The following is a 55,103-nucleotide window of genomic DNA, read 5'->3' as shown; positions in this document are numbered from 1 at the left end:
CAAGAGCCGGAAGAAGTCCCGCGCGTCGGCCGAGTACACCCGCAGCGCGTTCAAGTGGCGTGACGGGAAGCTGACGCTGGCGAAGATGGCCCAGCCACTGGACATCCGCTGGTCGCGTCCCCTGCCCGAAGGCGTGGAGCCGACGACCGTGACAGTGTCCCGCGACGCGGCCGGGCGTTGGTTCGTGTCCCTGCTGTGCGAGGACACCATCACCCCGGCCCCCGCCACCACGCAGGCCGTCGGCATCGACGCCGGGATCACCTCCCTGGTGACGCTGTCCACCAGCGAGAAGATCACCAACCCGAAGCACGAACGCCGCGACCGCGCCCGCCTCGCCCGCGCACAGCGCGAGCTGTCGCGGAAGGCGAAGGGCTCGGCCAACCGCGAGAAGGCCCGGGTTAAGGTCGCTCGCATCCACGCGCGGATCGCCGACCGGCGCCGCGACTTCCTGCACAAGCTGTCCACTCGGCTCGTCCGTGAGAACCAAACGGTCGTGATCGAGGACCTCACCGTCCGTAACCTGCTGAAGAACGGCAAGCTCGCGCGCGCCATCTCGGATGCGTCGTGGACGGAACTTCGCTCCATGCTGGAGTACAAGTGCGCCTGGTACGGGCGTGAACTCGTCGTGATCGACCGCTTCTTCCCCAGCTCGAAGCTGTGCGGGGCCTGCGGCACGGTTCGCGGGATGCTGCCGCTGAACGTCCGCGAGTGGACGTGCGCCTGCGGCGCCGTGCATGACCGCGACGTGAACGCGGCACGCAACATCCTGGCCGCCTGGCTGGCGGCGTCTGCCTGTGGAGACGGTGTAAGACCTCAACGGGAGTCCTCCCGGACGGGGCGGTCGTCGGTGAAGCAGGAAACCCAGCGGGCGACCGCTGGAATCCCCCGCCTTTAGGCGAGGGAGGAAGTCAACCAGTCTCCTACGGTCACGTCCGGGACGGCCCGGCGAGCCGTCCCGGACATCGGCTGTCACGAAGCCTTCAAGCCAGGCTTGGTGAGACCCTTCAGATCCTTCGCGTTGCCCAGCCAGTCCAACGCTCAGCCGCGTTCCGGTCGACGTAATCACCGACTGCCTCCACCGCCACGTTCTGGGCGCACCCCTCAAAAGGCCAGTGGCGTCCTGGTAGCCGCCGGCGAACCGGTAAGGCTGGGCGACCGGTTCGGAGGACCGGGCTGGAATGCGCACGACGCGGGGGCTGTAGGTGTACGAGTCGACCATGTTGCCGTCCACGTCCACCAGAGCCATCACCGAGCCGATCGCATCGGTGAGGTAGTAGTAGCTCTTGCCCCCACTGGTCATGGAGTTAAACGTGCCTTTGGGCTCGCGGCTGAAGCCCAGGTCCACACCAACCGCCGGCTTCGCGGACAGGCCAGGCGGGCCGCTGCGCCGCGTGTGGTGGGCGCGCGGCACCGTGGATCCACCTTGACCAGGTCGAGGTCGGCCTGCCCGCGGGCCGCCGCCTTGGGCGATGACCGTCCATGTGTCCGGAAGGTCCCGGCCGCAGCCCAACGCTGAAGCGCGCCGTAGTTCGCCCGCGTCGGTCAGACGGAGGTGAGGAACGCCCGCACCCGCTCCATGAGCAGTCGGGACGCCTCCGGGTCGTACGCGTCAAGCGAGGAGTCGGCGAAGAGGTGCTGGTCGCCGGGGTAGACGAACAGCTCGGCGGCCTCCGTGGCGCCGGCGAGCTCGCGTGCGGCCGGCAGGTCCTCGTCGAAGAACTCGTCGCCTTCCTTGCCGTGGATCTGCACCGGCACCCCCACCGGCCATGCCTCCCCGAACTCCGCGACCGGGAGGCAGGAGTCGATGAGCAGAGCCCCGCGGGCCCCGGGCCGGGTCTGCGCGAGCCGCTGGGCGATCGTCACACCGAAGGAAAATCCGGCGTAGACGAGCCGGGGGCCGAGGTCGTCGGCCGCTGCGGCACCATGCTTCCGGATCGCGTCAAGCCCCTTGTCACGCGCGTATCCGAACCCCTCCTCGATGCTGGCGAACGTGCGGCCGTCGAAGAGGTCGGGCGTGTGCACGGTGTGTCCGGCCTGTCGCAGGTCGTCGGCGAAGGCCCGCACGCCGTCGGTCAGGCCCTGGATGTGGTGGTACAGCAGCACTTCGGCCATGTCAGCGGTTTCCCCGGCTCAATGTTCGACTATTTTGGAACGTTCGGCGATGCTAGACTGTTGCGTCGTGGCGGACAACCCCCCGGACTACGAGCTGGCCGATCGGATGGCACTGACCAGGCCGGCACAGGTGAAGGCCATCGGCCACCCGCTCCGCACCACGATCCTGCAACTGCTCCACGAGCGGGCCGCGACCGTCACCGAGCTCGCGTCCGCCCTCGAGCGCCCCAAGAGCACGGTTGCGCACCACGTGGACGTGCTCACCGGTAACGGCCTTCTCAAGGTGGTGCGCACGCGCAGGGTTCGGGCGATCGAGGAGCGCTTCTACGGGCGCACCGCCCGCATGTTCCACGTGGCAGCCGAGCCCTCACCCGCCGGCGAAGAGATGCCGGGTGACTTCAACGACTTCGAGGTGGCTGGGCGCGAGTCCTCGAAGGCGTTCCAGCAGGGAAAGCTCTGGGGCTTCATCCGGCATGCGCGCATCTCGGAGGATCAGGCCTCCCAGTTCTGGGACCGAATGGCCGCGTTGGTCGATGAGTTCGACCGGATGCCGAGGTCCGGCGAAACCATGTACGGGTTCGCGATCGGCATCTATCCCACCGACCATCCGACCCTGCCGACAGCGGAGTGATCACCTGCTCTTGTCGTGAAGCTTTCAGCCTGGCTGCGGCCCTTCGAACACCGCTCGACCGACCCGTTCCGCGTCGGCGGCAACTTCTCGAGGACAGAGGTGCACGCGATCGTGCGCGGTCTTAGCGGTGGTTCAGGCGGTTGAAGTGATCGCTCGGGTGCCCCCTGCCCGCGCAGCGCCAGATCAGCGATCCGGGCGGCGACCGCTCGGTCCTGGCCAACACCAGGGCGCCAGGCAACCCCGGTCCGCCCGGCTGCGTCCGTGACCACGAGATGAGGGGGAACAATGCCCGGTGGCTCAGCGGAGAAGGACAAGCCCGAAGTGGTGCCGTTCATGGCGTACCTGTGGGCAACGGTGATGACAGGCGGCGGCGCTTTCGCCCTGGTGCATGACAGCACGGGCTGGCATCGCTGGGCGTACGTGCTCTGCCTCATCGGCGGTCTGACCGGGGTGGGCGAGTGCGCGAAGAGGGCCCGCCGTGCCCGAACCGCGGGTATGCCTCAACCATGGCTGCCGCCGGCACTTCTTGTGGCGTACGCGGCGGCGGTGGTGTGGCGTACGCGGCGGCCGTGGTGCTGACCTTGATCGTGCCGGCGGTGCGCTGATTGTCCGCAGCCATCTGAACAGTCCGGGCACAGCCGGGCTCCGGAGCCGAACTGGCCTGAGCCGCGGTGATCTCCAGAGCGGCAGGGGCGCGCCTTTCGCGGTGCAGAAAGAGGTCCAGAAGCTGGACGGTCCGCTCGAAGGGAGATCGCCGTACAACCATGACCTCCTGGTGCTGCGCACAAGCACCCAAGGGCTGACCACCACCGGCGCCCCACGCTACTCACAGGACACCCCGGGAACAGCGCCTGCACCACGACGGCGTTCCCGAACTCCCCCGGCCGTGTTCCTCCGTATCCATGGACAGCCGCCGGTCCACTATGGAAGGAAACATTCGATTCATCTGGAGGCCTTGCATGCACCGTGACGGTTTTCCTGCCCCGGATTCCGGGCTTCTCCTCACCCACTTTCTCACGGTGGCCGACGTAGACCGGTCTCGCGCCTTCTACACCGACGTTCTCGGTGGTGAGGTGGTGCTCGAGGAGAACCCCTGCACCATCAAGCTCGCCAACGGATGGATCATCATGAACCCGGGCGGCGGCCCCACTCCGGACAAGCCAGACATCACCCTGCGCCCACCCGCCGACCCGAGCACAGTCAGCAGCTTCCTCAACCTCCGCGTGGCCGACATCGAGGCATGTCACCGGGAGTGGAGCGCGAAGGGGGCCGAATTCCTCACGCCGCCCATCGATCGCAAGGCCGAACTGCGGTGCTACCTGCGCGACCCGGACGGCTACCTCATCGAAGTGGGGCAGGCAACCGGCATGCTGAAGGGCGTCTACGCGGACCCGCCGGCCGGCAGAAGCTAGGGCCCGTTCTCAGACGGATTTCGCCTTGGGCAGGAATACAGCGAGGCTGACCGCTGCCTCGTAGGAGGTGGCGGTCCCGTCCGTACCTGATGCCAACTCCGCGGAAGCCTTCGAGCGCAGGGGGATCTTCACCAATCCCTTCGACAGGCTGGGTGATCGGCTGGCAAGCTGCGCACATGATCTACGGAATCGAGTCTCACCTCACCCGGTGAGCGCCCAGGAAGAGCGCCACGCGCTCACTCCCCCGACTGCTCTGTACGACCACGTCCTGCATCTGCTGCGGGATTCACCAGGCGGAGTCCCGTCCTGGCGCGGCTACTCCTTGCCCCAGAAGACCGCGACGAGCGCGGGTTCGTCCTCTCGGGAAGAGGCGAAGAGTGCCATCCGGGAAGCACTCAGCCCCCTCCCGGACGACCCTGCCATCCTGCATCGCCGCTTCGAACGACTCGGCATTCAGGATCGTCACAGGCACCTGATCAACTCCATCGTCGCCGGGCTGCCACTGCCCGCCGAACGGCTGGATGCGGCCCGCACCCTGGGACGGCGCCTCATCCGGACCGGTACGACCGCGCCCACCGTCACCGCAGGTATCGCCCTGCTGGGCCGTCTCGGCGGCCCTGAGGACGTTCCGCACCTCTCCGTCCTCGGTCTGTTCCGGGATCTCACCGGCATAGCGGTCAAGGCGCTCGACATCCTCGATCGCCGATCCGCGGGTGTCGTGTGGCTCGCGGTCTACGCCCGCCGCGACGAACTGCAGCCACTCGTTCACGCGCTATGGACAGGTGACCGGCAGGCCATGCGCACAGAACTGGTCGCGCTTCCTGCCTCGCCGCGCTTCGTCAGCAGCGCGGTCGCCCGCCGGATCTCGGAGGCTTGTCTGCTGTCTGATCTGCTCGACGACCATCCCTCCGACACCCACCTGGTTGCCCGCGCGGGCAGGCTGCTAGTCCGCATGGGGCGTTCCCGTGACGACGCTGCCGACCTCCTCGGCTACCACGACGGGCTCCGCGTGTACAACAGCGTCGTCAGCCGAGCCGGCCTTCTGCCTCCCACCCTCGACAACACCGCCATGCTGCTGTCGCTCGCCCTCGACATGAGCAGCGGTACTGGCGTGCTGCTGGACTGGCCGCCTGGACTGCGCGCGTCACTGTTGGACTCGCTCGGACGGCTGTTGGCCGAGCCTCGATGGGCGTTGGCAGGCGCTACCGCAAGTAATGCGGAGCAGCGGCGGCGAGTCGACTGGATCCGTCGCACCGGACGGCAGCCGTTCAAGAGCCGAGCCGCATCCGGCCCGTTCCGCATCGAGGTGGTCGCCGGTGACCCCGCGGACCGAGAGCCTGTCGAGACACGTGTGCTCATCGATGGCCGTCCGGTGGTCCCTGCGGTGTTCGGCCGCGGCCCTGCCCACAGCCCCGAGTACCTACTGGATGACGGCCGACTGCGGGCGGGAGATGAGCCGCGCGAAGTGCAACTGGCGGAAGCCAACTGCACGGAAGGCTGCTGCGGCGCGCTCTACGTCAGGATTCGGCAGGACGCGCATCATGTGGTGTGGGAGCACTGGCGGCAGACCATGCCAGGCTCGCGCGAGCCGACACCCGAACTTCCCGCGTACCGGTTCGATGCAGCCGCCTACGGTGCGGAGGTAGCCAGGGCGGAGACTGACTGCTCCTGGTCCTGGCGGGCCCGTAGCATCGCCAGGCTGATCAAGGCAGGGCTGGTGGAGGACCCGGGCTTGTTGAGCCGATGGGATGCAAGCCGAGGTTGGATCAGCAGTGGTTTCGACGACCCCGACACCGCTGTGGTGACCTTCTGGTACGTGCCGGGGCTTGCCTCTGGCAGACCGGAGCGAGCCGACAGTCCCCTTCAGTTCCGCTGGGTCATCACAGACGACGGCACTACGCCCGAGTCGCAAGCCGCCGCCGCCCTGCGGCGACTGGCGGAAGAGGATCCGAAGTCCTATGCGCGGGTGTGCGGTGGCAGTCGTGAGCGCGCAGAGGAGCTTGGGTTCACCTGGCCGGACAGCGTCTAGCCGACAGTCGAGTTTTCGTCCGCGCTCCGACGCTGTGACCGCACCTGCCACAGCAAAGTCGGATGCGGTAGCCAAGTGGGCTATTTCTGCCGGTAGTTCTGCCTGGTCCACCTCCGCGCACCCGTGATCCACTCTCCGGTGACGGGGGGGGGGACGTCGACCCCCTTGCGGGCCCCCGCCCGCTCAGGCCACCGGCGCATCGGCCGGTGTCCGAAGGAACAGGAGTCCGATTCCGTGACGTCCCATCGTCGCCCCAAGCAGCCGAGCCGCACGCGCGTGAGCGTGCTGACCACCGCAGCCGCCGCCGTCGCGCTGAGCGCGAACGCCGCCGACGCCACGCCTGGTCAGCGGCTCGGCAAGGACCCGGTGAAGGTGAAGGTCGACAAGCTCTACGAGCAGGCGGAGCAGGCCACCGAGAAGTACAACGAGGCCAACGAGAAGCAGCAGAAGCTGCAGAAGGAGATCTCCAGCATCCAGGACAGCGTCGCCCGCGGCCGGCAGGAACTGAACGCGCTCCGTGAGGGGCTGGGTTCACTGGCCTCCGCGCAGTACCACTCCGGAGGCATCGATCCCTCAGTGCAGCTCTTCCTCTCCTCGGACCCGGACGACTACCTCGACAAGGCGTGGACGCTTGACCAGTTGAGCGGCCAGCAGGTCGAGGCGCTGAAGAAGATCCAGGACAAACAGCGTCAACTCGCCCAAGAGCGCGCGGAGGCCACCGAGAAGCTCAAGGACCTGGCCGCCACCCGCGCCGAGCTGGGCAACAAGAAGAAGGAGGTCCAGGGCAAGCTCGGGGAGGCGCAGAAGCTACTCAACACCTTGACCGCCAAGGAGAAGGCGGCCCTCGACGCCGAGCAGCAGCGCGCCAGCCGCTCCTCCGCCGAGCGCGTGGACATCGGCCACCACGCCCCCGCATCCGGCCGGGCCGGCGCCGCGTTATCGGCCGCCCAGAGCCAGATCGGCAAGCCCTACGTCCGCGGCGCCACCGGCCGCTCACCACCTGGCGCGCGGCTTTCGCCAACGCCGTGCGCTGAGCGGTGTTCGGGTACAGCCGGAAGCTGTACCGAAGCTGCACGCGGGCCACGATACGCTTCCCGGATCTCGTCCGTCACTGCTGGCGGGCGCAACGCCTGTGGTCCGGCTCGTACTTCGCCGGGTCGGTCGGCGGTGCGGCCGCTCAGCATCGTGAAGCAGTACATCGAGCAGCAGAACCGGCCGCTCTGACGCTGGATGAGGTGACCAGTGCGGATCCGTGCCCATAGCTGAGGTCAGAGCAGGCTAAAGATTCGCTTCACCACCGGGCTGAAGCCCGGTGCACTGCGAATAGACCCGGTAGCGGCGTCACGGGGTCACCCGAAAACCGTCGCGCGAGGCGGACCTCCCGTCGCGTAGTGTCCCAGGCCATGACCGTGTTGCATGGTGCTCTCGTCGTACTCCGCCCCACCGTCACCGAAGACGTCACTGCCCTGGCGGCCATCCGGGCTACTCCTGAGGTGCGTGCCCGGTGGAAGGGCGGAGACGATCTCGAAGCCGACATCGCAGCCAACCTTGACGACCCCGACTGCCACTGCCTGACCGTTGAATACCAGCAGGGGATCATCGGCATGATCCAGTGGTATTCCGAGGAAGATCCGGACTACCGGCGCGCCGGTATCGATGTTTTCCTCGAGCCCACCGTGCATGGCAATGGACTGGGCACCGACGCAGTACGCACACTGGCCCGCCACCTCATCGATGCGTACGGCTACCACCGGCTGGTCATCGACCCGGCGGCCGACAATACCGCGGCGATCCGCTGCTACGAGAAGGTCGGCTTCCGGCCGGTCGGCATCATGCGGCAGTACGAGCGCGGTCCGGACGACACCTGGCACGACGGCCTCTTGATGGACCTTCTGGCCACCGAGCTGACGCGCTGATTCCTTCCATCCTCCGAGGAGCGGTCCTGGCACCTACTAGGCGTACGGTCACACCAAGGGCGGTCCGTTCAGCCAGGGCCAACTGCCGCTTCTGACCGTGTCGACAACACTCCTCTGGAAGGACATGATGAAGCTTCTCCTCACCGACTCCGGTGTCAAGAACGCGAGCATCCGAAATGCGCTGCTCGACCTCCTGGGTAAGTCGATCGCCGAGTCCAGCGCTCTCTGTATCCCCACCGCCGGGTACGGAGCCCCCGACGCCGATCCGGGCGGTCCATGGCGGTTCATCAGCGGCCAATCCCCCAGCCCGATGACCGGACTGGGGTGGAAGTCGGTGGGCGTGTTGGAGCTCACCGCACTGCCCAGCATCGAGGAAGCGCGCTGGGTCTCCTGGGTCCGGGAGGCCGACGTCCTCCTGGTCAATGGTGGTGACGCGCTCTACCTGGGCCACTGGATGCGAGAGTCCGGGCTGGCTGCACTCCTGCCGTCGCTGTCCGACACGGTCTATGTGGGGCTCAGTGCCGGGAGCATGGTGATGACCCCCCGTATCGGTGAGGAATTCGTGGGCTGGAAGCCGCCCACCGGCGACGACAGCACGCTGGGCGTGGTTGATTTCTCGATTTTCCCGCACCTGGATCATCCGTCATGTCCGGAGAACACCATGGCCGCGGCGGAACGGTGGGCGGCCAGGATGACGGGCCCGGCCTATGCGATTGACGAGCAGACCGCCATCAAGGTGGCCGATGACGCCGTCGAAGTGGTCTCCGAGGGCCACTGGAAGCTGTTTTAGTACTTCCGCCGAATGAACAGCGCAGTGTCTGAGAGCCGTGCGGCCGATCAAGGAGCAGCTTGGTCTGTCCCCTGGCTCAGACGGCTGCGATCGTGAATACATGAGTGATCACGCAACTCCGACTCCAGCACCCAGCCTCGACGAAGTAGCTGCCCAATGGCAGGCGCTCATCGCCGGTGATGTGACCCGTGAAGCGATCCATGCTTGGGCAGCCGCGTGGGTCGAGGACGAAACGGACCTTCGCGTCCCGCCGCTGGTTTTCGGGGCCCTGCAGTACCTGCACGGCTTCGACCTGTGCCGGGATCCGGATCGTCCCGGAGTCGTCTGGCACGGCACCGCGGATGAGGGCGGGTGGGTTCACTCGCCCGACGAAATCGCTGATGGCTTCGCCCGTTGGCTGAGTCGTAGACGGTGTGGAAGCAGGCCGTGTTGAGGTCGTCAAGGTCTGCGCCGTCTCCGAACTGAGAAGTCAGGTGCTTGGGCGGCAGCGTCTTCTGCGGGCTGACTAGAAGAGGCGGGCGCGCATGTCCTGTGTCAGGTTCTCGATGATCTCGCGCAGCCACTGACTGCGGACGGCTGGTAGCCGGACCAGAGTGTGCCGGAACACTGCGGGGTCGGTTCGGAACAGGCCGTAGGGGTGCGGTGCGGGCGGATCGTCTCGGAGGACGCCGTCGGGCATGACGCCCGACGCGGGGACGGGCGGATACGTCTTGGCGAAGGCCAACCACAGCCACACCGCGAACGGTAGCGGCACCGGGTATGCCGCGGCGGCCGGGTTGGGGAGGGTCCAGGTCTGCCCCGTCTGCGGATGGACCGGTACGAGGTGGATGTCGGCGCCTGCGTCGGGGGCGGGAAGCCCCGGCCCGGCCAGGACGGCGCGTCGCGCCCCCGGACCTGGGGGCAGCAGGGCGTCGAGGGCGCGTTGGAACACTTCCTCGGTCAGGCCGTCCGGGACGATCACCGGTCGGCCCTCGGAAGCGGCCAGCAGATGGGCGAGCGCCCGGCCGGCCGCAGCCTCCCACCGCGGGCTCCAAGACCACCAGTGGTGCAATCCCAGCCGTGGTCCTCCCCACGCAGTGATCGGCTCGAACGGCGGTATGCCCCTCCCTTCGGCCGTCAGATTCGTCCAGGAAAGCGGTGTGGCATCGGTGTCGTCGACGGGGCGGCGGCACACGGCGTCCGGGGCGAGCCACACCGCCTGCCAGAGCGAGCAGTCGTCGATCCGGGTAGCCACGGGCAGGCCGCACGCTTCGCAGGCCAGGTTGGGGCCGTCGGCTCCGTCGAGGCCGCAGCAGTAGCCGCCGCACTTCTCCAGAATCGGCACGGTGCCGCGAGTGTCTCCGGGCGCGATGACGATCGCGCCGGGGGCGCCGTCGGACAGGGCGTAGACCGGCGCGTGGATGCCGCGAGTGGCCACCTCGTCCGGATCGAGTTCCTCCCACCTCCGCCACGGCGGCCCCGAGGGCTCAGGATCGACGGCGAACGTGCCCGACTCCATGAGCACGGGGAGCTGGATCCCGTTCCCGTATTTCTGATGGGCGTGAACCGGCAGGGTGACCTGGGACAGCGGGGTGGTCAGCTCGGCGCCGCACCCCGCACACACGAAGACGAGCAAATGCCCTCCGCTTGGGAATCAGTATCGTCGCAGTCGGCGGAGGCCGAGCCAAGGCGTTTTTCGTCTGCCGCGGGGCCGGAGCGCCGCCACGACGGGGACCATCAGCTCCAGCCGCCGACGGGTGCCGACTGTTGCCCAACTTGGGGGCCTGTCGGTGCGGTCCTTCGGGCGCTTGTTCGGTCGGCAGCTGAGGCCTTTCATCATGACCTGGCGGTTGGGTGTTCGTCAGCCGGGGCGGCACGCGGGTGGTCATCCCCATGAGTGCCGAATCAGCCGGTAGGTGAGGCAGGCTGAGACAAACGATCAGTTTGGGGTTGACCTCAGGTCTGGTTGAGCTTCTAGGTTCGGGGGTGCCGATGTCGACGTACCGGAGAGGAACGGCCATGAGGACGCTGGTGCTGGGAAGGTCGCCCGCCAGGGTGACGGAGGTACTGGCCACGCTGCGTGCGGACGGCTTTGACGCGGAGGGAGTGAGCACCGACGAGGAGGCGCAAAGACTCCTGGAGACAGAGGAGTTCGGGGTTCTGATCATCGGAGGGGGCGTGAAGCCGGACTCCCGCGCCACACTCACGGAGTTCGCGGCGAAGCACCGGGTGCGGCGGGTGATCGATGGCGCGCTGACGGAGCCGTTCGACGCCTACGTGCGGCAGGAACTCGAGCCGCTGATCCGGGAGGCCGCCGCCAAGGGGTGACGGCCATGGTCCATCTGGACGTGGATGTGGACGGGGCGTCCTCACCTGGAGCGGTCTTCCCGTCCACCGCGTCCCGCGATCTCGTCTTCGATCTACGAGTGGTTGCGGCCAGCACCGCTCGTGCCGCGTGAAGCGTCAGCGGTGGCTGAGAACGTTGACCACGCGGCCGCTGGGGTCGCGGACGAAGAACCGACGTACTCCCCACTCCTCGTCCTGCAGGGGGTGGACGATCTCCGCGCCGCTGTCCCGCATGGCCGCGTACGCGGCATCCACGTCGTCGACTTCGACACTCATATCGGGGGTGACCGGGGCAGTCTTGTCGTTGGTCATCACGCTGACCTGCGCTACTGGATTGGACGGCGAGGCAAGCGTCATGATCCAGCCGAGATTCATGACCTCCTCAAAGCCCAGCAGGCCATAGAACTCCCGGCTTTCCTGCGCGGCCTCTGACTGGATGATGGGCATGACACGGCGAACGGCCATCGACGCCTCCGGATGAGAACAAGACGGATCCAGGACCATACAGGGGGTACTACGCAGCACCTACGCACTGCGACTCTCACGAGCCGAACTGGCGTCGTGGCCGCCTCCGATCCCCCAGTTGCACGCGGGCTGTCAGCGGCGGTTGAGTACACCGATGAGAGTGGACAGGTCGGCGGCGCCCACCGGATCGTCCGGGTAGCGGGTGATCTGGAGAGGCCCCACCTCAGGAAGGACGATGTCCTCGCGGGCCAGGACATGGACCAAGGTCAGCAGGGCCGCGCGGGCGTTGCCGTCGGTGAAGGGGTGGAAGAAGGCCACGTCGAGGTAGGCGCGGGCCGCGCGGGCCGCCGGCGGGAGCTCCGTCTCGATCGCCTCGCGCAGGCAGACGGCGAAGTCAGCCTGAGTGCGCGGGGTCAGGCCGTAACGCTCGCGGCCGGCCTTCGCATAGGCGTCGTTCACCCGGAATGGCGCTTCTGCTGCACCGAGGACTTCGCGCTGCCAAGTGGCCAGCAGGGTGAAGTCCAGTGGGCAGCGGTATGCGGCAGCGGCGCGGGCCAGTGTGTAGGCGGTGAGCAGACGATTCGCACGGACCGGGTCGCGCCGCCGCACCGGCCCTTCGCACCAGACCCGGAACCCGTCGGTCGCAGGTTGAACCCGTCGCAGGACCGGTGCTCGCTGCCAGTCGGCGTCACGGCGCACGCGCAGCCAGGTCGAGAGACAGTCAGTAGCGGTCATGGAGATCCTCCAGCGCTTCCCGCTCGCGGTGGTCCTGGCAGGGGGCATGGCCGGTGAGGTCGACCGCGAAGTCCTCACCGACAGATTCGATCAGTGGCCAGGCCGTGAGGGAGCAGTTGGTCGTCCGGCAGTTCCAGGCCGGCCGGCGGCTGCGGCCGAGGTGATGTGGTGGCACAGGTTCCGCGGCAGGGGTGGTCGGGTTCGCAGACCGTGAGGCCCGCACGATCCCGGCCCCTCCCCATGAGTACGCTCTCCCCTCGTACTCAAGGGGAGGGATCATGCGAGACAGAACAGCCAGGCCCGTCAGAGCGGCTTGGGCTCTGGCGGGCGGAGCGGCGGCCCTGACGTTGCTCACGGCAACCGCAGCTCATGCGGAAGGGAAGGGGGACATCCGGGTCACGGCCGCTGTCGTCAACGACGGCAAGAACATCATCATCGGTACGTCCCAGCGCGTCACCTACCCGATCGCCATCACCATCCGGGACAACTCCGGGGTGAAAGGTCTGTCGCACGTCAGCGTGTTCAACAAGAGCAACGGCTGGGGCTTCAGCGACTGGACCGGCACCAAGTGCGTGAAGAAGAGCCACACCACCTCGGTGTGCACGGCCACCATGACGATCGCGCCGCAGTGGCTCCCCGACAGCCTGCCCGAGGACGTCGACCACGCGGCGGGCCTTTGGCAGGTCAACGCCAGGGTCAAGGCGAACGACGGCGACTACTGGATCTCGGACGACATCGCCGAGTTCAAGATGAAGCGCGCCTCCAGGCTCACCACGGACGCCGCGCCCGAGCCCGTGGCCAAGGGCGCCCAGCTCACCGTCTCCGGCAAGCTGACCCGGGCGAACTGGGAGCACCTGAAGTACTACGGGTTCACCGGTCAGGACGTGAAGCTCCAGTTCAGGGCGGCCGGCGCCGCCCACTACCGCACGCTGAAGACGGTGCGGACAGGCGACTCCGGGAAGCTCAGCGCCAAGGTCACGGCGACCTCTGCCGGTAGCTGGCGCTGGCACTTTCCCGGCACTACGACGACCGCGCGGGTCACGTCCGCCGGGGACGCGGTCTCGCTGAGGTAGCCGGCCGGCGAATTCGGCGGCATCGGCCCGCCCGTCCGCGACGCACGGTGCGGACGGGCGGTTCGGTGGACACGGGATGAGCGAGGACTTCAAGCCGCCGCTCGGGTCCGGCGCCGGCGTCCCGTCTGCGGGCTCCGCCACGCCGTTCGTGCAGCGCCAACTCTCAGCGCGCCTGGCTCCGGGCGCGAGTTCGTCGAGCAACTCACCGAGCGGTGGCGAAAGATGGCGGACAGGGAAGGGTGGGAACTGGTCGCGCGGGCCCGGGCCTGCGTCACAATTCGCACTATTCGTATGGCCGTTCACACGCCGCGGGCGAGTGGCACGACACCCTTGATCGTCTTCTGGGCGGCGCCTAGGCTCTCATGACCATGGAGATGGGGGATCCGGCTCGCGGGCGGCGGGCACGGCACGGTGGGTTGGTCAAGCGTCGTGCAGCCGCCACTCTGCTGGCCGGGGCTGTGGGGCTGGTCATTCTGGGCACGATGTTCGTCTTACTGCCCGGTGTGGTGGTCGACCACGATCTCGCGGGGGCGAGCGTCGCCGCGCAGGATCGGCTGAAGGCGGTGAACGATGTCCGTACGACGCTATTGCAGGTGGTCGGTGGCCTGGTCGTACTCTTCGGCGCGTATGCCACCTGGCGGCAACTGCGGGTGAGTCAGGACGGTTTGCGCGCCACACAGGAGGGCTACGTCACCGACCGGTTCAGCCGGGCCGTCGACCAGCTCGGCAGCGACAAGCTGGATGTGCGCATCGGCGGGTTGCACGCGCTGTGGCGGATCGCGGAGCAGTCAGCCCGGGACCGGGAAGCCATCATCTCCATCCAGGCCGCTTATCTGCGTACACACCTGCCCTGGCCACCCGCCGGGCCGGAAGCACCGGCGGCTGACGTGCCCATCAACGACATCGCGCCCCTGGAGACTCGCGCCGCCGACGCCCAGGTGGCGCTGACGGCGCTCGGCGTGCTGTGCCGGCACCGGGAGCAGTCGTGGGTCAATCTCAGCATCACCGACTTGCGCCGGGCAGACTGCGACGGACTGTGGTTCCCCGAGGTCAACTTCGACCGTGTTTGCATGGAGGCGGCGGGCCTGTACCACGCCAATCTGACCCAGGCATCCCTGGTTTCGGTCAACCTGCGGCACGCCGACCTCACGACTGCGATTCTCCGCCGGGCTCGGTGCGTTCTGGCCGACCTGAGAGCCGCGAAGCTGGTCGAAACCGACTTGCGTGACGCCGACTTCACCGGGACCGACCTGCGCGAGGCGAACCTGCGCAAGGCCGACGCCCACGGCGCGGTCTTCCACCGCGCCGATCTCCGCATGGCTGACCTGCGCGGCACCGACTTGAGCACCGCCGACCTTGCCGAAGCACGCCTCACCGGCGCCCTGGCCAGCGAGCACACCCGCTGGCCCGCCGACTTCGACCGGACGGCCGCCGGGGTCGTCGACACCGATGACCCCGGCCCCGAGCCCTCGCCCCTGCTCCAACCGCCGGGTATGACTTGGCAGGCGCCGCCGTTGCGGTCCACTCCCTGACCAAGCTGTGCCGGTCAGGGCTGCGGCGACCGCGATCCGCCTGACCGGTGTCACTCCTCCTCTGCGTGCTTGGGCGCCCTCTGCGGCTCGGACAAGTCCTGGGTGTTGGCACAGGTGGTGAGCGGGACGGTGTCGGTGATGATCGCGGTGCCGGCCACGAGGCCGAAGTTCCAGCCAAGCCCGAGCAGGGCTAGGGCCGGCGCGACCGAGTCGTCGGGCGCGACGGCCGCGAGGATGCCGGCGGCCAGAAGAGTGATGCCGGAGGCGGCGGCGACCTCCATCCGGCCGTAGCGGTCGACGAGCCGGCCTGTCAGGGGTGAGGGCAGGTACATGGCGCCGATGTGGATGGCGATGACGAGACCGGAGGCTGCGGTGGCGTGGCTGGTCGTGCATGTGGACCGGCGTCATCGTCATGATCGGCGGCTGAGCCCAGCCCGGATCCGGAACATGACGGGCTCACGCACTTGGGCGGCAGCGGCGCCGGAGCGGACGATGTGGTTCATGCGAGGGCCATTGCAGGGACGCGCTTGCGGATGGCCTCCATCTCGGCGTCGTCCGACGGCAGCAGGGGCGGACGGCCCGCAAGCTTCGACAAGACGATCTGCAAACGCAGGAACGAGGTGGAGCGGACGATCAACGCGTTGAAGAACTTCCGGGCCGTGGCCATACGCTTCGACAAACGCGCCTACGTCTTCCACGGGACCGTCACCCTCGCCTCGATCCGGCTCTGGCTCCGCCCATGCCTTCACGTCTCGGCGCGGCGGAACTTACGGTTTGTGGGTTACCCAGAGCAGTTCCGCCGGCCAGCGGTGTGCCCAGTCGGGTGGGTCGGTTTCGTTGTAGCCGTTGGGTGTTCCGAGTTCGGGCCGCGGCTCGATGAGGTCGTCGATGATGAGACCCGCGCCGCGCAGGACCTTGATCCAGTCGCCGTAGGTGAGCTGATAGCTGGTCGCGCCGTCGTCTTCGGCGATGGTGTTCAGCCCGAAGTAGTCCTGCTGCAGCGTCGTGGTCACTCGGCTGGCGGCTTCGTCGTAGCAAGCTTCGAACCATGGGCTGGCGACGTTGAACACCAGGCGCCCGCCTCGGCCCAAGACGCGTGCGGCCTGCGGGACGGCCAGGTGCGGGGGCGCCCAGCTGAGCCCACCGAAGTCGCAGAACACCAGGTCGAAGCTGTCGGCGGCGAAGGGGAGTTGTTCGGCGGCGCCTTGCACCAGCGGGTACCGGGCGGCTCCCATCGCGCGGGCCGCTGCGCCGAGTTGAGCTTCGGACAGGTCGAGCCCGACCACGGTTGCGCCCTCGGCGGCGAGCGCCCTGGACCACTGGCCGGCGCCGCAGCCCAGTTCGAGGACGCGCTTGCCGGTGACGTCGCCCAGGGCGTGCAGGTGCGCGTCGGGGATGGAGTACATGCCCCACAGCCGGGGTGTGGCGCCGATTTGCGGGTCGTGCTCGTGCTGGTAGGCGCTGCTGATCCGGTTCCAGAACCGCCGGTTGGCGGGGATGCTGTCCACGAGCCGACTCCAGCACTGCCTGCCGGGGGCGGTCAACACGATTAGGGCACTGGCCGACCCTCGCCTCGGTCCGGCCCTGACTCGGCCCATGATCCGCCGGACTAGCCCAAGCGGCGCGGGCCCTTTCGTCACCGCTTGCGGGCCCGCCCGGGCCATCCACGGCTGGCGCGGGCGCCCGTGGCGTGATGACGGGCTGCGAAGCCATTCCCCTCACCCGCACCCGCTCCTCCCGCATCGGTCCCCTGATCGCGGCAGAAGTCAGCAGGTGGCTCACGCGGAGGGACCAGTGCCGGCCGAGCGGCGAGCCCTCCTAGGCACTGGCCTTGCCGGTCGAGGCCCGGCGCGGGCCTGATCGGCGGGGTGGGCCGGGTTCCGGAAGGGCAGGCTGCACGCAGGCGAAGGAATTCGGCGCCCGTGCCGCACCAGGTGCGGGCCGATGCAGAGGAGCAAGCGACGTGTCGATCACCGCTCCGATCCCCGACCCATTACAGGCCGGCCAGACCGGCCCGCACATCGATGCCGCACTTGTTCTTCTGCGCGGAGAGCTGGCCCGCAGTGACAGCAAGGCATCCCTGTTGTTGGCATTGAACGGCGCGGCGCTGGCCGCGCTCGTCTCCCTGGGCGCCATCGGACGCCTCTCGGCTCCCATGATGGTGGTGGGCGCAGTCGGTGCGGGCGCACTGCTGGCCGCCACAGTGGCTCTGCTTCTGGCGGTGCGCCCGCAATTGGGCGGTCCAGGGTGGCCCCAGTGGCCGAATCTCACGGACGAAGAACTGCGTCGAGAGCTCGCTGCGGGCCAGCAAGTGGTCCTGGTCAGGACACTCGCCGCCTCAGTCCGCGCCAAATACGCTCGGATCCGCCTCGCGGTCGACTTCATGCTGGCCGCGTTGGGGCTGCTCACTCTGGCGGCCGTGATCACCACAGTGAAGTCGTGAACCTCTGCGCGTGCATCCGGGGCACGGTCAGGTGATCGGGACCGGCCCCCATGACCGCAATCGCAGAACCCACATCAGAGGATTGGGAACGAAGGGGCGACGCACGCGTAGAAACGGGGCGCTTCACCCGTACTATCTCTGCACCAGGGCACATTGCGGCCGCAACGCCGTCCCTGACCCGCCTCAACGGGCCGCCAGAGCCACGTCCCGGCCGCCGATCAAGGAGACGACCATGTCTGAAGGAACGGCGTCAGCGACCGCGTTGGCCTCGCAGTACATCAGCCAAGTGGCCAGTGACCTCGAACGCAACGTCAAGGAGCAGGAACGCGTCACCGCGGAACTCAGTGCGTTGCAGGAGCAGTTGATCACGCTCCAGCACGACCATGGCGTACTGGTGAGCATGCAGCAGGCGCTCGGCGTTGCGACTCCCGTCGCCGCACCTTCCGACACCGGCACCGCCGCCGTGCCTTCTCCCAGGAAGAAGAGCACCGGCGCCTCGGGTTCGCGGCGAACGGCGAAGACGACCGCGGTGAAGTCGCCCAAGGCCAAGAAGGCGGCCGGCGCGAAGCCCGTCGCCGGTAGGTCGGTCGCGCGGAAGGGAACCGGCCCCACGCTGATCGATCTCATCCACCGCCACCTCACCGAGCAGAGCGAACCCCGTTCCGCGGCAGAAGTGGCCAAGGCGCTCAGCGATGCGCACGCCGACCGCAACATCTCGCCCAACGTCGTGCGCACCACGCTCGAAAGCCTCGTCGCCAAGAGCCTGGTGCAGCGGAACAAGCAGGGCAGCTCCGTCTTTTACACGGCTTCCGCGTCGGTGGACTCGGCATCGGCGCCCAAGGAGGAAGCCCGACGCGACACTGACAAGTGACGACAAGGGGATGAAGCAGCCCTGAGCGTCGGTCGGCAAGGCCGTGGAGCGGGGCGGGTGTGCCGGGCTCCGGCGGACAGCACCTGTTGTGCCGCGCCCGTGCGTGATGTCCGGCCATCGTGCGAACCGGTTGCGCCCGCCCACGCCCGACGGAATGATCAGGCTTGAGCCGAAAGGGCCTGAAGGCGCGGGGGCATCATGGGCGAGGTCCAGATTCTGGCGGGGCGGTACCGGCTGGAGCGGTTTCTGGGACAGGGCGGTATGGGCCGGGTGTACGAGGCCGGGACATCGCGCTCGACCGGTCGGTCGCGGTGAAGCTGCTGTCGGGGTATGCGTGAGTCGGCGGCGGGGTGGGCCCGTACGACTCCCGAGCCGGCCACGTGGACGACGCTCCATCTGCTGGCTCCGCCTCGGCCCGGGGGCGCGTTCGGTCCGCGGCCACCGCCCTCGCCGACATCACCCGTGGAACACGAACTTCCTTCCCTCCGGCCGATACTCGGCGAGTACGACTACCAGTCCTCCAAGCCCTCGTGCGGGAGGTCTACTACCGAGGCCGTCGGTGTCATCCTGACCCTCATCCTGGTCGGACGGCTGCCGGAGGCCCGAGCGAAGGCCGGCACCGGCGAGGCCATCCGTGCTCTGCTGGGCCTGCAGGCCCGCACTGCCCGCGTCGTACGGGACTGTGCCGAGAGCGAGATTCCCGTCGAGGACGTCGTGGTCGGCGACGAGCTCGTCATCCGGCCGGGGGAGAAGATCCCCGTCGATGCCGAGGTGCTCTCCGGCAGCTCGGCGGTTGATGAGTCGATGGTCACGGGCGAGCCGATGCCGGTCACCAAGCACGCCGGGGACACGATCATCGGAGCCACCGTCAACGGAACTGGATCCCTGCGCGTCCGGGCGGCCAAGGTCGGGGCGGACACGATGCTCGCCCAGACGTCTGGTGCAGCAGGCCCAGGCGTCCCAAAGCCCCTATACAGAGGCTTGCTGACGCCGTGTCGGCGTACTTCGTGCCCGCCGTCATCGCCATCGCGATCGGCACCTTTGCCGTCTGGTTTACCGTCGGCCCCTCCCCTGCGCTGACCCTGGCGCTGGTCTCTGCGGTCGCGGTGCTGATCATCGCCTGCCCATGCGCGCTCGGCCTGGCCACGCCGCTGTCGGTGATGCTCGGCACCGGCAAGGGTGCGCAGGCCGGCATCCTGATCCGCTCCGCCGAAGCATTGGAGACCGCGCACAAGCTCGACACCGTGGTGCTGGACAAGACCGGCACCGTCACCGCAGGCAGGGGGTATTCCTCACCGAGGAAGAAGCACCGCAGCAGCTGCCCTGAGTGCTGGTACCGGGCCGCGGCTCGGGGCGCCCGTTGATTGGATGCCCCGAGCCGCGGCCTGGACGGGATCTACTGCTTGCCGAGGATCTTGTTCATCTCGGTGATTTCGGCCGACTGCGAGGTGACGATCGACTTGGACATCGTCTTGGCGGGTCCGTAGGCGCCCTTGGCCTGCTCGGTCTTCGCCATTTCGATGGCGCCCTGGTGATGGCTGATCATCATCTGCACGAACGCCTTGTCGAAGGCGTCACCGGACAGGTCCTTGAGCTTGTCCATGTCGCCGTCCGACATCATGCCGGCCATCGACGAGTGGTCCATGCGGGACATGCTCTCCATCCCGGACATGCCGGCGTCCGGGACCTTCTCACCCCAGCCTTTCAGCCAGCCCGACATGGTGTTGATCTCCGGATCCTGCGCCTGCCTGATCTTCGCGGCCAGGTCCTTGACCTGCTGCGAGTTCGCTCGCGACGGCGCCAGGTCGGCCATGGCCACGGCCTGCCGGTGGTGCGGGATCATTCCCTGCGCGAATGACACGTCCTGCGCGTTGCGGCTGCCCTGCGCAGCCGAAGCGGTAGCCGGAGCACTGGCGGAGGACATCGCCCCCATGTCGTGGCCGGAGTGCCCCGAGGGCGAGGAATCGCTGCTGCCGCAGGCGGCCAGCACCACCGCAGCGGTGGCGGCTGCGGCCAGCGCGGTCGTCCGGCGGATGAGGGAACGGCGAGATGCCATCAGAAGTACAGCTCCTTGATGCGCCCGCGCGACGCGCGGGAAGTATGGATGCAGACACACCGGAGCACGCCACCTGCCTGAGCGGGTGTCGTGCGGGCGCCTCTAGATCCGCAGAAGCTGCAACTCGGAAAGGTCCGGCGGTGCCCGGCCGTCCACCGCCTCGACGGCGGGGACGCTGCCGACGGTCCCTGCGGGTTCGAGGACAGTCAGGGAGGGCATCAAGGCCGGTGGAGCGTAGGCAGCGGATGTACCCCCCGCCGCACAGGTCCCGCCGGCATGGTCCATGGCCATGCCGCCGTTGCCCGCGTCCGACAGGTGCTGGCAGTCCCCGCCCACAGCATGGGCAGGCGCGGAGTGCCGGCCTGCGGCCTCGACCGACATCACCATGTCGTGCTGGCCGAGAGCAGGCATGCCGTTGGGTGACAGGGCATGCATTCCCAGCATCCCCGCCACCACGGCCAAAACCATCCACATCCAGCGCGCAGAGCTCATCACAGAGCCGATACGGATGCTGGACGTCATGCGTTCAGGATAGGGGGACCCACGGGAGTGCTTTCGCACTGTTGCTGTTGGTACCTTCGCCGCAGCACACGCCCTTGACGCTGAAGCAGCAGACGGTTCATCTGATGATCCACGGCTGGGTGGCGAGGTGGAGAGCATGCTCCAGCGGGCCGCGCCTGAAGCGTCGGGTCCATACAACCGCCAGGAGCATGGCGGCCGCGATGAAGCCGAGCAGCACCGGCAGGGCGGACCTCGTTTCCCCGCCGACCGCAGCCACGTACCAGACTTCGCTGAAGAACCACAGCGCGACGATGTGCAGAACATAGGCGGTCAGCGCCACCATGCCGACCGCGGTGACGGGCCGGGCCAGGGCTGTAAGGCGCGGCATCCTTTGGGTGACGACCAGGCAGGCCGCGACAACGACCAAGGCGACTCCGGTGTTGCCGACGATGGAGAAAGTCGTCTGACTGTGGGGTGCGGCTACCAGCAACCAGCTCAGTGGGGTGTGATCCTCGGGCACGCCGACCGTGTCGGACCACCAGGCGGAGGACGCCGAACCGCCGTCCGTAGCGGAGGCGATGGCGGGCAGGGCAGCGGGGACGAGGTGGAGAGCAAGCCAGGAGCCGCCGTATCCCAGTAGAGCGAGTGCCCCGCCGACGAGTGTCAGCCGTGATCCGATGCCTGGGCGGGTGAGATCGAGCCGTGCCACCGCCATGCCCGCGACGAGGAACGGGATCCAGGTGAGCACCGGGTACTCGCCGGTGACCAAAAGCTCCATCAACCCGTCCGTGTCGCTGATCAGGGCCACGGGGTCGCGAGCAATGACGGCGTCCGCCCAGCTCCCGTTCTCGATGGCCGTTCTGGTCGCGTATAGGACTTGGGGCAGGATCAGAGCACTCGCGGCAGCGATGAGAGCGAGCGTCCGGCCCCCCAGTCTGTACAGCGGGAGGACGGCCAGAAAGAGCAGCCCGTAGGAGCTGAGGATCACGTCGACGTTGGTGTCCATGGCGATCAACGCGTAACCGAGCACCAGCAGCAGGGCCGCACGAATCACTATCCTGGCCACCGCCTGACGACCGGCGCGACCGGTACGGGGCTGAGGACGGCCGGTGATGATGACCAGCGAGAAACCGGCGAGCACCGCGAACAAGGCGGCGGAGCGGCCGCGTGCCGTCTCCAGCAGAAACCCGAGCGGGCCGCCGACGGTCACGTCAGGACCCACGTGGGCGGAGTACATGCCGAGCACGGCCAGTCCACGCGCCAGGTCGAGGCCGATGAACCGGCCGGCCAAGGGCGTCTCTGTGGTGGCCGGGGGCCGGCCACCAGCAAATGGCGATGACATGTCCGTCTGCTCGACCGAAGGTGCTTCCTGGGTCATGACTCATGAGTTCACCAGCAATCGGTCCTAGCCACCCCGGCAACTTTCCGATCTCACTCTGCCGGTCGGCCGAAGTTGCCCCGCCGACCGGCAGGTGTTCTCGTGCCGAACGCAGTTTCAAGCTCTGCCCAGCGAGGGGAAGGGTGACCGACCGGCGGCGCCACCGTCCGTGCCACTGCGGAACGGGCGGCGCGCTGGCCACGCTCGTGGTCTCCGCGGTACTGCCGAAGCAAGCCGCCACGATCGAGGCCCGCACAGGCGGGGACTATGCCCGCGCCACCGCCGGCAGCCGCCTGTTCTTCGCCACCCAGCAGCTGCGCGCTCTTGCTCCTTCTCAACCTGGCGGTCGCCGCGGCCAGCGCCATGGTCACCGTCAACGGCGTGGTCTACGTCCGCGACCATCCGGGCCGCAGCGCGGCCGACGTATCCCTGGCGCTCGGCGCCTACGGCGGCGGTTCGATGGTCGTCGCTCTCCTGCTGCCCCGCGTCCTGGACAAGATCCCTGACCGTACGGGTGATGTTGCGCGGCGCCCTGCTGCTTACGGTCGTCTTCGCCGTGCTCGGCGCGCTCACGGCGGCCGGCGGTGGAGGCTGGCGCTGGCCCGCGCTGCTCTTGACGTGGGCAGCCGACCGACGCACTCCACGCACACCGCTGAAGCCGGGGCCCTGCTCAGTCCTCGACGGCTCGCCGTACGCGCCGGGACGGTGAGAACGCGTAGAGGTCGAGGATGTCCGGCGGCTCGGCGACACCCGGGCCGCCCGCCCGCACCCACGCAGCGATGTCGGCTGTCGCATCGGCGTCGTTGACCAGTCCGAGCCACGCTGGTCTTCCGCCCTCGGCCCGGCCGTCCGGGGAGGGCTGTACGACGATGACGTTGGCCTGTTCGCAGGCGTCGAGGCAGTTGACCACGCGAACCTGCGCGACCATGCCCAGCTCGGCCCTGAGCGTGGCGAGCTGGGCCGCGTGGTCGACGCCGGGGACCTTGGCGGTGCCGCAGCAGCAGCCCCGGCACACGGTGACCGTGCACCGGGGTGCCGCCTGCTCCTTGGCTGCCTTGCGGCGGCTCACTGGGCGGCTCGCTTCCAGGCCGCCTCGCGCAGCAGCCGCAGGCCGTTGAGGCCCACGATGACCGTGGAGCCCTCGTGGCCCGCGACACCGAGCGGCAGCGGCAAAGTGCCCGCCAGGTCCCAGACCACCAGGCCGGTGATGAAGACACCCGCGATGACGAGGTTCCGCACAACCAGGCTGCGAGCTCGGCGGGACAGCGAGATGACGGCCGGAACCGTGGTGAGTTCGTCGCGGACGATGACCGCGTCGGCGGTCTCCAGCGCCAGGTCGGAGCCGGCCCGGCCCATGGCGACACCGGTGTGGACGGCAGCCAGCGCCGGGGCGTCGTTGACCCCGTCGCCCACGACCATCACCTTGCGGCCGGCGGATTCCAGGTCCCTGACCGCACTGACCTTGTGCTGGGGAAGCAGACCGGCGCGAACGTCCTCGATGCCGACCTCTGCGGCGAGACGGGTGGCGGCACGGGGATTGTCGCCGGTCAGCAGCAGGGGCGCCGTACCGGTCAGGGAGGCCAGTGCACCGACGGTACGGGCCGCGTCGGGACGCAGCCGGTCGGCGATACCGAGCAGGCCCGCCGGCCGGCCGTCCACGGTGACCAGCACGGCCGTGCGGCCGTCTTCCTCCAGTTCGGCGGAGAGGACCGCGGCGCGGGCGGACGAGGAGTCCGTGGCCCCGCTCAGAAGTCGGGTGGGTGCTCCGACCGCGACAACATGCCCGTCGACGGTCGCGGTAACGCCGACGCCGGGGGTCGAGTCGAAGTCCTCCGCCACCGGCAGAGGCAGCCCCCGCTCGCGCGACGCGTCCACGATCGCCCGCGCCAGCGGATGCTCACTCGGGTGCTCCGCGGCGGCCGCGAGGCTTAGCAGCTCCTCGTCCGTGATGCGGGATCCGGGCAGCGGCCGCAGTTCGGTGACACGCGGGGTGCCCTCAGTGAGGGTGCCGGTCTTGTCCAACGCCACGGCGTCGACCTGGCCGAGCCGCTCCATCACCACGGCCGACTTGACCAGCACACCGTGCCGACCGGCATTGGCGATCGCCGACAGCAGCGGCGGCATGGTGGCGAGGACCACGGCACACGGCGATGCCACGATCATGAAGGTCATGGCCCGCAGCAACGAGCCGCTGAGGTCCGCCCCGAAGGCGAGGGGCACCAGGAACACCGCAAGGGTGGCGGCCACCATGCCCAGGGAGTAACGCTGTTCGACCTTCTCGATGAACAGCTGCGTCGGTGCCTTGGTCTCCGAAGCCTCCTCGACCATGCGCACGATCCGGGCGATCACCGTGTCCGAAGCGTCGCGCTCGACACGGACCCGCAGGGCGCCGGTGCCGTTGAGGGTGCCGGCGAAGACCTCGTCGTCCTTCTGCTTGGCCACCGGCAGAGGCTCGCCGGTGATGGTCGCCTGATCGACGTCACTGGCCCCGTCGAGCACCCGGCCGTCCGCACCGACACGCTCGCCTGGCCGCACCAGGATGGTGTCACCGACCGCAAGATCCGCCACGGAGACCACCTCCTCGGCGCCATCCGCGCCGATGCGGGTCGCCGTGGCGGGCGCGAGGTCCAGCAGCCCGCGCACGGAGTCGGCGGTCCGCGCTGTGGCCAACGCCTCCAAGGCGCCGGACGTGGCGAAGATGACGATCAGCAGCGCGCCGTCCATCACCTGCCCGATCGCCGCTGCCCCGATCGCTGCCACGACCATCAGCAGATCGACATCGAGGGCCTTCTCTTTGAGAGCCTGGAGCCCCGCCCAGCCGGGCTCCCAGCCGCCGGCCACGTACGTGAGCGCGTACAGCGGACCCCAGGTCCAGGCCGGGGCGCCAGTCAGCTGTAGCGGCAGGGCGAGCAGGAACAGGACAAGGGCTGCGGCTGCCCACCGTGCCTCGGGCAGGGCGAAGACGCGGGTACGCCGTCGGGGCGCACCGCCCTCCCGTACTGGGGCGGCCTGGTCGGCGGGGGCCGGAGCGAGGGTGGTCACGGGAAATGAGGTCCTTCGATCGGCATGAGCAGACGACGGCCTCCCGGAACACGGGGCCGCTTCCTTCACCGTACAGGATTGAATGAAGAACCATTCATGTGTTCATGGGTGGTCGTCCGTACGATGAAGCCATGGGCCACGGAGCTGACGCCAAGACCACCGCCAACGCGCGCCAGCGCCTGGAAACGCTGGGCGTCTCCGACGTGGCCGCCACCCTCCAGGCCCTGGCGACACCGTCCCGGCTGCGGATCCTGGCCCGCCTCCAGGAAGGTCCGTGCGCGGCGACCGACCTGGCCGACGCCGTCGGCATGGAACAGTCCGCCTGCTCCCACCAGCTGCGCCTTCTGCGCAACCTCGGCCTGGTCACCTCCGAGCGCCGGGGCCGCTCGGTCATCTATACCCTCTACGACAATCACGTGGCCGAGCTCTTGGAGCAGGCCCTTTACCACGTCGAGCACCTGCGGCTCGGACTGCGCGACGCCTCGGCCACGACGACCGCCGTGGCCGAGGCGCGCTGAGGGACTGCTTCAGTCATCTCATGGTGACCGGTACAGGTGCAGGCGCGAGGTGTCCGGCGCGATGCAGCCGCCCCACGAGACTCGCGCACACGAGTCCGGTGCCGGCCAGGGCCGCCCAGGGCAGCCAGCGCACACCTGTGTCGAACAGGGCACCGACCGCGAGGGTGGCGAGGGAGATCGCGATGCCGCAGACGGTGTTGCAGGCGCCGCAGTAGGTAGCGATGAGCCGCTCGCCGGACAGGCGGACCACGATGTCCATCTCGAAGAGGTAGAGCAGGGCCCCGCCCCAGGCCGGCAATGCGGCGCAGAGCGGGAGCGCGAGGACGCCGACCGCCAGGCCGAGTTTTCCGTCGTAGGGGCCGGGCACGACCAGCAGGAACGCGGCGCTCATCAGCACCAGCCCGTACGCGATGGTCCGCGGTCCAGGCAGGGTCCGCTTCGCCCACGCGGTCAGCTTCAGCTGCCCGGACAGGGCGGCGAGCGCGGAGACGGCAAAGACCGCCCCGGCCACAAGACCTGTCCGTCGCACCTCACGGACAACGCACCAACTGGAAGGGGTTGCCCGCGTCTCCCGCGATACGGTGCTGTCATGTCTCGTTCAGTCGAAACCGGATCAGTCTTGTCTCCCGTCACCGCGGACGACGTCGACCTTGCCGTGCGGCTCGCCGTGGGCATCCTTCGGGACGCGCCCCAGGAGGGATGGGGCGGTAAGGCCGGTTCGCTGGAGTGGGACTGCTGGGAGACCGTCGAGCACCTCGCCAACGACCTGTTCTACTACGCCGTGCAGCTGGGGCCGCAGAGCCCGCCGTTGGACACCCATGTGCCTTTCGCGTTGAGCCGGAAGAGGCCAGACGGACCCATGGTCTTCGCCTACGCGGACCGCGATGCGGGTCCGGCCGGCCTGGTGCAGGTGCTGGAGGCGTGCGGCGCGCTGCTGGTCGCCATGGTGCGTACGACGCCGTCCCGGATCCGCGCCCACCACGCCGCCGGGGTGTCGGACCCTGAAGGCTTCGCGGCGTTGGGGGTGCGGGAAACGCTGGTGCACATGCACGATGTGGCGGAAGGCTTCGGGCTTGCCTGGACCCCGCCCGCCGCTCTCTGCTCGCGGGTGCTCGCCCGTCTGTTTCCACAGGCTCCGGGCGGTGCGGATCCCTGGCTCACCCTGTTGTGGGCCACCGGTCGCGCCGAACTGCCGGGGCACCCTCGTCTCACCACGTGGCGCTCGGACAGCACACCGCGGTCATAGGAGCGGATCGGCTTCAGCCGCGGCCAGGCTGATGGTCGAGCCCATACCGCGGCGAGAGCGCACCGGGCCACTGGCCACCCGTCCCGACCGGCAACCGGGCGAACCTATGCGGTCACGGCACCAGGCAGTTCCCGATGCCATGGCCCGCCTATGCGTTCCCCGTCGGCGAGGACGGCCACGATCCAGGCGGGACCCTGGTCCTGGCCGACAGTATCTTCCTCTGCTCCGCCCGCTGAACCGAAACCGCTCAGCGGCGGGTGAGGCGGGTGAGGGTGACCCCGTTGGGGAAGGCGGTGCGCTCGGCGACGTCGAAGACGGTGGGGTCGAAGGCACCGTCGACCACCGGGATTCCGGCACCGGCGACGACCGGGTACGTTTTGATCATCAGCTCATCGATCTCGGGCAGCAGGGTGCCCGCGAGCCGGCCGCCCCCGCAGAGCCAGATGTCCAGGGCACCCGCCTCGCCCTTCAGTTCGCGGACGAGGGCGAGCGGGTCGCTCGGCACGACGGTGACGGCTGGGTCGGTGTCCGGCTTGAGAGTGCTGGACACCACGTACTGGCGCAGGTGCGCGTACGGGCCGGTGATCCCGTTGTCGAGGGCTGGGCGGTAGGTACCGAGGCCCATGACGACGGTGTCGAAACGCCGGTTGGGCGCGTCGGCGACGCCCACGGCCGCGCGGTAAGCGGTCGGGATGGTCTCCGGGCACAGCGTGGTCATCCACGTCGAGTAGGCGGCGGCCTGCTCCTCGCCGCCCTGCGGAAAGAAGTCGAACTCGCCATTGGGGCCGGCGATGCGGCCGTCGAGCGAGACCCCGATGTAGTACACGAGCTTCCGCAAAACAGTTCCCCCACACGTAGTACTCTGCTTGAAGTGGTTTCAACGTAGTACTACATATGGAGTGGTGTCAATGGCGAGACGGAACGACCAGCGGCGCGCGGCCCTCGTCGACGCGGCGATCGAGGTGCTGGCCCGGGAAGGCGCACGCGGCCTGACGTTCCGGGCCGTGGATGCCGAGGCAGCAGTTCCCGCAGGCACGGCGTCCAACTACTTCCCCAGCCGCGACGACCTGCTCACCCAGGCCGGTGCCCGGGTATACGAGCGACTCCAGCCCGACCAGGCCACGATCGCCCGCCAGCAGGCAGCCGGCCGCGACCGGGAATCCTATGCGGAGTTGATGCGTGAACTCGTCGGCCGCATCACCTCGTTCCGCACCGGTTACCTCGCACTGCTGGAACTCCGCCTCGAAGCCACCCGTCGTCCCGAACTGCGCAAGGTCCTCACAGAGCGAGTCCGGGCCGACGTCGACGCCAACGTCGCCTATCACGAGGCCTCAGGCCTCCCCGGCGACGCCACGGCGGTCAAGCTGCTCATACTGACGCTGAACTGGCTGATCGTGGAACAGCTCACCCTGCCGGACGTCTTCACGGAGGCGGAGCGTGAACAACTGGTGACGGCCGCAGTAGAGCGCATCGTGGCGGCGGAGTAGACGCCCGGCACCGGAATGGCCCAGCCGGCCGGCGCTCACTTCCCCCGGCCACCTTACCGAACATGCATTCGAACCCGACGGGCGACAACCAGTCGATCACCGATCTAGAATCGTAAATGTGTTCGATGATCTGCCTCCCGACCTGGCCAGCCTGCGCGTGCTGCGCATCTGGCACGCCATGTGGCTGGCACGAGTCGACGCCAAGATCGCCCGGCTGCGAGAACGCGAACAGCAGCAGGCGCGGGCGGCCGCCACGGCCGCCGACCGGGCACCGGACTGGCTGCTCGAGTACGGGCTGAACCGGGACGCCCGGCCCAACGCCGTTCACACCGGGGACTGCCGCATGGCGGGCAAGCGATCGAAACCGGTCGACGCGGACACCGCCAGGCACGCACTGGTCGGTGGCGTCACCGCGTGTTCCTTCTGCCGTCCCGACACGGAGCTGGGGATCATCGACTGACCGCCGGCCCTGGCCGTGAGGCCCGTGTCGAGAAACTCGGCCGACCCTGACGCCGCCCCGGTCCGCCTGGCGGGGGATGCGCCCGCGCGCGCCCCGGCCGGGTGCACGGACGCCCCGCAGTTCGCGAACCGGCCCGGCCCGGCCGGAAAGGCTGATCGCGGTGGCCGGGACATGCTCCGGCCGGTCGTCGCGGAGTGGGACAGCCGACGACTCGCAGGCTCCCTGCTCCGTGCCTACCGTCGATGGTGTGGCAGCGGACCGGCGGCCGAGGGGCGGAAGTGGGAGCGGGAACACCGGAAGGGCCCGGGCCACCGGGCACACGCACCGTCCGTGAGGAGTATCGATGATCTTCATCACCGCGAAGTTCCGCGTCCTGCCCGAACACGCCGACGCCTGGCCCGAGATCACCGGGGAGTTCACCCAGGCGACCCGCGCCGAACCGGGCTGCCTGTGGTTCGAGTGGTCCCGCGGCGTCGACGACCCGACGGAATACGTCCTGACCGAGGCCTTCCGCGACGACGAGGCCGGCGCGGCACACGTCGGCTCCGACCACTTCCGGACGGCCTGCGAGGCGCTGCCGCGTCACCTCGCGGAGACGCCCCGCATCGTGAACGTGACCGTCCCCCAGGACGATTGGTCACGCCTCGGTGAAATGGCTGTGCCGCAGGAGAGCTGATCTCCGAGGCCGGTTGGGACGGTCCCGTACGCGCCGCACAGCCCGACCGGTGGCCGCACGACCGCGGCCCGGGCGGAGCGGTTCGGCGCTGTGCGGCGGGTGGGGAGGAGTGGGGTGAAGTGTTCCGATGGACGCCGCGACGAGGCGCGTACCTCGCCGAACGGCGCCCAGGGGGGCCGAGGGCGGGAGAGGGGACGGCTCCCGTCCTCGGCCGCTGATCGACCTGCGGTCTCCGGCTCAGCCGGAGATCTCCTTGCGGTCGGGCCCTGCCCCGATGACGACCTTGCGGGGCTTGGCGCGTTCCGCGATCGGGATGCGCAGGGTGAGCACGCCGGCGTCGTAGTCGGCCTTGATGCGTTCGGTGTCCAGGGTGTCGGCCAGGACGATCTGGCGGGAGAAGACGCCCAGCGGCCGCTCGGACAGTTCCATCTGCACGTCGTCGGACTTCGCCGCGGGCCGGCGTTCGGCCTTGACGGTGAGCATGTTCCGCTCGACGTCGATGTCGATCGCCTCGGAGCTGACGCCGGGCAGGTCGAAGGCCACGACGTACTCGTCGCCATCGCGGTAGGCGTCCATCGCCATCGCGGACGGCCGGGACCAGGTGCCCGGGCCCATCATCTGCTGGGCCAGCCGGTCGAGTTCGCGGAAGGGGTCAGTGCGCATCAACATGGAAAAACACCTCCAGCGGGTACAGGCAGAAGCTGCCAATGCGCCTCACGGAACCGTTGTAGCATGTCGTCCAATGGATGACAATCGAGGAGTCGTCCAGACGACGACGTCCTGGAGGAGGTGCCATGACGACAGCGGATCGACCCGACCGACGGGGCCCGGCCCCGACCGACGCTCGGGGTCCGGCGTCGTTCCTCGCTGCCGCGGCAGCCCTGGAAGCGATAGACGACGCCCTGCGTGCCGCCCAGCAGCAGGCCCCAGCCGCTTCCGCCGCGCCCGGTGAGGGTCCGGAGCGGGCTCTGGCCTCCCTGCTGTTGCTGCGCCACGTCCGTGAGCAGCTCGCCGGGTGGGAGACCGGTCTGATCGAGATCGCCCGCGACGCAGGTGCCAGCTGGGCCGACCTCGCCCGGCCCCTCGGCGTCGCCAGCCGCCAGGCCGCCGAACGCCGCTATCTGCGCAACCGGCCCGGCCCCGCCGGAACCACCGGCGAACAGCGCGTCCAGGCCACCCGCGAGCACCGCGCCGCGCAGCGCAGCACCGACGCCTGGGCCCGGAGCAACGCCGCCGACCTGCGCCGCATCGCCGCCCAGATCACCGCCCTCACCGATCTGCCCACCGCCGCCCGGCACCCGCTGAGCGAACTCGACGCCGCCCTCGCCCAGGACGATCCCGCCGCCCTCATCCGTCCGTTGAACGCCGCCCGCCCCCACCTGGCGGCCCACACCGACCTCGCCGCCCGGCTCGACACCCTCACCACGTCCGCCACCGATCCCGGCTAGCCGACGGCAGCCACTGCGCCCGCCGAAACGGCGACGAGGCCCAGCGGTGGTGTCCGGGCGGGCGCCTGACGAGTTCACCGAAGCGAGCGGCAGGGTGGGGGCTGCTGCCGTCGGCGGCCCGCCACCACGAACCCCGCACGACCGAACCGCGGCGACCCATAGCTTTACGTCTGACGCTTTTTCAGTGACTGAGCCAGTTGTCCGATGACAGGACTTGTGAGGTACACGCAAACATGCCAACCGAAACGTTTGAATTCCAGGTGGAGGCCCGTCAGCTGCTGCAGCTGATGATCCACTCCGTCTACTCGAACAAGGACGTCTTCCTCCGCGAGCTCGTCTCCAACGCCTCCGACGCGCTGGACAAGCTGCGCCTCGAGAAGCTGCGGCACAGCACCCTCGACGCCGACGTGTCCGACCTGCACATCGAGCTCGAGGTCGACAAGGACGCCCGCACGCTGGCCGTGCGCGACAACGGCATCGGCATGTCCTACGACGAGGTGGGACGGCTCATCGGCACGATCGCCCACTCGGGAACCGCCCAGTTCCTGCAAGAACTGCGGGAGGCCAAGGAAGGGACCGAGGAAGGCCTCATCGGCCAGTTCGGCGTCGGCTTCTACTCCGGCTTCATGGTGGCGGACGCAGTGACCCTGGTGACGCGGCGCGCCGGGGAGAGCGAGGGCACCCGCTGGACGTCACGCGGCGAGGGCACCTACACGCTGGAGACGGTGGCCGACGCACCGCAGGGCACCTCGGTCACCCTCCACCTCAAGCCGGCCGACCCGGACAACCAACTCCACGACTACACGTCCCCGTTCAAGATCCGGGAGATCATCAAGCGCTACTCGGACTTCATCACCTGGCCCATCCGCATGGCGCCCGAGGGCACGGGCTCTGACGGCGGGAGCTCGGAGGACCGGAGCGACGAGGCGCCCGCCCCCGAGACGCTCAACTCCACGAAGGCCCTCTGGGCGCGCTCACGCGACGAGGTGTCCGAGGAGGAGTACCACGAGCTGTACAAGCACGTCGGACACGACTGGCGCGACCCGTTGGAGACGATCCGGCTCCAGGCGGAGGGAACGTTCGAGTACCAGGCCCTGCTGTTCCTGCCCGCCCACGCCCCCTACGACCTGTTCAACCGGGACTACAAGCGGGGCCTGCAGCTCTACGTCAGGCGCGTGCTCATCATGGAGGACTGCGAAGCTCTGCTGCCGCCCTACCTCCGCTTCGTCAAGGGCGTCGTCGACGCGGCAGACCTCTCGCTCAACGTCTCCCGGGAGATCCTCCAGCAGGATCGCCACATCGACTTGATGCGCCGTCGCCTGACGAAGAAGGTCATCTCCACCGTCAAGGACATGATGGCCAAGGAACCGGAACGATACGCCACCTTCTGGGGAGAGTTCGGCACCGTCCTCAAGGAAGGGCTGGTGACCGACCCGGACAACCGCGACGCGCTCCTCGCCGTGGCCTCGTTCGCGAGCACCCACGATGACACCGAGCAGACCACGCTCAAGCAGTATCTGGAGCGAATGAAGGACGGGCAGGACGACATCTACTACCTGACCGGCGAGTCCCGGCAAAGCATCGAGAACTCCCCGCACATGGAAGCGTTCCGGGATCGCGGCATCGAGGTGCTGCTGCTCACCGATCCCGTCGACGAGGTCTGGGCCGACGCCGTCGGTACGTACGAAGGAAAGAAACTGCGGTCCGTCGCCAAGGGCCGCATCGACCTCGACACCGACGACGCCGCATCCGAGAGCGAGCAGAAGAAGCAGAGCGAGGAATACGCCGGGCTTCTCGACTGGATGACGAAGCAACTGGGTGACGAGGTCAAGGAGGTGCGCCTGTCGTCCCGGCTGACCGTCTCCCCCGCCTGCGTGGTCTCCGATGCCGACGACCTGACCCCGGCCCTGGAAAACATGTACCGCGCGATGGGCCAAGAAGTGCCCCGCACCAAGCGCATCCTGGAGCTCAACCCCCAACACCAGTTGGTCAAGGACCTCAACCAGGCCCATGCGGAGCGCTCGGAGGACACGACGCTCACAGAGACCGCCGAAATCCTCTACGGCCTGGCCGTGCTCGCCGAAGGCGGCCAGCCCAAGGACCCGGCACGCTTCGTGAAGCTGACGGCAGACCGTCTGCAACGCTCACTCTGACCGGCGCTGTCGTACCAACGCCCTGTAGCGGGCCGGCGAAGAGGCCATCGGGTACGAGCGGACGGACCAATCGGTGGCACCAGTACCGCTGCTCTCATGCAAGCGCGGGCTGAGCCGCGTCCAGCAGGCGCAGGGCGGGCCAGTAATGGAAGGACGCCAAAACAGCTCAGGCAGGGCAGCCTGCGTGGCGTCAGCAGCAACGCCCCGGTACTGAGGCACGGCAGACGCCGATGCAGGTGGCGGTGGGCGTGCCAGGCCACACTACGCTCCCGTGGCGAGGTCAACCGCTGGGTGGGCTTCGTCCAACCACGGGAGCAATGTGCCGCCCTTCGTTTACCAGATCACCAAGTACGACCCTGCCGACCGGGACGAGCACGGCAGCTACATCGGCGCTGAGGACACCATCAGCGACCGCGGGCCTTCCTGACACGCTTCCCCGCCAGAACCGGGTCCGGCTATGGCGGGGAACCTCGCTTGAGGAGTTCGATCACGACCCCAGGTGATGGCGGCCCCTGCGAACACGGGTGCCGCAAAACTCTCCTGAGCTGCCCTTCCGTCTTTGCTTCCGGCGAGATTCAAACCTGCGAGACCCGCTTGAGGAGTTCGGTCAGCGGGCAGCAGGGACGCCTGGGGCTCTCGCCGCCCGCCTGTTCGTCGGCTTCGCACTGTCGGCACGCCATGCCACACTGCGAATGTCCGCTCGCGCGCCCGCGGTTGATCCGGGCAGATGCGGTCGCGAGCACACAGGGATGGAGTAGCAAATGCCCGATCAGCCGGTATTCGTCCTGGGAAACGATCTCCAAGCCCTGGAACCGGCAGTGTTCGAGTCCGAGGAGGAGTTCCAGGACCTTCTCGCGCGCCATCCGCGAGTGCTGGATTTCGGATCGCTGGCCAATGGGCAACCCTTGCGGCTGGTACTGGTGGCGGGGATCCGGACTCGCCTCGCCCAGGAAACGAGGCAGGTCGCGACCGCACTTCTCGATCACGCGGCAGCCAAGGGACGGCGGGCGGGACGGCCAAGTATCCGAGCATGTCCGTCTCCTATCCGGTGGCCGGTCGTCAGGTGCCGATGTGGACGCTGTCCCTGTGCGACAACCCGGCGAGAGAGGAACTGGCCTTCAGTCTTGGATCGGTTACCCACCACCTCGGCCGCGACCGTGCGGCGGCGTTCGCGGCGTCTCTGCCCAGCGTTCCCGAGCTGGTTAAGGGGCTGGAGGCGCAGCGAGAGAAGGGCTACAGGGGCTGGGCGTCGGTGTCCTTGTCCGCCTTGGCAGCCGAATCCGGCACGACCGAGAAAATTCTGGCCGCGATCGAGCAGCTCATGGACGGCCGGGAAGCCTCAACTCCGGGCCTGGTCGCCACCTGCTCACGCGGACCGCGCCCGGCACCGCCCCCCGCGCCCTGGCCCGCCTGACCGACGCCCTCCCGCCCCCATGAAGAGGACACCGGCCTGCGACTGCGCAGCACCGGCTGGCTGATCACCGCCACTACACCCGACGCCTGACCTTGCAGGCGCCCCCGAGTGCCGATTGCTGACACCGACACCGCCGACCGTGGGCAGGCGGAGGCCTCGCTCAACGCGCCGGCCGCGCTGCGGTGTTGCTTGAGGGCCGTTCCTGGCTCCGCGGCGGACTCGTGGTGCGCGAGCCCAGGTCACGGCCGGGACCGTGCGGCGGTCAGCGGGCCGGCGCCGCGGAGCTGAAACGTCGCCGACGAGCCCGCCGGCGCGCTGGACGTGTCGGTGCGCGCCCGGATTCTCGACCTGCTGGTCGATCTGCGCACCCGGCTCGGGCTCGGCCCGGTGTTCATCTCGCACGACGTGCAGACCGTGCGGTACCTGGCCGTCCGGATCGCCGTGTTGTACCTCGGCCGGGTCGCGGAAGAGGGCGGGACGGCGCGGGTGACGGGCGGCTCCCGGCACCCGTACACGGAGGCGCTACTGTCGGCGACACCCAGTCTGCTGCAGCGTCCGGAGCGGATCGTGCTGCACGGTCCGGTGCCCTCGGCGACCAACCCGCCGTCCGGCTGCCCGTTCCGCACCCGCTGCTGGAAGGCCGACGACGCCCGCGCCGGCGCGTCCCCGGCCGCGGCGGACGGCCCGGACGGACACGGGTGGCACTGCGTGCACCCGCAGCGGGAGAGCGAGGCGGATCCCGTCCCGGCGGCGGGAGGTGCCGTGCGGGGCGCGTGACATGTCGGCGGCGGGGTGCGGCGGGGCGGGCTCTGACGCGGGACACGGGACATCGGTGGACGGCGCCCCCGTGTTCGGGCGTACGCCGGCCCGCACGGAGCCTCCCGGCCGGGCCACCCCGTACGCCTGGACTGCCTGGTCATCGCCGGCTCTTGATGTCCCAGAGGGTTCGTTCGACCGGGCCCGTCTGGACGTCGCGGATGCCGTACCGGAATTGCGCCTCCGTGGAGGATGCGTTTCCGTGGGGCGAAGTGACGGCTTCCATTATGTCCGCACCGTGCGTGCCGAAGCGCCAGTAGACGCACAGCGTCCGGCGATCTCTTGTGTGCTCGTCGATCGCATTACCCTCATGTATCGTCCCCCGGAATACGAGCGAGTCCCATTCCTTTTCCTTTTCCTTTTCCTTACTTACCCAAGCAGGTGTGTTGGTGCCCCGCTGCCAGGAGTAACCCGCGAATTTCAGGTCCTCCACGGACATCCGGTCCTTGCGTGCGAGGCTCGCGCTGGCGTAGAAGGTCACCTGGTCATACGGCGTGTTCATGGGCAGTTGCAGCACCATGCGGGCGGAGAAGGTGCCACCGGCGTCGATCCACCGTCCGTAGGGCATCCATGGTTGCGCCTCCACCAACTGGCCGGGCTGGTGAATCTCGCGACGGGAGAGCGGATTGGCACCTTCGAAATACGGCCACTGCGCGGAATCGTCGCGCCACTGCTGGCGAAGCCGGTCCTTCGTGCTCAGCGGCACCCGTTGCGCCATGGCGTGGAATATGTCGCCGAGTACATAGAAGGCCACTTCGCTGTGGTTCTCCATCGTGATGTTGACCGGTACGGAGAACGCCTTGCCGTCCCTGCTCTTCACCGGAGGCCCTGTGATCAGCTTGATGACAGGATCCGCCTCACGCTGGGACGGCATGTACAGATTCTGGTAGCCGAAATTGCCCACCGCGATCATGGAGGTGACGATCAGCGTGGCGGCCACCCGCTTCGGAGCCGGGATGACGACCGACGTCCGCCACACCGCGAAGACAGCCCCCACCGATCCCGCCGTGAGGGCGCAGAACACCGCGAGGTAGACCGTGGAATCACCGTCCTTCAGTATCCCGACCAGGAGCAGGACGTTGCTCAACAGGGCCACGAACGTACCGACCAGCGCCACCGCCCCGGAGTAGGGAAAACAGCGCCAGATCCAGTGGTCCACGACGGCGGCAGCACCCAAGAACGTGATGATGGCGGCTCCGATGAGCGCCGCGCCGGTCACACGGCCGGGGAAGTTCAACGCGGACTCGAGGTCCGCAACACCGAAGCAGCCCAGCACCGTGGTCGTCAGCAGGAGGACCAGCAGGCTCAAGGCCATGCAGACTGGCGACCTGTTGTGTCTCGCCAGCGTCCGATGCGCCCGCTGACGCGAGTTGTTGGCAGCGTTGGCGGGGATCCTCACGTCATCACCTCCTGAGGTGACCTTGCGGCCGGCGTAGCCGTGGCCGCCTGGTGGTAAGCGGCGAATGCCGTCGGAATGCGCTGGGTCGCACCCTTGAGGCCGCTGCCATGCGGTCCTCCAGCGGGCGCGGCTCGGCCACACTGTCTCTCGGCGTCCCGGGTTCGGGCTCCGTGCTGAGGCGCGGGCGCCCGGGAAGTCCCGGTTCACGCTACGAGCGCGCCGTCAGTCCGGCATCACCCTGGCGTCATCCAGTGGGAGGACCGTGCCCCCGTGGAAGCCGCTACTTCGAAGTGCGCCGGCCGGTCGCCGGCGGGGCGACGGATCACGGGCGGGGCTCCAGCACCTCCAGCGCGCCGGTCTCGGTGTCGTAGCTGCGCAGGGTGATGAGCCGGACCGACAGCGGCGGCGCCGGCAACAGTTCGGGAACCCGCCGGCCGCTGAAAGCACCAGCCCGGCGGGTACGGCCGAGGGTGATGTGCGGGCTCCAGCGCCCGGGCTCATGGAAGGGGTTGAGGGTCTCGGGCGGGCTGTCCGAGGCTACCGCCTCCCACACCCGGCGGTGCAGGCCGGCCAGCGTGGAGTCGAGGTCCAGCGCCCAGGCCAGCACCGAGGTCGGCCGCTCGAAGCGGACCACACCGGTGAACCGCACCGGCAGCGGCAGAGCGGCGGCCACCTCGGCCAGTTCCCAGCGGATCGGGGCGGTCAACTCCGGGCAGGCGGCCAGGGTGAGGTGCGGGCTGTTGGTCGGTGAGCGGTGGCGCGCCTGACTGGGCAGCCCCGCGTCCGCGAGCCGCCGCCAGGCCTCCCGAACCGCCAGCTCCGCCGCCTCATCCAACAGAAGCTCGACCGTGCGCACCGCCGAAGCCTACCGGCGATCACCGGCCGTTCCGCCGAGACCTCGGCACGTGCGACTTCCGCCGCTCGATCGCCGCCTTTCGGGCTGCGGGTCATGGACCGTCCGGCTGGCACTGGGAGCCGAAGGAGGCTTTCCACGCCCTGGCCCGCCGCTACGCGCGCGAGCAGCGGCACGGCACGACGGAAGCGGGCCCCAGCCAGCACCCGCTCACCCGCCCGGAACGAGTCCCGGTTCGCCGCGCGCCTCGCAGTGGCAGCACCGCACGACGACCGGACCGGGCACGGGAGCAGACCTTGCCGGAGCGGCGGCTCCGGGACCAGGACGGGGCCGTCATGACGACGACCTCGGCCGCTACCTATGTCTCAGGACGCGACTACATCCCGTCGATGACGAGGTAGCCGTCGATGCGCCGGACGCTCGCGCAGTCGGGATCCGGCGGCAGTACGTGGCCGAGGTCGTTGCTGCGCACCTCGCTGATCCACTGGTCGTGCTGGTACTCGTGGTTGATGAGCGCCGTGAGCAAGTGAGTGGCGACGATGGTCAGTTGTGTCGGGGCTCCGACCCGGCCGGCGGCGATGTCGCCCATGCGGGCGTGCACGCGTTCGGCGACCGTGGTGCGGAAGTCGGTGAGCCGCTGGATGGTGGGCAGGGCTCCACGGAACCGCTCGGGGTTGGCCGAGTCCATCAGTCCGTCCAGTTCCGGGTCCGGACTGGGCTCGGCCGCGATGAGGTTGCGGACCATGAAGTGCGCGACATGGGCCTGGTGCCCGAGGTGCCAGCCGATCGCGCTGGAGTTCTCGTTCGGGCGCCAGGTCACCTCGTCCGGCGTGAGGTCCCGCCACAGCTCGTCGGTGTAGGCGCGAGCGCGGTCGTACTCGCGCAGCAGGGCATCCATCTCGTGCATGGGGTCGCCTCGTCTGTGTTGAAGGGTGCTGTGGTCACGGAGCGGGGGCGGTCGAGCGGGGAGGCGGCGCGGCCTGAACGACTGGCGCCGCCCGGCGAACAGGGCGGCGGGGCCCGTACACGGAAGTCTCCCCCACTGACAGGCGACGCGCACGGGTGAGGGGCGCGCGCCGGGCCCGGAATACCGGCGTGCCACACAGTTCACACCGGGCTGCCAGGGATACGTGACAAGGGGATAGCCGCCGACGTTCGCGGAAGCGGTCCGGCCGGGCCCGTGGCCATGCGCGCACCGGGCCGCTGAGCCTTCTTCGCCCGGGAGCGTCGCCTGTCACCGCAGCTGGTCGAACGCCTCGTCGGCATCGGCCACGGCCTCGGGGTGGACGTCGTGGGCGGTCCGACCGTCGGCGATCTTCTGCCAGTTGGTCCGGGCGAGCACCCGCTGGACCGCGAGTACCTGGGCGGCTCGCAGGCGTGCCCGGATGCCTTCTCCGAGGGCGTCCGCCAGTGCCTCCTCGTCCTCGAGCTGGTACCGCGTGAGCCGTCCCGCCAGGCTCGGCGTGGTGAACACCAGCCGATGGAACGCCACCACCTCGGGATGATCGTTGAGGCCGGTGACGGGGTCGTATCGATCGAGGCCGGCCCGGAAGTGCCGGTGCAGCGCCGTCACCGGCTCGACGCCGGATCCACGGTCACGTACGACGCGCGCCGCCTCGCCCTGGTGGTCCGCGAACCGGTGCAGCACCAGGTCTTCCTTGGTGGGGAAGTACCGGAAGAGGGTCGGCTTGGAGATCTCGGCCGCCGCGGCGATGTCGTTGACCGAGACACGGTCGAAGCCGCGCTCCAGGAACAGCGAGACGGCCGCGTCGCCGATGGCGTCGCGCGTCCGCTCCTTCTTGCGGGCCCGCAGTCCCGTCGGCTCGCTCATCTGACCACTGTAACATTCATAACCGAGTTGCTTTTTTAACCGAGTAACGTTTTCATGGGTGACATGAATCAGATGGAGATCCCTCCCGTGCTCGTCACCGGGGCGACGGGCCGGGTCGGCCGCGTCGTCATCGACCAACTCCTCGGCGCGGGCGTGCCGGTCCGCGCCCTCATCCGTCGCTCCGAGGCGGCGACGACGCTGCCGGCGGAGGTCGAGGTGTTCACCGGCGACCTCACCGTGCCCGATTCACTCGACCCGGCGTTGAACGGCGCCGGTGCCGTCTTCCTCGTCTGGACGGCCCCTCCCCAGACCGCCGGGGCAGTCGTCGAGCGGCTGGCAGCCCACGTGCGGCGGGTCGTCTTCCTGTCCTCCCCGCACCGGACGCCGCACCCCTTCTTCCAGCAGCCCAATCCCATGGCGGTGCTGCACGCCGACATCGAGCGGCTCATCGCGGCCACCGGGCTCGAGTCGACGATCATCCGGCCGGGGATGCTCGCGTCGAACGCGCTGGCCTGGTGGGCGCCCGCGATCCGGGCCGGCGAGGTCGTCCGGTGGCCTTACGGCGCTGCCGGGACGGCACCGGTCGACGACCGAGACGTCGCTGCCGTCGCCGCGCGGACGCTCCATCAGGACGGATACGTCGGAGGCGACTACGTCCTCACGGGGCCCGAATCACTGACCCAGGCAGCGCAGGTGGACGTCATCGCCGACGCCCTGGGGCGCCGGATCGCGTTCGAGGAGATGACGCCGGACGAATTTCGAAGCCTGTCTGAAGGTACGGCGCCCAGCTCGGTCGTCGACATGCTGCTCGCCGCATGGCGCGCGGCGGTCGGACGGCCCGCGTACGTCACCACCGCGGTGGCCGACATCCTCGGGACGGCGCCCCGAACGCTTCGCCAGTGGACCGCCGACCACGCCACCGCGTTCACGGAGGGTTCGTAGGAAGGCCGCGGTCTCCAGCGGGACGGCGGCCGGCCATCGTCGGCTCCGCCCCGCGTCCCGCCTGCCCCACCGCCCCGCCACCCCTCCGACGATCGCGGCGGGATCACGGTTCGGCCCGTACGGACGAGCACGCCTTCACCGCGGCTCCGCCCTGTGATCGGATCAGGCCCGTACTTGCAGGTGGCGGCTCGGGGAGGGGCCGCGGAACCGGGGGAACCGAGATGCTCGGCATCGCCAGAGAAACGACACAACCGTGCCCGGAGTGCGGCACGGAGATCCGCGGCGACAGCCGGTTCACCGTCTGGTGCGCCGCCTGTGACTGTATCTGCGGCGCGCCTGCCTTCTCGCCGGGGAGCCCCTGGCGGCAGCGGTGGTGCCGCAGGCCCGCCGGACCGAGCGGATCGCCGCGGAACCCACCGCGGCCCGCACCGAGGTGGCCCGGCGCCTGCTGCGCGACGGCCCCGGGGCCTGAGCCGTCGCGAGCAGCCCGCGTCGCGTCCGAAGCCTCACAGTGATCTCCGGAAGCGGCGGCTGCCGTCCGCCCGGTTCCGCACCGAGCGCCCGGCGGGCCAACCGCCAACCGCCGGGCCTGGGCTCACCACGGCCGGGCGCCGCTGGTGAGCTTGTTCACGTCCTCAGTCTCGCGGACGCTGTCAACGTGGGGGTACACCGACCGGCCACCGAGAGCCGGACGCTCCTGTGCGGCCGTTCCGCGACAGCCGCACAGGAGGAACTGTGGGCCGCCCGCTATGCCGAGGGCCTGCGCGAACAGCGGGGCCTTGACGACGTTTTCGAGTCCGAGGGCAGTGGGAGCGAGGTCGGTGCTGTCGGCTTCCCGTCCGAAACCCTGCGTATGGCACGACTGGCCCGGGCCCCGAGACGCAGCGCGACGATCACGCTCGACGAGCCCGACCGAACCGCATCGAAGACGAACTCCGTCTCCCCGAACAGACGCTGGCACGCAAGGTCATACGTGATTGCGTCCCACTGACACACTGAGCGTTTTCTGCGTCGCCGTTGCAGGGGGTTGCCCTGGCATGCGCAGCGGTGCCGGCCTGTCCGGCGCCTATCGACGTCGGCGCCTATCGACGGTCCGTGGAGCCGGTGCCGGTGGCGTCGTCCGTGAGGGGCAGACGGGCGGTGACGCGCTTGCCGACCGGCTCCCGTACGGCTTCGACGCTACGGCAGACGGCCATCACGATCTCCAGGCCGTGCTGTCCGACCCGGCTGACGTCAGCGACCCGGGCCACCGGCAGGCCCGGGTTGGAGTCCCACACCTGCACCTCCATCAGATCACCGGCGATGCGCAGGTCCAGCAGGATCGGGCCTGCGGCGTACTTGCGGGCGTTGGTGACGAGTTCGCTCACCACCAGCTGTGTCAGCTCCAGGGCACGCTGGGAGACGGGAATGCGGTGCTCGCTCCGCGCCAGGGACAGGAAGTCCGCGGCCAGGTGGCGGGCCTCGGCGATGCAGCCGCCCTGTCCGTCCAGGGCTGCCGCGGCACGTAGGTGGCCGTCGCCGTGGGACACCATGCTGCCCTCACCCGACAAAGCCTGTTTCATCCGGTTCGCCTCCACCACCCCACATTTCCCGACACTCGTACCCGTGATCGGCTCGCGCACACGCATCAGCCAATCAGTGTCTGTTGGCTGGACCACACAGGGGCGTTGCCTCATACGATGCCGGGCACTGGTCCAGTCAAAAAGCCGGCTCGTACCGGATATCGAGAACATCGAGGAAGCTGTAGTGGACGACAACGCGCACGGGCCCGCACCGCTGACGGTGGTGTCCACCGCCGCCGACGGCATCACCGTCGTGACCGTGACAGGCGAGATCGACCACGCCAGCGCCGGCCCTCTTGTCAACGCCCTGGATGTCAGCGGTCTCGCCGACCGGCCCCGCGTCGTCCTCGACATGCGGCAAGTGACCTTCATGGACTCCAGCGGCATCAACGTCCTCCTCACCGCCCACCGCGCCCTCTCTCAGGCAGCCGGCTGGCTGCGGCTGGCCGGCATCCCCGACTCCGTGCTGCGCACCCTGCAGATCGTAGGGGTCGACACGGTCATCCCCTGCCACACCACCCTTCACGAGGCCCTCACGGCCTGACACAGACTCCGCACGGCCCGGCACCGTGGATCGGGCCCGGCACCGTGGTCGGCCCGCAAGGGCCATCACGGTGCCCGCTCACGGGAGGCGAGCGGGGCGTAGGCGGCGATGGCCGCTCCGTCGGCGGCGTCGTTGTCCAGGTCGGCGCAGCCGGGCAGGGACACCTCGATGATCCGGTCCGGGCCGTCCGGGCCGTCCGGGCCGTCCGGGCCGTCCGGGCCGTCCGGGTCAGGGCCGCGGATCCGGCGGCCGAGGGTCGCACTTCTTTCTCGTGGGTTAGTCCACATGCGGGATGTGGCTGCGTCGATCACCGCCCAACGCGGATCTGGATGATTCGATCAAGCCAGGAGGCATATGCCATGGCTGACAAGCGACAGCACGACTCACGATCCCCACTCACAACTTCCCGGCGCCGGGTGCTGGCCGCGGCCGCCCTCGCACCCGCGCTCAGCGCCGCGCCGGCCCGGGCCGGCACCCTGTCCGCCCAGCGGGACCACGCCCTGGTCGAGCCGGTGATGACCAAACTGGCGGACTGGGCGGACGTGGGCACGGCGTTCGGCCGAGCCGGTGACATGAAGCGGTTCATGTACCACACGGCCTTTCCGCGCCGGGACCTCAAGGTCTTCTCCCGAGGGATTCTCATCGATCCCGCGCTCGCCCTGGGCACGCACGTGTCCTTCGTCCGGTACGCGGATGGCAGCACGCTCCTCATGGGCGACGTCGTGGTCGTCGAAAGCGAACTGCAGCGCTTCTGCGATGTCCTGCAGCAGCACGGGATCATGCAAACCGCCCTCCACAAGCACCTGCTCGCCCACAAGCCGGATGTCTGGTGGCTCCATGTGCACGCCCACGGTCACGATCCGGTGGCTGTCGCCCGGGGCCTGCGCGCCGCACTCGACCGCACCGGGACCCCACCTGCCGAGCCCACCACCTCGTCGCCGCCCGTCGATCTGGACACCACCGCCATCGACGCAGCGATGGGCGTCAAAGGCATCACTGACGGTGTGATCTACAAGAGCACCTTTGTCCGCCGTGAGACCGTCGCCGACGGCCATCTGGTACTGCCTCCGGGGCTCGGGTCCACCACGTCGGTCAACTTCCAGCCACTCGGCGGCGGAAGGGCCGCTCTCAGCGGCGACCTGGTCATGATCGCCGGCGAGGTCCAGCCCGTCCTCACGACCCTGCGACGCGGTGGCATCGAACTCGTCGAGGTGCACCACCACAACCTCGATGACCAGCCACGTCTGTTCTTCGTCCACTACTGGGCCGTCGGCAACGCGGTCAGGCTCGCCAAAGCCGTTCGCAAGGCCGTGGACACCACCAACGTCGTACCCATGCCCGGAGGAGCCGGCTCATGACAGCGGACAACGAGACACTCACCTGCCCATTCGACTTCAGCACAGCCCTGGAGTTCGATCCCTCGCTCGGGTCCCTGATGCGACGCGGTTCCCCGGTGCGCATCCGGCTTCCTTACGGCGACGCCGACGCCTGGCTGGTCACGAGCTTCGACGCCGTCAAGCAGGTGACCACCGACCAGCGGTTCAGCAGGGCGGGCATCATCGGTCAGGACTACCCCCGGATGACGCCGGAGCCCATCGTCTCGCCAGAGTCGATCAACGTGATGGACCCACCGCACAGCAGTCGCGTGCGCCACCTGGCCTCGCAGGCCTTCACGCAGCAGCAAGTCGACGCCATGCGGCACCGGATCGTCCGGCTCGCGGACCGCCTGCTGGACGAGATGGAGAACCAGGGACCGCCTGCGGACGTGGTCGAGCACCTGTCCGACAAGCTCCCCCAGCATGCCGTCCTGGACCTCCTCGGTATCGAACCGGAGGAATGGCCCTGGATCCAGGATGCCGTGCACCAACTGCTCGTCGTGGGTGCGGAGAACAAGGAAGCCGCCTCGAAGGCCAAGGCCGATCTTGCGCAGTACTTCGCCGAACTGGTCGCTCAACGCCGGAAGTCACCCGGCCCGGACCTCATCAGCGCGATGGCCGCGGCGCAGGAAGGCGACGAACAGCTCGACGACAGAGAACTCGCCGTCATGACCCTGACGTTGGCGCTCAGCGGCCAGGACACGGCGACCTGCCAGATCAGCAATATCGCCTATCTCCTCCTGACCCAACCCGCGCTGTTGCAGCATCTCAGGAGCCGGCCCGAGACCATGACCGACGTCCTGCACGAGATGCTCCGCTGCATCCCGTTCCGCAAGGGGGTCGGAATTCCCCGGGTTGCACTCGAGGACGTGGAACTCGACGGCGCGCACATCCGGGCGGGCGACTTCGTCCACGTGTCCTACCTGACAGCCAACCGTGACCCGCAGCGCTACCCCGACCCCGACGTCATCGACCTCGACCGTCACAGCGCTCCGCACATGACCTTCGGCTGGGGCGGACACCGATGCATCGCGATGCCTCTGGCCATGGCCGAGCTCGAAGTGGCCATCGGCCGGCTGGTGGAGAGATTCCCCGGTCTGAGGCTGGCAGTGGCGCCGGAGGAAGTGCGATGGGACACGAACACGATCAGACGCTTCCCACTTGAGCTGCCAGTGGCCTGGTAGGCGTACGGAGCTGCTCAGGTCCCTGGCTCACTGCCGGGCAGCTCCGCGCGAAGCATGGAGAAGATCACCTGATCGTGCCACCGCCCGCCGCGCCACTGCGCGGAGCGCAGCACCCCTTCCCTGACGAAGCCCGCCTTCTCCAACGCACGCTGCTCGGCGAGGTTGGCGCAGTCCGTCCAGGCTTGGAGCCGTTCGGCCCTGGTGTGGTCGAAGAGGTATGCGGCCAGCAGCCGCTGGGCCCGGGTGCCTATGCCGCGTCCGCGCACGGCGGGCACCAGGCCGATCGCGAGGGTCCAGCAGGTGGAGGTGGCCGGCCGCCCCCAGGTGCTCGCGAACCACTCGACCCGGCCCACCGTCCGGCCCGCCTCCGCGACGCAGAGCACGCCGCCGTCGGCGCTGAGCAGACCGGTCTCCGCGAACCGCCGGCGCAGGCCGGCCGGTGAACCGAAGCCGAACCACTGGTACGGGCCGGCGCCCTCCGGCCCGTTGAACTCGCGCTCGAAGACGTCGAGATCGTCGGCAGTCACCGGACGCAGCGTGATCTCATCGGCCATGGAACGACTCCCGGTCCCCTCGAGCACACGGTTCGGCCTCGTCCGGCCGGCGTTGGCAACGTCGCCCAACTCTTCCACACATCCACGCTCCGCAGACCGGGTGAGGGTCAGGCTGTGCATGACGGCGTCCGGGAGCGGCGCCAAGTGAGCCTGTGCGAGGCGCCTTCCCCTCAAACTCCGGTCGACCGCCCGCGCCCCCACGCGGCCAAAGGCTGGAGCGCGTCATTGAGGCGCACGCCGTCCTCGGTCAAGGAGTACTCGACGCGGGGCGGCACCTCGTCGTAGGACACACGGCGTACGACGCCGTCCGCTTCCATCTCATGCAGGTGGGAGGCCAGCACCTTCTCGGTGATCCCCGGCAGCAGTCGGCGCAGCTCGCCGAAGCGGCGCTGGGGGTGCTCATGGAGCACCCAGAGGATCAGTACCTTCCACTTGCCACCTATCACCTCCATCGCGCTGTCGATCCCGCAGACGTGGCCATCCGGCCCGCCCGGCCGGTTCAGCGTCGTCATGCCCCACCCTTCTGACGTGCTAGCTCACCCCAGGGTAACCACCCACTCCGAAGTGCGTACTTGATCACCTTCAGGTCCGTGACCAGCCTTGTCGGCATGACGCAGCACACTGTTGAGAAGACTTCCGTCACCCTGCTGGGGCTCGGCGGGATGGGAACCGCGCTGGCTCGCACCTGGCTTGCCGCCGGTCACCCGCTCACCGTCTGGAACCGAACTCCGGCCCGCACCGCGGCACTCGCCGCCGAGGGCGCAAAAGTCGCGGACAGCGCCGCAGAGGCGGTCGCGTCCAATTCCCTCGTCGTTGTCTGCCTGTTGGACGACTCCTCGGTCGAGGAGGTGCTGGCCGGCACCGGCCTGGCAGGCAAGGACCTGGTCAACCTGACCACCAGCACCCCTGCCCAGGCCCGCGCTCGCGGCGAATGGGTCGGCGAGCGCGGCGCCCGCTACCTGGACGGCGGGATCATGGCCGTCCCTCCGATGATCGGCATCCCGGAAGCCGGCGGTTACGTCTTCTACAGCGGCTCGCCGGAGCTGTTCGAACGGCACCAGGAGACTTTGGGCGTCCCGGCCGGCACCGTCTACGTCGGCCAGGACGCGGGCTTCGCGGCCCTTCACGACGTGGCTCTGCTCAGCGCCATGTACGGGATGTTCGCCGGGGCCGCGCACGCGTTCGCCCTGATCCGCAAGGAGAACATCGACCCCGTCTCGCTCGCCCCCCTGCTGGCCGACTGGCTCATCCGATGGCTCCGGCAGTTCACCAGACCGCCGATCAGCTGCGCAGCGGCGACTACACCGAGGGTGTCGTCTCCAGTCTCGCCATGCAGGTGGCCGGCACGCAGACCTTCCTGAGCACCGCCGAGCAGCAGGGTGTCAGCCCTGAACTGCTCAGCTCCTACTTCGAGCTGATGCGCCGCCGCCTGGCCCAGGGCGGCGCCGAGGAGGGCCTGACGGGCGTGATCGACCTTCTGGTGCGCTGACTGGCTCGGCCGGCCGCCGGTGAGCGGTGGCTTCCAGCCGCAGGCCGCTGGCCGGGTAGCTGCGCAGGTTCGCACCGGCGTCCCCGGACCGGGCACGGGGGTTCCGAGGTCCGGAGCCGTGGGAAGGCCTGTGCCCGGTGTCGTCCGCGCCGTAGTATCGGGTGATCTCCGGGGAGGTGGTCATGGGCAGGCGGCAGCCGGGCGCTCCGACACTCGAGGAGGTGGCCGCCCGCGCCGGGGTGGGCCGCGGCACCGTCTCCCGGGTCGTCAACAACGCGGCGGGCGTCAAGGATTCGACGCGGCGAACCGTGCAGCGAGCCATCGCGGAACTGGGCTATGTGCCCAACCTGGCGGCGCGTTCCCTCGCCGGGCAGCGGGCCGACGCCGTCGCGCTCGTGATGACGGAGCCCCGATGGCGGCAGTTCGCCGAGCCGTTCTTCTCCGAGATCGTCCACGCGATCGGCGACGCGCTGGCCGGCACCGGGCCGCAGCTGCTGCTGACCCTGGTCCGCTCGGACACCGAGCGGCGGCGCTTCCTCGAGTACGCCCGCGGCGGGCGGGTGGACGGCGTCCTGCTGATGTCCGTTCACGCCGACGATCCGCTGCCCGACATGCTCGCGGAGGCCCGGATGCCGACCGTGCTGATGGGACGCCGTTCAAGCGACGAGCGCGTCAGTTACGTCGACGCGGACAACGCAGGCGGCGCCCGCAGTGCGGTCGCCCACCTGCTGGCCACGGGACGGCGGGCGATCGCCACGATCACCGGGCCGCTCGACATGTACGTCGCCCAGTGCCGGCTGCGCGGCTACCGGGAGGCCCTGGCACTGGGCGGCCTGGACGCCCGGCCGTCGTGGGTCGGCGAGGGCGACTTCACCGAGGAGGGCGGCCACCGGGCCATGGCCCGCCTCCTCGAACTGCACCCGGAGATCGACGGCGTCCTCGCCGCTTCGGACACCACGGCCGAAGGCGCCCTGGCGGCGCTGCGAGCGGCGGGACGCCGCGTGCCGGAGGACGTCGCCGTCATCGGTTTCGACGACTTCCCGCTGGCAGAGCGGACCGCGCCACGACTGACGACGGTGCGTCAGCCGCTCGAGGAAATCGGCCGGACCATGGTCCAGCTCCTCCTCCCGGAGATCGAGGAGCCGTCCGTGGCGTGGCGCCACGTCATCCTCCGGACGGAACTGGTGCTGCGCGACTCGGCTTGAGCGGCACCGCCGACCGGTGGGACGGCGGGGACCCGCGTGCACGGTGAGGCTGCGCGCCCGACGCGGCATCGGGAGCGCTCCCAGCTCAGCGGCCGTCGAGTCGCCGCACTCGCCCCGCATCGCCGACCTGCGCCTTCGAAGGGGTCCGACGGGATCCTGTGCACTGCCTTGTCAGGGCCACGACGCTCTCCTACAGTCCCTCGAAACGGAGGTGATGGGAGCGCTCCCAATTCAGTTGGCCCCGGCGCTCCCGCGCTCTCTCCCCACCCCTCCGAGAGGACCCGCATGCGAACCTCACGGCACCCCCTCCCCACCAGGACGCACGCCCTGTTAGGCGCACTGCTCACCTCGCTCGCCACCCTGGCGGCACTGCTGGGCACCGCCCCGGCGGCCCACGCCGACACCTCGATCTGCGAACCGTTCGGCACGACCACGATCCAGGGCCGATACGTCGTTCAGAACAACCGCTGGGGCACCAGCCAGACCCAGTGCATCACCGCCACCGACTCGGGATTCAGGATCACCCAGGCCGACGGCTCGGTCCCGACGAACGGCGCCCCGAAGTCCTACCCGTCCCTCTACAACGGCTGCCACTACACCAACTGCTCGCCGGGCACCCGTCTCCCGGCGCAGCTCAGCACCATATCCAGCGCACCGACCGGCATTTCCTACAGCTATGTGAGCGACGCGGCGTACGACGCCGCGTACGACATCTGGCTCGACCCCACCCCCCGCACCGACGGGGTCAACCGGACCGAGATCATGGTCTGGTTCAACAAGGTGGGATCCATCCAGCCGGTCGGCTCGCAGGTGGGCACGGCCGGCGTGGCAGGGCGCCAGTGGCAGGTGTGGTCCGGCAACAACGGCTCCAACGACGTCCTGTCCTTCGTGGCCCCGTCGGCGATCTCCAGCTGGAACTTCGACGTCATGGACTTCGTCCGGCAGGCCGTCTCCCGGGGGCTGGCGCAGAACAACTGGTACCTGACCAGCGTTCAGGCGGGCTTCGAACCCTGGCAGAACGGCACCGGCCTCGCGGTCACCTCCTTCTCCTCCACGATCAACACCGGCGGCGGGGACTCCGGAAACCCCGGAAGCCCGGCGGCCTGCACCGTGTCGTACGCGACGAACGTGTGGCAGGGCGGCTTCACCGGCGACGTCACGCTCACCAACACCGGCTCCTCCCCCGTCGACGGCTGGAAACTGGGGTTCACGCTGCCGGCCGGTCAGCAGATCACCAGCGCCTGGAACGCCAGTCTGACCCCGTCGTCCGGAAGCGTCACGGCGAGCGGTCTCGCCTACAACGCGCAGATCCCGGCCGGCGGCAGGGTCTCCTTCGGCTTCCAGGGGACGTACGGCGGCAACTTCGCCAAGCCCGCGGCCTTCAGCCTCAACGGGACCGTCTGCGGCACCGCATGACTCACCCCGTACGGCTGCGCGTCCGCCGCGCGGAGGCTTCCCGCCTCCCGTGAAGCGCACCACGGATCGGGCAGCGCACCAGGGGCCCGCCCCGGACCCACGGTGACGTCAGCGTCGTAGTCGGCCCGCCCGGCCGACTACGACGCTGAGCCAGTTCCCACCGACCGCTTCCGCCCGCCCATTTGAGTGCCCAGGCCCGGATGCGCCTCGGCGGGACGAGTGACAGACTGAAATCACCGGGGGCCCTCCGTCTGTGGCGGAGGCCCCATGACCGCCCACTCCCCCGTTCTTGGCCGTGGCGCACTCCCAGCGATCGATCCTTTCGCTGATCCATCGGGAACCTGCCATGTCCTCGGAAACGCAGGATCCGCCGGACGAGACGGCTCTCCTGAGGGTCGGCTCGTACAAGCCCGGGAGACACGAGAATGAGCATCTGTGGCGCGCGGAGGGGCGTCCGGGCATCGCGGTGGCACGGCGGTGACCCGCTGTGAGTGCGACCGGAGGCGCCCGTCCGGCAGCCGGGGGACTGACCGGTCGAACGGTCGTGGTGGTGGGCGGCAGCGCGGGAATCGGTCTGGAGACCGCGCGGCAGGTGCGTGCGGCCGGTGGCGAGGTGGTGCTCGCGGCGCGGAACGCCGATCGTCTCAAGCGGGCGGCGGACGAGCTGAGTCCCCTGAGAACGGCCGCGTTCGACGCCCTGGACACCGAGCGTCTGGAGCGGTTTCTGCTCGATCTGCCGGGGCTGGTCGACCATGTGCTGGTCACGGCGGGCAGCCCGTCGTACACACCCCTGGACACGCTCGACCTGGCCGACGCCGGACGCGACTTCGGTGGGCGTATCGCGATGATGCTGGCGGCGGGGCGGGCGAGCCGCGACAAGGTCAGGGCCGGAGGAACGCTGTTGTTCATCGGCGGAACCGGTGGCAGACGGCCCGCGTCCGGGATGGCCGTGACAGGCGCGCTCACCGCGGCGCTGCCGGCGCTCACCGCCAACCTGGCGCTGGAAGTGGCCCCGGTCCGGGTCAACCTCATCGCGGCCGGGTTCGTGGACACACCGCTGTCGGCCTCCCTCCTCGGAGACCAACTCGAGGCACGGCGAGAACAGTTGCGGAAGACACTGCCCATCGGCCGAGTGGTCGGTCCGGCGGATGTCGCGGCCCTGGCACTGCACATCATGGCCAACGGCGCCCTCACCGGCGCCACCTACGACATCGACGGCGGCCAGCAGCTCGTCGCGCCCTGATCCTCCGGTCGGCGACCCGAGGCGCAATCTCGACGCGTGCCTTCCAGCACCTTGCGGATTCGCCGTTCAGCCCCGCCGACATCGCGGACTCGCCGGCGTTGCCTTCCCTTTCAAGACGGAGACGTGAACGATGGACATGAAACTGGAGGTCGTCGTGGTGCCGGTGTCCGACGTCGACCGAGCCAAGGAGTTCTACACGGCACTGGGCTGGAGACTCGACGCGGACATCGCCCCCGACGCCGAGTTCCGGGTGGTTCAGGTGACCCCTCCGGGTTCACCGGCATCGGTCATCTTCGGCACGTCCGTCACGGAGCAGGCGCCGGGCTCGGCGCAGGGTCTGCACCTGGTGGTCGACGACATCGAGGCCGCGCACGAAGAGTTGACACGGCGCGGTGCCGGCCCGAGCGAGGTGTTCCACGATGCCGGCGGCGTGTTCCATCACGCCGGCACCGACGCCCGCGTACCGGGACCCGCCCCGGAACGCGGAAGTTACGGCTCCTTCCTGTCCTTCACCGATCCGGACGGCAACGGCTGGCTCCTGCAGGAGATCACCACCCGGCTCCCGGGACGCCTGGACCCCGCCACCACAGCGTTCGCGTCGGCCGAGGACCTGGCAGGCGCCCTCCGCCGCGCCGCGGCGGCTCACGGTGAACACGAGGCACGCATCGGTGCGGAGGACCCCGACTGGCCCGACTGGTACGCGCGGTACATGGTGAGCGAACAGGCCGGAGCGGAACCACCTTCGTAAGCCGATCCATTGATTCCATACACCGCATCCCACCCCTGGAGGAGTCGCCATGCCCATGCTGCTCATACAGGGCAAGTTCCGCCTGAAGGACACCGAGCCGGACGGAGACACCGTCCACTTCATCGCCGACAATCCCAACGACTGGACGCTCGTCGGAGGCAAGCACCCAGTGCATGCCGTCAACGGTGACGCCGCCCTCCGCCTGGAGGGCATCGACGCGCTGGAAACCCACTACGGCGGAGAACACCAGCCACTGCAGTTCGGCCACGCCGCCGCGGCTGAACTCCTCACCTGGCTGGGCTTCAACACCGTGGAGCGCGACTCGAAGGAGAAGGTCACCGCCTCGACGCCCGAGACCACGCCCGGCTACATCCTCACCGGGGGCGGCGACATCCACAACCGCGCCGTGGCCCTCGCCGGCCGGGGCGCGCCTCCCGCGGCCGGCGGTACAGCGGTCACGGTCGACGTGCCGTTGCTGCGGCAGACCGCCAACCACCACATGGCCTCACTGGGCCTGGTCTACCCCACCTTCTACACCAGCCTGTTCCGCGACCTGCGGGAGGAACTCACCAAGGTCGCGCAGAGCGCCCGAACCGCCGGTCAGGGCCTGTGGCCGCAGGATGTCACCACGACCGGGTTCAAGGTCACCGCGCTGTCCACCATCACGGACGACGTCGTGATCCTGCCCAAGCTGTTCCGGCGGCTGGTCGACTACTTCGACCTGGGCATGTCGGTCTCCTGCTTCCCCGCATACCTCGCCGGCAAAGGGGACACGCTCACGGTCCTGTCCACCGGGGAGCGGCTCGTGGGCCTGCACCACGTCGTCACCGTCACCAACAGCCACTCCATCCGTATGACGCACCCGGTCGATGATCTCCTCTTCGACGAGGGCTGAGTGGCGTGGTCATTCACGAGCGGGATCCGCACAGCCCACTAGGGATCCGCACAGCCCACTCCGGGATCCGCGCAGCGGCCTCAGTGGATGAACGACTCGCCGTTCATCCACTGAGGCCAACCGAGGCCGAGCCGCGCATCATTGCTGTGCGAAGTGTTTCCTGAGCGAGGTGAGCAGGGCCGCGAACGCAGGGGTCATGGCGGCGTCCGACTGTTCAAGGACCGTCACGCTGTCGCCGGTCTCCGCCGTGATCGTGTAGCTCATCGCGTCCCTGACGCGGCCGGCCTGCTCCTCCTGGGGCATCGCGGCGGCTTCTGTCAGCAGCCGGGCCAGTTCAGCCTTGGCGGTCTCGGGCAGGGCGTCCGTGTCCAGCACCTCGGGCGGGCGGCGGAGGTTGGTCACCGCCGCCAGCCCGCCGTAGGCCTCCAGAGTCATCTTCACTTGGTGCCCCTGAGCGCGGCCATATCCTTGGCCAGCCCCGTGACCTTGTCGTTCAGTACCCCGATCTGCCTGGCGAGGGCCGCCAAGCCGTCCTCACGGCCCGCGCCACCGTTCCCGTTGGCCGAGGAGCTCCGTACCCGGGCGACTCCGGTCGGGACGCCCCTTACCGGGACTTCCACCTCCTGCCACGCCGCCAGCACGGCCGACTGCTCGGGACTGCCGGCGCCGAACAGTTCGGCGGCCTTCTGGAAGGTGGTGCCCGCGAAATCCTGGAACTGGTCCTCGGCACTGGACGCCTTGAGCGATTCGTACCAGATGGTCCCGGCAGCCTCCCATGCGAATCCGCCGATGCGCGCGGCCGTCAGGAAGAACGCCTTGTTCGGAATTCCGGAGTTGAAGTGCACTCCGCCGAAGTCCCCGCGCTTGGTGTCGGGCAGGTGGATGAATTTGCTCATCCGGTCGGGCTGGGGATCCTTTCCGAACTGCGGGTTGTCGAAGGCGTGCCCCGGGTCCTTCATCGATCGCAGGGCGTCGCCGTCGACTCCCGGAGTCCACACGTCAGCGCCGATCAGCCAGTCCGCCTCCTCGGCCGTCTGCTTCAGGGACCACTGCTTGACCAGTGACCCGAAGACATCCGACATCGACTCGTTCAGGGCCCCGGGCTGATTGTGGTACTCGAATTTTGACGTGTTGTCCGTGACTCCGTGCGTCAACTCGTGGCCGATCACTTCAAGGGATCCGGTGAGGTTCTTGAACTTCCTCCCGTCCCCGTCACCGAAGAGCATCTGCCGCCCGTCCCAGAAGGCATTGTTGACCTGGAAACCGAAGTGTACGTATCCGTCCAGGCGCATCCCCCTGCCGTCGACCGAATTACGCTGGAAGACCTCCTTGTAGAAATCGCGGGTAAGGCCGAGTGCCTCGAATGCCCGGTTGATGGACGGGTCCGCGACCTCTGGGCCGTCCTCCGGCCTTGCCAGGACAGCATTGGGAAGTGATTCCCCCTGCTCGCAGTCGAAGACGGTGCGCCGGCCGTTACCGGCGGCGGCCGCACCGGCGAAGGACGCCCGGACCGCTCGCTCACCCCGCAGGCGAGCAGTGACCAGCAGGGTGTCCATGGCGGCCTGGCGCACCTCCCTGTCTTCGCTGTCGAGGAGCCTGTCGAGAATGTACGGAGGGATGATGCAGTTGATCGGGCGAGCCCTGCTCATGGGACACCTCCTGAGCGAGAGGAACGACGGCTGATCATTTGTCGTCGCGACTGCGTGCTCGGCTGCCGGCGGATCACCGCTCGGCGCGGTCGAGACGCACACGAGAGGACGGCTTTTCGGCATTCAACATGGAGGCAGTCGCGGACAAACCGCAGATGCCCACTGATGGGGCAGCGAAAGGGGAAGCGTCGACACCGGCCATCCCCGTCTTCAGCGGCACTGTCACGCTGATATCATCAGTCTCCTGCCGTCCGTATCGACTGGCAAACGCACCACGAGGACCGCCTTCACTCGCCCCTGTCATCCGCGAGAACCTATTTGGTTGAACACGACGCCAATAGCTGTTCCGTCCTCCGGATGCAGCTGAGCAGTGGTTCCCATAGCGTGATTACCAAGAGTGCGTCCAGGGTGTTCCTCTCCCTTGTCTTGGGGTTCGGCCGACGGTCCCGTCAGCGCGTGAATCACCACATCCCCAGGAGACATCATGGCCACGGTTGCCGTCTCAAACCGACCTGTCTCTGTCTATGCCCTCGCCGGCATCAGACTGTTCAACGGAGCCGCCGGTCTGCTGGCGCCGGAGATGCTCATCCGGCGGTTCGACCCCGACCGCGATCCCCCCAGCCCGGCCGCCGTCTACGCCTTCCGCCTCTTCGGTATCCGAACGGTCCTCCTCGGCCTCGACCT

Annotated in this window: 56 protein-coding genes and 5 pseudogenes (2 of these 61 running past the window's edge); 34 read left to right on the top strand and 27 right to left on the bottom strand. The window is 68.9% G+C overall.

Going from position 1 to position 55,103, the window contains the following annotated elements; translation table 11 throughout:
* A protein-coding gene (locus AB0924_RS17335) for an RNA-guided endonuclease TnpB family protein (RefSeq protein WP_366911833.1) crosses the window boundary here: on the top strand, positions 1-895 show its 3' portion. Its footprint begins 314 nt before the window's first position; only the last 895 of its 1,209 coding nucleotides appear in the window; the start codon falls outside the window, past its left edge; the stop codon is at positions 893-895.
* 647 nt (positions 896-1,542) lie between these two features.
* Here the strand turns inward: AB0924_RS17335 and AB0924_RS17330 are convergent.
* Positions 1,543-2,112 (bottom strand): dienelactone hydrolase family protein, encoded by a 570-nt coding sequence (locus tag AB0924_RS17330; protein ID WP_358940723.1) that lies wholly within the window; start codon positions 2,110-2,112, stop codon positions 1,543-1,545.
* A 67-nt stretch (positions 2,113-2,179) separates the two neighbouring features.
* Here AB0924_RS17330 and AB0924_RS17325 point away from each other — a divergent pair, with 67 nt between their 5' ends.
* The 6 genes and pseudogenes from AB0924_RS17325 (at position 2,180) to AB0924_RS17300 (ending at position 8,890) form a co-directional block, all read left to right on the top strand.
* Entirely contained in the window at positions 2,180-2,743 is a 564-nt protein-coding gene (locus AB0924_RS17325; protein ID WP_358940724.1) for a winged helix-turn-helix domain-containing protein, read from the top strand.
* A gap of 959 nt (positions 2,744-3,702) precedes the next feature.
* Positions 3,703-4,155 carry a VOC family protein gene (locus tag AB0924_RS17320; RefSeq protein WP_366911832.1) on the top strand — a complete coding sequence of 151 codons (453 nt, stop codon included), beginning with the start codon at positions 3,703-3,705 and terminating at the stop codon, positions 4,153-4,155.
* A 208-nt stretch (positions 4,156-4,363) separates the two neighbouring features.
* Positions 4,364-6,184, top strand: a complete 1,821-nt coding sequence (locus AB0924_RS17315; protein ID WP_366911831.1) for a hypothetical protein — start codon at positions 4,364-4,366, stop codon at positions 6,182-6,184.
* A 234-nt stretch (positions 6,185-6,418) separates the two neighbouring features.
* Positions 6,419-7,174: pseudogene (locus AB0924_RS17310) on the top strand (hypothetical protein); the annotation flags it as partial.
* Positions 7,175-7,587: 413 nt separating this feature from the next.
* Complete coding sequence (locus AB0924_RS17305) at positions 7,588-8,100, top strand: GNAT family protein (RefSeq protein ID WP_366911830.1); 513 nt, start codon at positions 7,588-7,590, stop codon at positions 8,098-8,100.
* 97 nt (positions 8,101-8,197) lie between these two features.
* Entirely contained in the window at positions 8,198-8,890 is a 693-nt protein-coding gene (locus tag AB0924_RS17300; RefSeq protein WP_366911829.1) for a Type 1 glutamine amidotransferase-like domain-containing protein, read from the top strand.
* Between the two features lie 76 nt (positions 8,891-8,966).
* On the opposite strand, the gene AB0924_RS17295 is transcribed toward AB0924_RS17300, so the two are convergent.
* Both AB0924_RS17295 and AB0924_RS17290 read right to left on the bottom strand, forming a co-directional pair.
* A complete protein-coding gene (locus AB0924_RS17295) occupies positions 8,967-9,221 on the bottom strand; it encodes a hypothetical protein (RefSeq protein WP_358940698.1) in 255 nt (84 codons plus the stop codon).
* A 174-nt stretch (positions 9,222-9,395) separates the two neighbouring features.
* Entirely contained in the window at positions 9,396-10,505 is a 1,110-nt protein-coding gene (locus AB0924_RS17290; protein WP_366911828.1) for a hypothetical protein, read from the bottom strand.
* 383 nt (positions 10,506-10,888) lie between these two features.
* On the opposite strand from AB0924_RS17290, the gene AB0924_RS17285 reads away from it, so the two are divergent.
* The gene (locus AB0924_RS17285; protein WP_366911827.1) at positions 10,889-11,197 is read left to right on the top strand and encodes a hypothetical protein; all 309 of its coding nucleotides are present in this window, start codon (positions 10,889-10,891) and stop codon (positions 11,195-11,197) included.
* Positions 11,198-11,332: 135 nt separating this feature from the next.
* Here the strand turns inward: AB0924_RS17285 and AB0924_RS17280 are convergent, their stop codons facing one another.
* The 3 genes from AB0924_RS17280 to AB0924_RS17270 form a co-directional block, all read right to left on the bottom strand.
* Positions 11,333-11,680, bottom strand: a complete 348-nt coding sequence (locus tag AB0924_RS17280) for a VOC family protein (RefSeq protein ID WP_366911826.1) — start codon at positions 11,678-11,680, stop codon at positions 11,333-11,335.
* Positions 11,681-11,812: 132 nt separating this feature from the next.
* A complete protein-coding gene (locus AB0924_RS17275; protein ID WP_366911825.1) occupies positions 11,813-12,415 on the bottom strand; it encodes a Fic family protein in 603 nt (200 codons plus the stop codon).
* Entirely contained in the window at positions 12,402-12,590 is a 189-nt protein-coding gene (locus AB0924_RS17270) for a hypothetical protein (RefSeq protein WP_366911824.1), read from the bottom strand. Before AB0924_RS17270 ends, AB0924_RS17275 begins: the two co-directional genes overlap by 14 nt.
* Before the next feature lie 103 nt (positions 12,591-12,693).
* Here AB0924_RS17270 and AB0924_RS17265 point away from each other — a divergent pair, with 103 nt between their 5' ends.
* Together AB0924_RS17265 and AB0924_RS17260 are read left to right on the top strand one after the other, a co-directional pair.
* Positions 12,694-13,488 (top strand): hypothetical protein, encoded by a 795-nt coding sequence (locus AB0924_RS17265; protein ID WP_358938558.1) that lies wholly within the window; start codon positions 12,694-12,696, stop codon positions 13,486-13,488.
* Positions 13,489-13,856: 368 nt separating this feature from the next.
* Positions 13,857-15,020, top strand: a complete 1,164-nt coding sequence (locus AB0924_RS17260) for a pentapeptide repeat-containing protein (RefSeq protein ID WP_366911853.1) — start codon at positions 13,857-13,859, stop codon at positions 15,018-15,020.
* A gap of 50 nt (positions 15,021-15,070) precedes the next feature.
* On the opposite strand, the gene AB0924_RS17255 is transcribed toward AB0924_RS17260, so the two are convergent.
* Positions 15,071-15,352 (bottom strand): hypothetical protein, encoded by a 282-nt coding sequence (locus AB0924_RS17255; protein ID WP_366911823.1) that lies wholly within the window; start codon positions 15,350-15,352, stop codon positions 15,071-15,073.
* A 228-nt stretch (positions 15,353-15,580) separates the two neighbouring features.
* Here AB0924_RS17255 and AB0924_RS17250 point away from each other — a divergent pair.
* Positions 15,581-15,757, top strand: a pseudogene (locus AB0924_RS17250) (IS5/IS1182 family transposase); the annotation flags it as partial.
* Positions 15,758-15,787: 30 nt separating this feature from the next.
* On the opposite strand, the gene AB0924_RS17245 reads toward AB0924_RS17250, so the two are convergent.
* Positions 15,788-16,528 (bottom strand): class I SAM-dependent methyltransferase, encoded by a 741-nt coding sequence (locus tag AB0924_RS17245; RefSeq protein WP_358938562.1) that lies wholly within the window; start codon positions 16,526-16,528, stop codon positions 15,788-15,790.
* Between the two features lie 455 nt (positions 16,529-16,983).
* On the opposite strand from AB0924_RS17245, the gene AB0924_RS17240 reads away from it, so the two are divergent.
* The 3 genes and pseudogenes from AB0924_RS17240 to AB0924_RS17230 all read left to right on the top strand — a co-directional run.
* Complete coding sequence (locus AB0924_RS17240) at positions 16,984-17,463, top strand: Pycsar system effector family protein (protein ID WP_358938565.1); 480 nt, start codon at positions 16,984-16,986, stop codon at positions 17,461-17,463.
* A gap of 232 nt (positions 17,464-17,695) precedes the next feature.
* The gene (locus AB0924_RS17235) at positions 17,696-18,334 is read left to right on the top strand and encodes a BlaI/MecI/CopY family transcriptional regulator (protein WP_366911822.1); all 639 of its coding nucleotides are present in this window, start codon (positions 17,696-17,698) and stop codon (positions 18,332-18,334) included.
* A 530-nt stretch (positions 18,335-18,864) separates the two neighbouring features.
* Positions 18,865-19,617 (top strand): annotated as a pseudogene (locus AB0924_RS17230) (HAD-IC family P-type ATPase); the annotation flags it as partial.
* Positions 19,618-19,730: 113 nt separating this feature from the next.
* Here the strand turns inward: AB0924_RS17230 and AB0924_RS17225 are convergent.
* The 5 genes from AB0924_RS17225 to AB0924_RS17205 all read right to left on the bottom strand — a co-directional run bounded on the left by AB0924_RS17225 (position 19,731) and on the right by AB0924_RS17205 (position 25,311).
* Positions 19,731-20,390: a DUF305 domain-containing protein gene (locus AB0924_RS17225; RefSeq protein WP_366911821.1), complete on the bottom strand. Its 660-nt coding sequence runs from the start codon at positions 20,388-20,390 to the stop codon at positions 19,731-19,733.
* Between the two features lie 102 nt (positions 20,391-20,492).
* Complete coding sequence (locus AB0924_RS17220) at positions 20,493-20,912, bottom strand: DUF6153 family protein (protein WP_358938571.1); 420 nt, start codon at positions 20,910-20,912, stop codon at positions 20,493-20,495.
* Between the two features lie 97 nt (positions 20,913-21,009).
* A complete protein-coding gene (locus AB0924_RS17215; RefSeq protein WP_366911852.1) occupies positions 21,010-22,233 on the bottom strand; it encodes a DUF418 domain-containing protein in 1,224 nt (407 codons plus the stop codon).
* 706 nt (positions 22,234-22,939) lie between these two features.
* Complete coding sequence (locus AB0924_RS17210; RefSeq protein WP_366911820.1) at positions 22,940-23,338, bottom strand: (2Fe-2S) ferredoxin domain-containing protein; 399 nt, start codon at positions 23,336-23,338, stop codon at positions 22,940-22,942.
* On the bottom strand, positions 23,335-25,311 hold the full coding sequence (locus tag AB0924_RS17205) for a heavy metal translocating P-type ATPase (RefSeq protein ID WP_366911819.1): 1,977 nt from the start codon (positions 25,309-25,311) through the stop codon (positions 23,335-23,337). The genes AB0924_RS17210 and AB0924_RS17205 overlap by 4 nt, the downstream gene beginning before the upstream one ends.
* Positions 25,312-25,442: 131 nt before the next feature.
* Here AB0924_RS17205 and AB0924_RS17200 point away from each other — a divergent pair, with 131 nt between their 5' ends.
* Positions 25,443-25,829 (top strand): metalloregulator ArsR/SmtB family transcription factor, encoded by a 387-nt coding sequence (locus AB0924_RS17200; protein ID WP_366911818.1) that lies wholly within the window; start codon positions 25,443-25,445, stop codon positions 25,827-25,829.
* Between the two features lie 13 nt (positions 25,830-25,842).
* Here the strand turns inward: AB0924_RS17200 and AB0924_RS17195 are convergent, their stop codons facing one another.
* On the bottom strand, positions 25,843-26,340 hold the full coding sequence (locus tag AB0924_RS17195; protein WP_366911817.1) for a hypothetical protein: 498 nt from the start codon (positions 26,338-26,340) through the stop codon (positions 25,843-25,845).
* Positions 26,341-26,418: 78 nt separating this feature from the next.
* Between AB0924_RS17195 and AB0924_RS17190 the strand changes: the two genes are divergently transcribed.
* Positions 26,419-27,075, top strand: coding sequence for a hypothetical protein (locus tag AB0924_RS17190; RefSeq protein ID WP_358938581.1), 657 nt, complete (start codon positions 26,419-26,421; stop codon positions 27,073-27,075).
* Between the two features lie 247 nt (positions 27,076-27,322).
* Here the strand turns inward: AB0924_RS17190 and AB0924_RS17185 are convergent, their stop codons facing one another.
* Positions 27,323-27,913: a dihydrofolate reductase family protein gene (locus tag AB0924_RS17185; RefSeq protein ID WP_366911816.1), complete on the bottom strand. Its 591-nt coding sequence runs from the start codon at positions 27,911-27,913 to the stop codon at positions 27,323-27,325.
* Between the two features lie 70 nt (positions 27,914-27,983).
* Between AB0924_RS17185 and AB0924_RS17180 the strand changes: the two genes are divergently transcribed.
* The 3 genes from AB0924_RS17180 to AB0924_RS17170 all read left to right on the top strand — a co-directional run bounded on the left by AB0924_RS17180 (position 27,984) and on the right by AB0924_RS17170 (position 29,698).
* Positions 27,984-28,562 carry a TetR family transcriptional regulator gene (locus AB0924_RS17180; protein WP_358938585.1) on the top strand — a complete coding sequence of 193 codons (579 nt, stop codon included), beginning with the start codon at positions 27,984-27,986 and terminating at the stop codon, positions 28,560-28,562.
* Positions 28,563-28,680: 118 nt separating this feature from the next.
* Positions 28,681-29,022 carry a DUF6233 domain-containing protein gene (locus AB0924_RS17175; protein WP_358938587.1) on the top strand — a complete coding sequence of 114 codons (342 nt, stop codon included), beginning with the start codon at positions 28,681-28,683 and terminating at the stop codon, positions 29,020-29,022.
* 343 nt (positions 29,023-29,365) lie between these two features.
* Entirely contained in the window at positions 29,366-29,698 is a 333-nt protein-coding gene (locus AB0924_RS17170) for a putative quinol monooxygenase (RefSeq protein WP_358938589.1), read from the top strand.
* A 237-nt stretch (positions 29,699-29,935) separates the two neighbouring features.
* Here AB0924_RS17170 and AB0924_RS17165 read toward each other — a convergent pair whose 3' ends face one another.
* Complete coding sequence (locus AB0924_RS17165) at positions 29,936-30,367, bottom strand: Hsp20/alpha crystallin family protein (protein WP_358938591.1); 432 nt, start codon at positions 30,365-30,367, stop codon at positions 29,936-29,938.
* 125 nt (positions 30,368-30,492) lie between these two features.
* On the opposite strand from AB0924_RS17165, the gene AB0924_RS17160 reads away from it, so the two are divergent.
* Positions 30,493-31,146, top strand: a complete 654-nt coding sequence (locus AB0924_RS17160; protein WP_358938593.1) for a type III effector protein — start codon at positions 30,493-30,495, stop codon at positions 31,144-31,146.
* Positions 31,147-31,379: 233 nt separating this feature from the next.
* Positions 31,380-33,299 (top strand): molecular chaperone HtpG, encoded by a 1,920-nt coding sequence (gene htpG / locus AB0924_RS17155; RefSeq protein WP_366911815.1) that lies wholly within the window; start codon positions 31,380-31,382, stop codon positions 33,297-33,299.
* A 575-nt stretch (positions 33,300-33,874) separates the two neighbouring features.
* Here the strand turns inward: htpG and AB0924_RS17150 are convergent.
* Positions 33,875-34,285, bottom strand: a complete 411-nt coding sequence (locus AB0924_RS17150) for a hypothetical protein (protein WP_366911814.1) — start codon at positions 34,283-34,285, stop codon at positions 33,875-33,877.
* A 44-nt stretch (positions 34,286-34,329) separates the two neighbouring features.
* Here AB0924_RS17150 and AB0924_RS17145 point away from each other — a divergent pair, with 44 nt between their 5' ends.
* Together AB0924_RS17145 and AB0924_RS17140 are read left to right on the top strand one after the other, a co-directional pair.
* On the top strand, positions 34,330-34,713 hold the full coding sequence (locus AB0924_RS17145) for a hypothetical protein (RefSeq protein ID WP_366911813.1): 384 nt from the start codon (positions 34,330-34,332) through the stop codon (positions 34,711-34,713).
* Between the two features lie 291 nt (positions 34,714-35,004).
* Positions 35,005-35,490 (top strand): annotated as a pseudogene (locus AB0924_RS17140) (ABC transporter ATP-binding protein); the annotation flags it as partial.
* Between the two features lie 139 nt (positions 35,491-35,629).
* On the opposite strand, the gene AB0924_RS17135 reads toward AB0924_RS17140, so the two are convergent.
* The 4 genes from AB0924_RS17135 to AB0924_RS17120 form a co-directional block, all read right to left on the bottom strand.
* Positions 35,630-36,838 (bottom strand): hypothetical protein, encoded by a 1,209-nt coding sequence (locus AB0924_RS17135; protein ID WP_366911812.1) that lies wholly within the window; start codon positions 36,836-36,838, stop codon positions 35,630-35,632.
* 412 nt (positions 36,839-37,250) lie between these two features.
* Positions 37,251-37,784, bottom strand: coding sequence for a 2'-5' RNA ligase family protein (locus tag AB0924_RS17130; protein WP_366911811.1), 534 nt, complete (start codon positions 37,782-37,784; stop codon positions 37,251-37,253).
* A 373-nt stretch (positions 37,785-38,157) separates the two neighbouring features.
* Positions 38,158-38,688, bottom strand: a complete 531-nt coding sequence (locus tag AB0924_RS17125) for a DinB family protein (RefSeq protein ID WP_358938603.1) — start codon at positions 38,686-38,688, stop codon at positions 38,158-38,160.
* A gap of 327 nt (positions 38,689-39,015) precedes the next feature.
* Complete coding sequence (locus AB0924_RS17120; protein ID WP_358938605.1) at positions 39,016-39,612, bottom strand: TetR family transcriptional regulator; 597 nt, start codon at positions 39,610-39,612, stop codon at positions 39,016-39,018.
* Positions 39,613-39,675: 63 nt separating this feature from the next.
* Here AB0924_RS17120 and AB0924_RS17115 point away from each other — a divergent pair, with 63 nt between their 5' ends.
* Positions 39,676-40,554, top strand: coding sequence for an NAD(P)H-binding protein (locus tag AB0924_RS17115; RefSeq protein WP_366911810.1), 879 nt, complete (start codon positions 39,676-39,678; stop codon positions 40,552-40,554).
* Positions 40,555-41,636: 1,082 nt separating this feature from the next.
* On the opposite strand, the gene AB0924_RS17110 is transcribed toward AB0924_RS17115, so the two are convergent.
* The gene (locus AB0924_RS17110; protein WP_366911851.1) at positions 41,637-42,086 is read right to left on the bottom strand and encodes an ATP-binding protein; all 450 of its coding nucleotides are present in this window, start codon (positions 42,084-42,086) and stop codon (positions 41,637-41,639) included.
* A gap of 214 nt (positions 42,087-42,300) precedes the next feature.
* On the opposite strand from AB0924_RS17110, the gene AB0924_RS17105 reads away from it, so the two are divergent.
* Complete coding sequence (locus tag AB0924_RS17105; RefSeq protein ID WP_358938609.1) at positions 42,301-42,660, top strand: STAS domain-containing protein; 360 nt, start codon at positions 42,301-42,303, stop codon at positions 42,658-42,660.
* Between the two features lie 65 nt (positions 42,661-42,725).
* Here the strand turns inward: AB0924_RS17105 and AB0924_RS17100 are convergent, their stop codons facing one another.
* Positions 42,726-42,947, bottom strand: coding sequence for a hypothetical protein (locus tag AB0924_RS17100; protein WP_358938611.1), 222 nt, complete (start codon positions 42,945-42,947; stop codon positions 42,726-42,728).
* A 72-nt stretch (positions 42,948-43,019) separates the two neighbouring features.
* Here AB0924_RS17100 and AB0924_RS17095 point away from each other — a divergent pair, with 72 nt between their 5' ends.
* Together AB0924_RS17095 and AB0924_RS17090 are read left to right on the top strand one after the other, a co-directional pair.
* Positions 43,020-44,018 carry a DUF1259 domain-containing protein gene (locus AB0924_RS17095; protein ID WP_358938613.1) on the top strand — a complete coding sequence of 333 codons (999 nt, stop codon included), beginning with the start codon at positions 43,020-43,022 and terminating at the stop codon, positions 44,016-44,018.
* On the top strand, positions 44,015-45,220 hold the full coding sequence (locus AB0924_RS17090) for a cytochrome P450 (RefSeq protein WP_366911809.1): 1,206 nt from the start codon (positions 44,015-44,017) through the stop codon (positions 45,218-45,220). Before AB0924_RS17095 ends, AB0924_RS17090 begins: the two co-directional genes overlap by 4 nt.
* 14 nt (positions 45,221-45,234) lie before the next feature.
* On the opposite strand, the gene AB0924_RS17085 is transcribed toward AB0924_RS17090, so the two are convergent.
* Both AB0924_RS17085 and AB0924_RS17080 read right to left on the bottom strand, forming a co-directional pair.
* Positions 45,235-45,774 (bottom strand): GNAT family protein, encoded by a 540-nt coding sequence (locus AB0924_RS17085; RefSeq protein WP_366911808.1) that lies wholly within the window; start codon positions 45,772-45,774, stop codon positions 45,235-45,237.
* Between the two features lie 170 nt (positions 45,775-45,944).
* Positions 45,945-46,286 carry a helix-turn-helix domain-containing protein gene (locus AB0924_RS17080; RefSeq protein ID WP_366911807.1) on the bottom strand — a complete coding sequence of 114 codons (342 nt, stop codon included), beginning with the start codon at positions 46,284-46,286 and terminating at the stop codon, positions 45,945-45,947.
* Between the two features lie 96 nt (positions 46,287-46,382).
* Between AB0924_RS17080 and AB0924_RS17075 the strand changes: the two are divergent.
* From AB0924_RS17075 to AB0924_RS17050, 6 genes and pseudogenes are all read left to right on the top strand, one after another.
* Positions 46,383-47,263: pseudogene (locus AB0924_RS17075) on the top strand (NAD(P)-binding domain-containing protein).
* 182 nt (positions 47,264-47,445) lie between these two features.
* Positions 47,446-48,468, top strand: a complete 1,023-nt coding sequence (locus tag AB0924_RS17070) for a LacI family DNA-binding transcriptional regulator (RefSeq protein WP_366911806.1) — start codon at positions 47,446-47,448, stop codon at positions 48,466-48,468.
* Positions 48,469-48,753: 285 nt separating this feature from the next.
* Complete coding sequence (locus AB0924_RS17065; protein ID WP_366911805.1) at positions 48,754-49,884, top strand: cellulose binding domain-containing protein; 1,131 nt, start codon at positions 48,754-48,756, stop codon at positions 49,882-49,884.
* A gap of 487 nt (positions 49,885-50,371) precedes the next feature.
* Positions 50,372-51,127 (top strand): SDR family oxidoreductase, encoded by a 756-nt coding sequence (locus AB0924_RS17060; RefSeq protein ID WP_358938626.1) that lies wholly within the window; start codon positions 50,372-50,374, stop codon positions 51,125-51,127.
* A gap of 130 nt (positions 51,128-51,257) precedes the next feature.
* A complete protein-coding gene (locus AB0924_RS17055) occupies positions 51,258-51,875 on the top strand; it encodes a VOC family protein (protein ID WP_358938628.1) in 618 nt (205 codons plus the stop codon).
* A 49-nt stretch (positions 51,876-51,924) separates the two neighbouring features.
* A complete protein-coding gene (locus tag AB0924_RS17050) occupies positions 51,925-52,770 on the top strand; it encodes a nuclease (RefSeq protein ID WP_358938630.1) in 846 nt (281 codons plus the stop codon).
* Positions 52,771-52,908: 138 nt separating this feature from the next.
* On the opposite strand, the gene AB0924_RS17045 is transcribed toward AB0924_RS17050, so the two are convergent.
* Both AB0924_RS17045 and AB0924_RS17040 read right to left on the bottom strand, forming a co-directional pair.
* Complete coding sequence (locus tag AB0924_RS17045) at positions 52,909-53,205, bottom strand: protealysin inhibitor emfourin (RefSeq protein ID WP_366911850.1); 297 nt, start codon at positions 53,203-53,205, stop codon at positions 52,909-52,911.
* Positions 53,206-53,207: 2 nt separating this feature from the next.
* Positions 53,208-54,521 carry a M4 family metallopeptidase gene (locus tag AB0924_RS17040; RefSeq protein ID WP_366911804.1) on the bottom strand — a complete coding sequence of 438 codons (1,314 nt, stop codon included), beginning with the start codon at positions 54,519-54,521 and terminating at the stop codon, positions 53,208-53,210.
* A 382-nt stretch (positions 54,522-54,903) separates the two neighbouring features.
* Between AB0924_RS17040 and AB0924_RS17035 the strand changes: the two genes are divergently transcribed.
* A protein-coding gene (locus AB0924_RS17035; RefSeq protein ID WP_366911803.1) for a hypothetical protein crosses the window boundary here: on the top strand, positions 54,904-55,103 show its start. It continues 214 nt past the right edge of the window; the window shows 200 of its 414 coding nt (coding positions 1-200); the start codon lies at positions 54,904-54,906; the stop codon falls past the right edge of the window.

The organism is Streptomyces sp. NPDC047869 (genome assembly GCF_040704065.1).
In the GTDB taxonomy this organism is placed as follows: domain Bacteria; phylum Actinomycetota; class Actinomycetes; order Streptomycetales; family Streptomycetaceae; genus Streptomyces.
The sequence above is the reverse complement of the archived record's forward strand: the minus strand, read 5'-3'. Positions and strand labels throughout refer to the sequence as shown.

Excerpts from the sequence above, each read along its gene's own strand:
- AB0924_RS17070 (WP_366911806.1), top strand. The coding sequence starts at position 47,446 with ATGGGCAGGCGGCAGCCGGGCGCTCCGACACTCGAGGAGGTGGCCGCC.
- AB0924_RS17215 (WP_366911852.1), bottom strand. The coding sequence starts at position 22,233 with ATGTCATCGCCATTTGCTGGTGGCCGGCCCCCGGCCACCACAGAGACG.
- AB0924_RS17125 (WP_358938603.1), bottom strand. The coding sequence starts at position 38,688 with ATGCACGAGATGGATGCCCTGCTGCGCGAGTACGACCGCGCTCGCGCC.
- AB0924_RS17280 (WP_366911826.1), bottom strand. The coding sequence starts at position 11,680 with ATGGCCGTTCGCCGTGTCATGCCCATCATCCAGTCAGAGGCCGCGCAG.
- AB0924_RS17190 (WP_358938581.1), top strand. The coding sequence starts at position 26,419 with ATGTCTCGTTCAGTCGAAACCGGATCAGTCTTGTCTCCCGTCACCGCG.
- AB0924_RS17260 (WP_366911853.1), top strand. The coding sequence starts at position 13,857 with ATGGAGATGGGGGATCCGGCTCGCGGGCGGCGGGCACGGCACGGTGGG.
- AB0924_RS17110 (WP_366911851.1), bottom strand. The coding sequence starts at position 42,086 with ATGGTGTCCCACGGCGACGGCCACCTACGTGCCGCGGCAGCCCTGGAC.
- AB0924_RS17065 (WP_366911805.1), top strand. The coding sequence starts at position 48,754 with ATGCGAACCTCACGGCACCCCCTCCCCACCAGGACGCACGCCCTGTTA.
- AB0924_RS17095 (WP_358938613.1), top strand. The coding sequence starts at position 43,020 with ATGGCTGACAAGCGACAGCACGACTCACGATCCCCACTCACAACTTCC.
- AB0924_RS17285 (WP_366911827.1), top strand. The coding sequence starts at position 10,889 with ATGAGGACGCTGGTGCTGGGAAGGTCGCCCGCCAGGGTGACGGAGGTA.
- AB0924_RS17330 (WP_358940723.1), bottom strand. The coding sequence starts at position 2,112 with ATGGCCGAAGTGCTGCTGTACCACCACATCCAGGGCCTGACCGACGGC.
- AB0924_RS17055 (WP_358938628.1), top strand. The coding sequence starts at position 51,258 with ATGGACATGAAACTGGAGGTCGTCGTGGTGCCGGTGTCCGACGTCGAC.
- AB0924_RS17225 (WP_366911821.1), bottom strand. The coding sequence starts at position 20,390 with ATGGCATCTCGCCGTTCCCTCATCCGCCGGACGACCGCGCTGGCCGCA.
- AB0924_RS17115 (WP_366911810.1), top strand. The coding sequence starts at position 39,676 with ATGAATCAGATGGAGATCCCTCCCGTGCTCGTCACCGGGGCGACGGGC.
- AB0924_RS17045 (WP_366911850.1), bottom strand. The coding sequence starts at position 53,205 with ATGACTCTGGAGGCCTACGGCGGGCTGGCGGCGGTGACCAACCTCCGC.
- AB0924_RS17275 (WP_366911825.1), bottom strand. The coding sequence starts at position 12,415 with ATGACCGCTACTGACTGTCTCTCGACCTGGCTGCGCGTGCGCCGTGAC.
- AB0924_RS17265 (WP_358938558.1), top strand. The coding sequence starts at position 12,694 with ATGCGAGACAGAACAGCCAGGCCCGTCAGAGCGGCTTGGGCTCTGGCG.
- AB0924_RS17050 (WP_358938630.1), top strand. The coding sequence starts at position 51,925 with ATGCCCATGCTGCTCATACAGGGCAAGTTCCGCCTGAAGGACACCGAG.
- htpG (WP_366911815.1), top strand. The coding sequence starts at position 31,380 with ATGCCAACCGAAACGTTTGAATTCCAGGTGGAGGCCCGTCAGCTGCTG.
- AB0924_RS17180 (WP_358938585.1), top strand. The coding sequence starts at position 27,984 with ATGGCGAGACGGAACGACCAGCGGCGCGCGGCCCTCGTCGACGCGGCG.
- AB0924_RS17080 (WP_366911807.1), bottom strand. The coding sequence starts at position 46,286 with ATGACGACGCTGAACCGGCCGGGCGGGCCGGATGGCCACGTCTGCGGG.
- AB0924_RS17170 (WP_358938589.1), top strand. The coding sequence starts at position 29,366 with ATGATCTTCATCACCGCGAAGTTCCGCGTCCTGCCCGAACACGCCGAC.
- AB0924_RS17160 (WP_358938593.1), top strand. The coding sequence starts at position 30,493 with ATGACGACAGCGGATCGACCCGACCGACGGGGCCCGGCCCCGACCGAC.
- AB0924_RS17120 (WP_358938605.1), bottom strand. The coding sequence starts at position 39,612 with ATGAGCGAGCCGACGGGACTGCGGGCCCGCAAGAAGGAGCGGACGCGC.
- AB0924_RS17145 (WP_366911813.1), top strand. The coding sequence starts at position 34,330 with ATGTCCGTCTCCTATCCGGTGGCCGGTCGTCAGGTGCCGATGTGGACG.
- AB0924_RS17085 (WP_366911808.1), bottom strand. The coding sequence starts at position 45,774 with ATGGCCGATGAGATCACGCTGCGTCCGGTGACTGCCGACGATCTCGAC.
- AB0924_RS17220 (WP_358938571.1), bottom strand. The coding sequence starts at position 20,912 with ATGACGTCCAGCATCCGTATCGGCTCTGTGATGAGCTCTGCGCGCTGG.
- AB0924_RS17100 (WP_358938611.1), bottom strand. The coding sequence starts at position 42,947 with ATGTGGACTAACCCACGAGAAAGAAGTGCGACCCTCGGCCGCCGGATC.
- AB0924_RS17320 (WP_366911832.1), top strand. The coding sequence starts at position 3,703 with ATGCACCGTGACGGTTTTCCTGCCCCGGATTCCGGGCTTCTCCTCACC.
- AB0924_RS17305 (WP_366911830.1), top strand. The coding sequence starts at position 7,588 with ATGACCGTGTTGCATGGTGCTCTCGTCGTACTCCGCCCCACCGTCACC.
- AB0924_RS17255 (WP_366911823.1), bottom strand. The coding sequence starts at position 15,352 with ATGTACCTGCCCTCACCCCTGACAGGCCGGCTCGTCGACCGCTACGGC.
- AB0924_RS17165 (WP_358938591.1), bottom strand. The coding sequence starts at position 30,367 with ATGTTGATGCGCACTGACCCCTTCCGCGAACTCGACCGGCTGGCCCAG.
- AB0924_RS17090 (WP_366911809.1), top strand. The coding sequence starts at position 44,015 with ATGACAGCGGACAACGAGACACTCACCTGCCCATTCGACTTCAGCACA.
- AB0924_RS17235 (WP_366911822.1), top strand. The coding sequence starts at position 17,696 with ATGTCTGAAGGAACGGCGTCAGCGACCGCGTTGGCCTCGCAGTACATC.
- AB0924_RS17200 (WP_366911818.1), top strand. The coding sequence starts at position 25,443 with ATGGGCCACGGAGCTGACGCCAAGACCACCGCCAACGCGCGCCAGCGC.